General features: G+C 71.0%; 53 protein-coding genes, 1 tRNA gene and 1 pseudogene (2 of these 55 cut by a window edge). 25 read left to right on the forward strand and 30 right to left on the reverse strand.

Features of this window, described 5'->3' with window-relative positions:
* Window positions 1-941: the 5' portion of an acyl-CoA dehydrogenase family protein gene (locus ACTWNK_RS35745; protein ID WP_474309336.1), read on the reverse strand. It extends 262 nt beyond the left edge of the window; the window shows 941 of its 1,203 coding nt (coding positions 1-941); the start codon lies at window positions 939-941; its stop codon lies beyond the left edge, outside the window.
* Window positions 942-1,044: 103 nt separating this feature from the next.
* Between ACTWNK_RS35745 and ACTWNK_RS35750 the strand changes: the two genes are divergently transcribed.
* Complete coding sequence (locus ACTWNK_RS35750; protein ID WP_474309337.1) at window positions 1,045-1,629, forward strand: GNAT family N-acetyltransferase; 585 nt, start codon at window positions 1,045-1,047, stop codon at window positions 1,627-1,629.
* A gap of 1 nt (window position 1,630) precedes the next feature.
* Here the strand turns inward: ACTWNK_RS35750 and ACTWNK_RS35755 are convergent, their stop codons facing one another.
* Window positions 1,631-2,272, reverse strand: coding sequence for a hypothetical protein (locus ACTWNK_RS35755; protein WP_474309338.1), 642 nt, complete (start codon window positions 2,270-2,272; stop codon window positions 1,631-1,633).
* On the opposite strand from ACTWNK_RS35755, the gene ACTWNK_RS35760 reads away from it, so the two are divergent.
* Window positions 2,237-2,788: a CHAT domain-containing protein gene (locus ACTWNK_RS35760; RefSeq protein WP_474309339.1), complete on the forward strand. Its 552-nt coding sequence runs from the start codon at window positions 2,237-2,239 to the stop codon at window positions 2,786-2,788. The genes ACTWNK_RS35755 and ACTWNK_RS35760 overlap by 36 nt on opposite strands.
* 4 nt (window positions 2,789-2,792) lie before the next feature.
* Here the strand turns inward: ACTWNK_RS35760 and ACTWNK_RS35765 are convergent, their stop codons facing one another.
* The gene (locus tag ACTWNK_RS35765; protein WP_474309340.1) at window positions 2,793-3,341 is read right to left on the reverse strand and encodes a TetR/AcrR family transcriptional regulator; all 549 of its coding nucleotides are present in this window, start codon (window positions 3,339-3,341) and stop codon (window positions 2,793-2,795) included.
* A gap of 52 nt (window positions 3,342-3,393) precedes the next feature.
* On the opposite strand from ACTWNK_RS35765, the gene ACTWNK_RS35770 reads away from it, so the two are divergent.
* Window positions 3,394-4,545, forward strand: a complete 1,152-nt coding sequence (locus ACTWNK_RS35770; RefSeq protein WP_474309341.1) for an FAD-dependent monooxygenase — start codon at window positions 3,394-3,396, stop codon at window positions 4,543-4,545.
* On the opposite strand, the gene ACTWNK_RS35775 is transcribed toward ACTWNK_RS35770, so the two are convergent.
* The gene (locus ACTWNK_RS35775; RefSeq protein WP_474309342.1) at window positions 4,454-5,350 is read right to left on the reverse strand and encodes a DMT family transporter; all 897 of its coding nucleotides are present in this window, start codon (window positions 5,348-5,350) and stop codon (window positions 4,454-4,456) included. The genes ACTWNK_RS35770 and ACTWNK_RS35775 overlap by 92 nt on opposite strands.
* 54 nt (window positions 5,351-5,404) lie before the next feature.
* Window positions 5,405-5,779, reverse strand: coding sequence for a VOC family protein (locus ACTWNK_RS35780; RefSeq protein ID WP_474309343.1), 375 nt, complete (start codon window positions 5,777-5,779; stop codon window positions 5,405-5,407).
* A gap of 201 nt (window positions 5,780-5,980) precedes the next feature.
* Here ACTWNK_RS35780 and ACTWNK_RS35785 point away from each other — a divergent pair, with 201 nt between their 5' ends.
* Both ACTWNK_RS35785 and secA2 read left to right on the forward strand, forming a co-directional pair.
* Window positions 5,981-6,826 carry a DMT family transporter gene (locus tag ACTWNK_RS35785; protein ID WP_474309344.1) on the forward strand — a complete coding sequence of 282 codons (846 nt, stop codon included), beginning with the start codon at window positions 5,981-5,983 and terminating at the stop codon, window positions 6,824-6,826.
* 104 nt (window positions 6,827-6,930) lie between these two features.
* Window positions 6,931-9,120, forward strand: a complete 2,190-nt coding sequence (secA2, locus tag ACTWNK_RS35790) for an accessory Sec system translocase SecA2 (protein ID WP_474311081.1) — start codon at window positions 6,931-6,933, stop codon at window positions 9,118-9,120.
* A 9-nt stretch (window positions 9,121-9,129) separates the two neighbouring features.
* On the opposite strand, the gene ACTWNK_RS35795 is transcribed toward secA2, so the two are convergent.
* Window positions 9,130-9,933: an SAM-dependent methyltransferase gene (locus ACTWNK_RS35795; protein WP_474309345.1), complete on the reverse strand. Its 804-nt coding sequence runs from the start codon at window positions 9,931-9,933 to the stop codon at window positions 9,130-9,132.
* Between the two features lie 153 nt (window positions 9,934-10,086).
* Here ACTWNK_RS35795 and ACTWNK_RS35800 point away from each other — a divergent pair, with 153 nt between their 5' ends.
* Entirely contained in the window at window positions 10,087-10,842 is a 756-nt protein-coding gene (locus ACTWNK_RS35800; protein ID WP_474309346.1) for a hypothetical protein, read from the forward strand.
* Between the two features lie 86 nt (window positions 10,843-10,928).
* Here ACTWNK_RS35800 and ACTWNK_RS35805 read toward each other — a convergent pair.
* Window positions 10,929-11,972, reverse strand: a pseudogene (locus ACTWNK_RS35805) (acyltransferase family protein); the annotation flags it as partial.
* 43 nt (window positions 11,973-12,015) lie between these two features.
* A complete protein-coding gene (locus ACTWNK_RS35810) occupies window positions 12,016-12,591 on the reverse strand; it encodes a hypothetical protein (protein ID WP_474309347.1) in 576 nt (191 codons plus the stop codon).
* A gap of 81 nt (window positions 12,592-12,672) precedes the next feature.
* Between ACTWNK_RS35810 and ACTWNK_RS35815 the strand changes: the two genes are divergently transcribed.
* Both ACTWNK_RS35815 and ACTWNK_RS35820 read left to right on the forward strand, forming a co-directional pair.
* Window positions 12,673-13,173, forward strand: coding sequence for a DUF6328 family protein (locus ACTWNK_RS35815; RefSeq protein WP_474309348.1), 501 nt, complete (start codon window positions 12,673-12,675; stop codon window positions 13,171-13,173).
* 26 nt (window positions 13,174-13,199) lie between these two features.
* Window positions 13,200-13,349 (forward strand): GPGG-motif small membrane protein, encoded by a 150-nt coding sequence (locus ACTWNK_RS35820; RefSeq protein ID WP_184719841.1) that lies wholly within the window; start codon window positions 13,200-13,202, stop codon window positions 13,347-13,349.
* Window positions 13,350-13,358: 9 nt separating this feature from the next.
* Here the strand turns inward: ACTWNK_RS35820 and ACTWNK_RS35825 are convergent, their stop codons facing one another.
* The 4 genes from ACTWNK_RS35825 to ACTWNK_RS35840 are packed head-to-tail and all read right to left on the reverse strand — an operon-like array spanning window position 13,359 to window position 16,993.
* Entirely contained in the window at window positions 13,359-14,909 is a 1,551-nt protein-coding gene (locus ACTWNK_RS35825; RefSeq protein ID WP_474309349.1) for a membrane dipeptidase, read from the reverse strand.
* Window positions 14,910-14,947: 38 nt separating this feature from the next.
* On the reverse strand, window positions 14,948-15,694 hold the full coding sequence (locus tag ACTWNK_RS35830; RefSeq protein ID WP_474309350.1) for a metallophosphoesterase family protein: 747 nt from the start codon (window positions 15,692-15,694) through the stop codon (window positions 14,948-14,950).
* The gene (locus tag ACTWNK_RS35835; protein ID WP_474311082.1) at window positions 15,687-15,938 is read right to left on the reverse strand and encodes a BON domain-containing protein; all 252 of its coding nucleotides are present in this window, start codon (window positions 15,936-15,938) and stop codon (window positions 15,687-15,689) included. The genes ACTWNK_RS35830 and ACTWNK_RS35835 overlap by 8 nt, the downstream gene beginning before the upstream one ends.
* Window positions 15,939-15,982: 44 nt before the next feature.
* A complete protein-coding gene (locus tag ACTWNK_RS35840; RefSeq protein ID WP_474309351.1) occupies window positions 15,983-16,993 on the reverse strand; it encodes a DNA topoisomerase IB in 1,011 nt (336 codons plus the stop codon).
* A gap of 76 nt (window positions 16,994-17,069) precedes the next feature.
* Here ACTWNK_RS35840 and ACTWNK_RS35845 point away from each other — a divergent pair, with 76 nt between their 5' ends.
* On the forward strand, window positions 17,070-17,339 hold the full coding sequence (locus ACTWNK_RS35845; protein WP_474309352.1) for a hypothetical protein: 270 nt from the start codon (window positions 17,070-17,072) through the stop codon (window positions 17,337-17,339).
* A 1-nt stretch (window position 17,340) separates the two neighbouring features.
* Entirely contained in the window at window positions 17,341-19,170 is a 1,830-nt protein-coding gene (locus ACTWNK_RS35850; RefSeq protein WP_474309353.1) for a transketolase, read from the forward strand.
* An 84-nt stretch (window positions 19,171-19,254) separates the two neighbouring features.
* On the opposite strand, the gene ACTWNK_RS35855 is transcribed toward ACTWNK_RS35850, so the two are convergent.
* Window positions 19,255-19,494, reverse strand: a complete 240-nt coding sequence (locus tag ACTWNK_RS35855; protein WP_474309354.1) for a hypothetical protein — start codon at window positions 19,492-19,494, stop codon at window positions 19,255-19,257.
* A gap of 99 nt (window positions 19,495-19,593) precedes the next feature.
* On the opposite strand from ACTWNK_RS35855, the gene ACTWNK_RS35860 reads away from it, so the two are divergent.
* The 4 genes from ACTWNK_RS35860 to ACTWNK_RS35875 all read left to right on the forward strand — a co-directional run bounded on the left by ACTWNK_RS35860 (window position 19,594) and on the right by ACTWNK_RS35875 (window position 26,008).
* Entirely contained in the window at window positions 19,594-20,136 is a 543-nt protein-coding gene (locus ACTWNK_RS35860; protein WP_474309355.1) for a GNAT family N-acetyltransferase, read from the forward strand.
* A 67-nt stretch (window positions 20,137-20,203) separates the two neighbouring features.
* Entirely contained in the window at window positions 20,204-23,635 is a 3,432-nt protein-coding gene (locus ACTWNK_RS35865; protein WP_474309356.1) for a WD40 repeat domain-containing serine/threonine protein kinase, read from the forward strand.
* A 67-nt stretch (window positions 23,636-23,702) separates the two neighbouring features.
* Window positions 23,703-24,854: an ATP-grasp domain-containing protein gene (locus tag ACTWNK_RS35870; protein ID WP_474309357.1), complete on the forward strand. Its 1,152-nt coding sequence runs from the start codon at window positions 23,703-23,705 to the stop codon at window positions 24,852-24,854.
* 65 nt (window positions 24,855-24,919) lie between these two features.
* Window positions 24,920-26,008 carry a winged helix DNA-binding domain-containing protein gene (locus tag ACTWNK_RS35875; RefSeq protein WP_474309358.1) on the forward strand — a complete coding sequence of 363 codons (1,089 nt, stop codon included), beginning with the start codon at window positions 24,920-24,922 and terminating at the stop codon, window positions 26,006-26,008.
* Here the strand turns inward: ACTWNK_RS35875 and ACTWNK_RS35880 are convergent.
* Window positions 25,995-27,245 carry a Gfo/Idh/MocA family protein gene (locus tag ACTWNK_RS35880; RefSeq protein WP_474309359.1) on the reverse strand — a complete coding sequence of 417 codons (1,251 nt, stop codon included), beginning with the start codon at window positions 27,243-27,245 and terminating at the stop codon, window positions 25,995-25,997. The genes ACTWNK_RS35875 and ACTWNK_RS35880 overlap by 14 nt on opposite strands.
* 33 nt (window positions 27,246-27,278) lie before the next feature.
* A complete protein-coding gene (locus ACTWNK_RS35885) occupies window positions 27,279-27,929 on the reverse strand; it encodes a GntR family transcriptional regulator (protein ID WP_474309360.1) in 651 nt (216 codons plus the stop codon).
* A 24-nt stretch (window positions 27,930-27,953) separates the two neighbouring features.
* Between ACTWNK_RS35885 and ACTWNK_RS35890 the strand changes: the two genes are divergently transcribed.
* Both ACTWNK_RS35890 and ACTWNK_RS35895 read left to right on the forward strand, forming a co-directional pair.
* Window positions 27,954-29,336 (forward strand): FAD-binding oxidoreductase, encoded by a 1,383-nt coding sequence (locus ACTWNK_RS35890; protein ID WP_474309361.1) that lies wholly within the window; start codon window positions 27,954-27,956, stop codon window positions 29,334-29,336.
* A complete protein-coding gene (locus ACTWNK_RS35895) occupies window positions 29,333-30,391 on the forward strand; it encodes a (Fe-S)-binding protein (protein ID WP_474309362.1) in 1,059 nt (352 codons plus the stop codon). Before ACTWNK_RS35890 ends, ACTWNK_RS35895 begins: the two co-directional genes overlap by 4 nt.
* A gap of 4 nt (window positions 30,392-30,395) precedes the next feature.
* On the opposite strand, the gene ACTWNK_RS35900 is transcribed toward ACTWNK_RS35895, so the two are convergent.
* Entirely contained in the window at window positions 30,396-30,818 is a 423-nt protein-coding gene (locus ACTWNK_RS35900) for an Lrp/AsnC family transcriptional regulator (protein WP_474311084.1), read from the reverse strand.
* Window positions 30,819-30,940: 122 nt separating this feature from the next.
* On the opposite strand from ACTWNK_RS35900, the gene ACTWNK_RS35905 reads away from it, so the two are divergent.
* Complete coding sequence (locus tag ACTWNK_RS35905) at window positions 30,941-31,765, forward strand: tryptophan 2,3-dioxygenase (protein WP_474309363.1); 825 nt, start codon at window positions 30,941-30,943, stop codon at window positions 31,763-31,765.
* A 26-nt stretch (window positions 31,766-31,791) separates the two neighbouring features.
* Window positions 31,792-33,144, forward strand: coding sequence for an FAD-dependent oxidoreductase (locus ACTWNK_RS35910; RefSeq protein WP_474309364.1), 1,353 nt, complete (start codon window positions 31,792-31,794; stop codon window positions 33,142-33,144).
* Here ACTWNK_RS35910 and ACTWNK_RS35915 read toward each other — a convergent pair.
* From ACTWNK_RS35915 to ACTWNK_RS35930, 4 genes are all read right to left on the reverse strand, one after another.
* Window positions 33,116-34,087: an acetylxylan esterase gene (locus ACTWNK_RS35915; protein ID WP_474309365.1), complete on the reverse strand. Its 972-nt coding sequence runs from the start codon at window positions 34,085-34,087 to the stop codon at window positions 33,116-33,118. The genes ACTWNK_RS35910 and ACTWNK_RS35915 overlap by 29 nt on opposite strands.
* Window positions 34,088-34,129: 42 nt before the next feature.
* Window positions 34,130-34,759, reverse strand: a complete 630-nt coding sequence (locus tag ACTWNK_RS35920) for a DUF7158 domain-containing protein (RefSeq protein WP_474309366.1) — start codon at window positions 34,757-34,759, stop codon at window positions 34,130-34,132.
* Window positions 34,756-35,619 carry a polysaccharide deacetylase family protein gene (locus ACTWNK_RS35925; RefSeq protein WP_474309367.1) on the reverse strand — a complete coding sequence of 288 codons (864 nt, stop codon included), beginning with the start codon at window positions 35,617-35,619 and terminating at the stop codon, window positions 34,756-34,758. Before ACTWNK_RS35925 ends, ACTWNK_RS35920 begins: the two co-directional genes overlap by 4 nt.
* 177 nt (window positions 35,620-35,796) lie before the next feature.
* Complete coding sequence (locus tag ACTWNK_RS35930) at window positions 35,797-36,474, reverse strand: alpha/beta fold hydrolase (RefSeq protein WP_474309368.1); 678 nt, start codon at window positions 36,472-36,474, stop codon at window positions 35,797-35,799.
* 240 nt (window positions 36,475-36,714) lie between these two features.
* On the opposite strand from ACTWNK_RS35930, the gene ACTWNK_RS35935 reads away from it, so the two are divergent.
* Window positions 36,715-37,281: an NADAR family protein gene (locus tag ACTWNK_RS35935; protein ID WP_474309369.1), complete on the forward strand. Its 567-nt coding sequence runs from the start codon at window positions 36,715-36,717 to the stop codon at window positions 37,279-37,281.
* A gap of 583 nt (window positions 37,282-37,864) precedes the next feature.
* Here ACTWNK_RS35935 and ACTWNK_RS35940 read toward each other — a convergent pair.
* From ACTWNK_RS35940 to ACTWNK_RS35950, 3 genes are all read right to left on the reverse strand, one after another.
* Entirely contained in the window at window positions 37,865-38,368 is a 504-nt protein-coding gene (locus ACTWNK_RS35940; RefSeq protein ID WP_474309370.1) for a cold-shock protein, read from the reverse strand.
* Between the two features lie 211 nt (window positions 38,369-38,579).
* Window positions 38,580-41,621, reverse strand: coding sequence for a helix-turn-helix transcriptional regulator (locus ACTWNK_RS35945; RefSeq protein WP_474309371.1), 3,042 nt, complete (start codon window positions 41,619-41,621; stop codon window positions 38,580-38,582).
* A gap of 970 nt (window positions 41,622-42,591) precedes the next feature.
* On the reverse strand, window positions 42,592-43,590 hold the full coding sequence (locus ACTWNK_RS35950; RefSeq protein WP_474309372.1) for an ankyrin repeat domain-containing protein: 999 nt from the start codon (window positions 43,588-43,590) through the stop codon (window positions 42,592-42,594).
* A gap of 124 nt (window positions 43,591-43,714) precedes the next feature.
* On the opposite strand from ACTWNK_RS35950, the gene ACTWNK_RS35955 reads away from it, so the two are divergent.
* Both ACTWNK_RS35955 and ACTWNK_RS35960 read left to right on the forward strand, forming a co-directional pair.
* The gene (locus tag ACTWNK_RS35955; protein WP_474309373.1) at window positions 43,715-44,221 is read left to right on the forward strand and encodes an N-acetyltransferase family protein; all 507 of its coding nucleotides are present in this window, start codon (window positions 43,715-43,717) and stop codon (window positions 44,219-44,221) included.
* A gap of 165 nt (window positions 44,222-44,386) precedes the next feature.
* Entirely contained in the window at window positions 44,387-46,285 is a 1,899-nt protein-coding gene (locus ACTWNK_RS35960) for a trypsin-like serine peptidase (protein ID WP_474309374.1), read from the forward strand.
* A 424-nt stretch (window positions 46,286-46,709) separates the two neighbouring features.
* Here the strand turns inward: ACTWNK_RS35960 and ACTWNK_RS35965 are convergent.
* The 5 genes from ACTWNK_RS35965 to ACTWNK_RS35985 form a co-directional block, all read right to left on the reverse strand.
* A tRNA-Lys gene (locus tag ACTWNK_RS35965) sits at window positions 46,710-46,783 on the reverse strand.
* Window positions 46,784-46,828: 45 nt separating this feature from the next.
* Entirely contained in the window at window positions 46,829-47,752 is a 924-nt protein-coding gene (locus tag ACTWNK_RS35970) for a nucleoside hydrolase (protein WP_474309375.1), read from the reverse strand.
* A gap of 344 nt (window positions 47,753-48,096) precedes the next feature.
* On the reverse strand, window positions 48,097-48,489 hold the full coding sequence (locus ACTWNK_RS35975) for an OsmC family protein (protein WP_474309376.1): 393 nt from the start codon (window positions 48,487-48,489) through the stop codon (window positions 48,097-48,099).
* A 2-nt stretch (window positions 48,490-48,491) separates the two neighbouring features.
* The gene (locus ACTWNK_RS35980) at window positions 48,492-49,499 is read right to left on the reverse strand and encodes a sensor histidine kinase (protein ID WP_474309377.1); all 1,008 of its coding nucleotides are present in this window, start codon (window positions 49,497-49,499) and stop codon (window positions 48,492-48,494) included.
* Window positions 49,496-50,161 (reverse strand): response regulator transcription factor, encoded by a 666-nt coding sequence (locus ACTWNK_RS35985; protein ID WP_474309378.1) that lies wholly within the window; start codon window positions 50,159-50,161, stop codon window positions 49,496-49,498. Before ACTWNK_RS35985 ends, ACTWNK_RS35980 begins: the two co-directional genes overlap by 4 nt.
* Window positions 50,162-50,203: 42 nt before the next feature.
* Between ACTWNK_RS35985 and ACTWNK_RS35990 the strand changes: the two genes are divergently transcribed.
* A complete protein-coding gene (locus tag ACTWNK_RS35990) occupies window positions 50,204-51,262 on the forward strand; it encodes a ferric reductase-like transmembrane domain-containing protein (protein ID WP_474309379.1) in 1,059 nt (352 codons plus the stop codon).
* 75 nt (window positions 51,263-51,337) lie between these two features.
* Entirely contained in the window at window positions 51,338-51,922 is a 585-nt protein-coding gene (locus tag ACTWNK_RS35995) for an FAD:protein FMN transferase (RefSeq protein WP_474309380.1), read from the forward strand.
* On the opposite strand, the gene ACTWNK_RS36000 is transcribed toward ACTWNK_RS35995, so the two are convergent.
* Both ACTWNK_RS36000 and ACTWNK_RS36005 read right to left on the reverse strand, forming a co-directional pair.
* Window positions 51,919-52,194 (reverse strand): hypothetical protein, encoded by a 276-nt coding sequence (locus ACTWNK_RS36000; RefSeq protein WP_474309381.1) that lies wholly within the window; start codon window positions 52,192-52,194, stop codon window positions 51,919-51,921. The two genes, ACTWNK_RS35995 and ACTWNK_RS36000, sit on opposite strands and share 4 nt — an antisense overlap.
* Before the next feature lie 52 nt (window positions 52,195-52,246).
* Entirely contained in the window at window positions 52,247-53,242 is a 996-nt protein-coding gene (locus ACTWNK_RS36005) for an NADP-dependent oxidoreductase (protein ID WP_474309382.1), read from the reverse strand.
* 51 nt (window positions 53,243-53,293) lie between these two features.
* Between ACTWNK_RS36005 and ACTWNK_RS36010 the strand changes: the two genes are divergently transcribed.
* Both ACTWNK_RS36010 and ACTWNK_RS36015 read left to right on the forward strand, forming a co-directional pair.
* Window positions 53,294-54,511, forward strand: coding sequence for a cation:proton antiporter (locus ACTWNK_RS36010; RefSeq protein WP_474309383.1), 1,218 nt, complete (start codon window positions 53,294-53,296; stop codon window positions 54,509-54,511).
* 182 nt (window positions 54,512-54,693) lie between these two features.
* Window positions 54,694-55,016: the 5' portion of a phage holin family protein gene (locus ACTWNK_RS36015; RefSeq protein ID WP_474309384.1), read on the forward strand. The gene runs 46 nt beyond the window's last position; the window shows 323 of its 369 coding nt (coding positions 1-323); it begins with the start codon at window positions 54,694-54,696; its stop codon lies beyond the right edge, outside the window.

Below are 55,016 nucleotides of genomic sequence, written 5' to 3' on the forward strand. Positions count from 1 at the left end.
AGCAGCCGCAGCTGTTCGATCTTGACACGCGACTCGGCGATCCAGTCCTGGACGACGCCCTGCTGGGCGATGGGCTTGCCGAAGGCCGTGCGTTCGATGGCGCGCATGCACATGAGTTCGACCGCGCGCTCGGCCATGCCGATGAGGCGCATGCAGTGGTGGATGCGGCCGGGGCCGAGTCTGGCCTGGGCGATGGCGAACCCGCCGCCCTCCTCGCCGATGAGGTTGTCGGCGGGCACCCTGGCGTCCTCGAACAATACCTCGGCGTGGCCGCCGTGGTCGGCGTCGCTGTAGCCGAAGACGTGCATGCCGCGTTTGACGTGAACGCCGGGGGTGTCGCGGGGCACGAGGATCATGCTCTGCTGCCGGTGCGAGGGCGCGTCCGGGTCGGTCTTGCCCATGACGATGAAGATCTTGCAGGCGGGGTTCATCGCACCGGAGGTGAACCACTTGCGGCCGTTCAGGACGTATTCGCCGCCGTCCTTGGCGATGCTGGTGGCGATGTTCGTGGCGTCGGAGGAGGCGACGTCCGGCTCGGTCATCGCGAAGGCCGAGCGGATCTCGCCGTCCAGCAGCGGGCGCAGCCACTCCTCGCGCTGCCACCTGCTGCCGAACATCGACAGCACTTCCATGTTCCCCGTGTCGGGCGCGGCGCAGTTGGTCGCGACGGGCGCGATGCGGGGCGACCTGCCCATGATCTCGGCGAGCGGCGCGTACTGCAGGTTGCTCAGCCCGGCGCCGTGCTCGCCCGGCAGGAACAGGTTCCACAGGCCGCGTTTGCGCGCCTCCCCCTTCAGGTCTTCGAGCAGGGGCGGGCTGCTCCACCCGCTGTCGGCCGCCTGCTCCTCGAAAGCCGCTTCGGCCGGATAGACGCACTCGTCCATGAACTGCAGCATGCGCTGGCGAAGGTCCTCGGTGACACTGTCGAAGGCGAAGTCCATGGCTCGACCCTACCGACCGGCCGGTATGCCTGTCGACGTGGTCTTCCCTTTCTCCGGCCAAGTGGCTCTGCCTCGCGTTTCGGCCCGTACCTATCCTCAGGACATGACCGCGAAGATGCCGGCCCCCGTCGTGCTCGAGAACGAGATCGTCCGGCTCGAACCCCTCACCCTCGACCATGTCCCCGCGCTGTTCCTGGCGGGCGGGCGCGACGACGAACTGTGGCGCTGGCTGCCCGCGCCCACCCCGCAGACCGAGGCGGACCTCGCGGCCGTGATCGGCCCGCTGCTCGACAGCCCGTCCTACACCGTCTTCGCCGTCGTGCTCAAGGACGGCGGCGCGACCGTCGGCCACACCACCTACATCGACTGCCCCGGCTTCCCCTACAGCGTCGAGATCGGCTGGACCTGGTACGGCAGGTCGGTCTGGCGCACGGCCGTCAACACCTCGTGCAAGGTGCTGCTGCTCGACCACGCCTTCGACAAGCTCGGCTTCAACCGGGTCCAGCTCAAGACCGACAACCTCAACGTACGCTCGCAGACCGCCATCAAGCGCATCGGAGGCGTCTACGAGGGCACGCTGCGCCGCCACCGGCCCCGCCCGGACGGCACCTGGCGTGACACGGCCTGCTTCAGCATCCTGGCCGAGGAGTGGCCGCCCCACCGCGCCAGACTGCTCGCCCTGCCGTAGCTCAGCCGTGCCCGTCGGAGGGCGAAGGCAGCAGCAGATGCGTCAGGACGTCACCGAGACCGGCCGTCGCGGGCCCGGTGTGCGGCTGGCCGAGCCGGACGGCCAGGTCGGTGACGTGCAGCCGGGTGGCCGCCTCGACGAGCAGCGCGTAGTCGCCTGCCGACACCCGCAACCGGTGCCTGCCGATCGCCACCGCCACCACCGCGACCACACCTCCCGGCCACCACCACCAGGCCAGCGGCAGGTACATCAGCCCCCAGCCGATCAGCACGGCGGCCCTGACCAGCTCCTGCCGCGCGGCGGTGATCGGGACGCGGACCGGCTCCGGGACGATCAGCCACAGATGCGGCCAGACGACGGCCGCGTGCAGATGCAGATCACGCTCCAGGCGTACGGCCACGGCATACAGCCGGTCGCCGCTCCAGGTGGGCCGCCCCGGGCGTTCGACGGCGATCCGGTCGCGCCGCGCCCGCAGGACCTGGCGCCTGCCCTCGTCCGGACCGGCGGGCAGCGAGCGGCGTGCGTTCTCGACGGCCTGGGCGCGCAGCCGCCTGACGGCCGCGTCCTGGCCGCCATGCCTGCCGGGAACGCGGCGATGGTGGTGGCGATGGCGGACACGCCCGGCATGCCGGGACTGCGGCACGCCTCGGCCGAGGCGGCGGACGTGGCGATGCGGCTGGCCTCGGGGCCGGTCACGTCGGCGCCGACCAGACGCGGCGTGCTGGAGCGGCTGCCCGGCGCCTCCATCGCGCACTTCGCCTGCCATGCGGTCTGCGACCCGGCCGATCCTTCACGCAGCCGGTTGCTGCTGGGCGACGAGCCGCTGACCGTCGCGTGCCTGGCCCCGTTGAGCCTGCCGTACGCGCGGCTGGCGTATCTGTCCGCGTGCTCGACGGCGATGGCCGATCGGCCGGAGCTGCTCGACGAGTCCATCCACCTGGCCGCCGCCTTCCAGCTCGCCGGGTTCTCCCATGTCGTCGGCACGTTGTGGCCCGTGTTCGACGACTGCGCCGCCGACATCTCGCGTGACTTCTACGCCGGGCTCGGCCCGGACGCGGCGGACGCGGCCCGTGCGCTGCATCACGCCGTGCGGCTGGCGCGTTCGCGCTGTCCGTTGTCGCCGTCGCTCTGGGCGGCCCATCTGCACGCGGGCGCGTGAGGCGCTAGCGCAGCATGCCGTGCAGCAGGTCTTCGAGTCCGGCCCGCAGTTCCGCCTCGGTCGGCGGCCGACCGGCTCCCGCGATGGCGTCGAACATGACGCCTTCGGCGTACGCCACGAGTTGCCGTCCGTGTCTGGCCGGGTCGGGCGAGCCGGCGGCGGCCAGCAGGGCGTGTGCGGCGCTGCGGAAGCGCAGGCCGGCCTCGTCGTAGACGGTGCGCAGTTCGGGGCGGCGGGTGGCCTCAAGGGCCAGTTCGTAGCGGGCCAGGGTGCGGCGTCCGTCGTCGAGCTGGACGCGCAGGCCCGCGGCCATCACGGCGACCAGGTCGCCGGGCGCGACCTCGCCCATGGCCGCGCCGAGCGCCTCCTCCTCCAGCGCCGTCAGCCTGGCCAGGGTGAGCTCCAGCAGGGCCAGGCGGGTACGGGCCACATTCGACGTCGAGCCGGGCGGCAGGCCCGCCTCCTCGTCGACGGCCCTGTGCGTCAGGCCGCGCATGCCGCGTGCGGCCAGGAGTGTGATCGCCGTCTCCGCGATGAGGTCTGCCCGTTTCACGACAGGCATACTACAGTTGTAGTCAAAACTACAGGCGTAGTAGGAGGACTCCATGCCGCACGCGGTCGTGATCGGCGCAGGGATCGGCGGACTCGCCGCCGCCATCGCCCTGCGGGGGAAGGGCTGGCGGGTCACGGTCCTGGAGCGGGCCGCCTCGCTCGACCCGGTCGGCTCCGGCCTGGCCGTCGCAGCCAACGGACTCAAGGCGCTCGACATGATCGGCCTGGGCGACGAGGTACGCGCCCTGTCCCGCCTGCAGGGCATGGCCGGGCTCAGACGCCCCGACGGCCGCTGGCTGACCCACACCACCAAGGACAGCGCCGACGCCAGGTACGGCGACGCGGTCGTGCTCGTCCGCCGTGCCACGCTGGTCGGCCTGCTCGCCGACCGGGCGGGCGGCGTCGAACTCGGCGTGAGCGCCCGTCTGGAGGGCGAAGGCCGGGTCGTCACCGACGCGGGGCCGATCGAGGCCGACCTGGTCGTGGCGGCCGACGGCATCCACTCGGCCGCCCGCAAGGCGCTCTTCCCGGCCCATCCGGGCCCTCGATACGCGGGTGTGACGGCCTGGCGCGCCCTGGTGCCCGCCCCTTCGGCCGAGGTACGCACGTGCGAGGTGTGGGGCAGGGGCCTGGTGTTCGGCATGACGCCGATCAACGACGACCAGGTCTACGTGTACGCCACCGACGTGCTGCCCGCGGGCACGCCGTTCGCCGACGAGCGGGCCGAGTTGCTGCGCAGGTTCGGCGGCTGGCACGACCCGATCCCGGCCCTGCTGGCCGCCACGACCGCCGAGACGATCATCCGCAACGACGTCTACCACCTGGCCGAGCCGCTGCCCGCGATGCACAGCGGCCGGGTCGCGCTGCTCGGCGACGCCGCGCACGCGATGACACCCAATCTGGGCCAGGGCGCCAACCAGGCCCTTGAGGACGCGGTCGTGCTGGCCCATGTGGTCGGCGACGGCGGCGGCGACCTGGCCGCCTACACGCTGGCCAGGCAGGCCAGGACCACGGCCGTCGTCAGGCGTTCGATGGCGCTGTGCCGGGCCACCAGGCTGCGGGGACGGCTGCCCGTCCTGCTGCGCGACCGGGCGGTCGCCCTGGCGGGCAGGCTCAGCCCAGAGGTGATGCTGCGTTCAATGGACGAGGTTCTGGGCTGGACGCCACCGGCTTGGAGTGATCGGGAGCGAGCCGCCCGAGCGTGATCGTCCCGCCGACCGTCAGCGCGGCGGCCAGCAGGGCCGGGATCGCGGTCGAGGGCGAGGTCGGCAGCGGCTCGCCGAGCAGCACGGCCCCGGCGAGCACCGAGGTGACGGGGTCGACGACCTGCACGCCCGCATAGGCGATGCCGAAGTAGCCGACCGCGTAGGACTTCTGCAGCAGCACGACCGCGCAGATGAGCAGCACCGGCACCGCGAGCGTGAACCAGTGCAGGAGCTTGCCCCAGGCCAGGCCGTCGACGCCGTTGAGGTTGCCGCCGACGACCCTGACGAAGGTCGAGACGCTCGCGGTGACCACACCGGCCGAGACCGAGAGCAGCAGCGCCTTCGACGGCCCGTGCGCCTTGCGCGCGGCCACCCTGGTGACCAGGACGATCGCCCCGATCACCGCCAGGAAGACGAGCGCGCTCCCGCTGCTCAGATGCGGTGTCACATGGTGTGCGGGCACCAGCATCATCAGCCAGAGCAGCCCGACCGCCACCGCGACCGACCCGATGATCTCCGCCTTGTACGGCTTGCGGCCGTACATGAAGGCCGCGAGCGGCACCGCGAACACCAGCGTCGCGACGCTGATCGGCTGCACCGCGACCAGCGGCGCGAAGCTGAGCGCCACCGCGTGCAGGCAGGCGCCGACGAAGCCGATGATGCCGCCGATCCACCAGCGCGGGCGCTTCACCAGTCGCAGCGAGGCGCCCTCCGCCACCGCTTCGTACTGCTGCAACGCCGCGCCGAGCGCGTATCCCAGGGCCCCCGCCAGGGCGATCACCACGCCGAACCAGGTCATCGGCATTCGTCCAAAAGCATTCCTATAGCTTAAAGACCCATGGCACTGCTTTGGTGTCGATCACTCCTCTTCCGGACACACGCAGAACGGATGCCCCTCGGGATCCTGCAGCACGACCCAGTTCACGGTGTCGCCGTCGACGCCCGGCTGGAAGTCCGGCCGGGTGGCGCCGAGCGCGAGGTAGTCCGCGACCGCCTTGGCCACGTCGGGCACGCGCAGGTCGAGGTGGAACTGCTTGTCGGGGCTCGGCCAGGCCAGCGGCGCACGGCCTTCGACCTTGCCGAAGTAGAAGTTCGTCGTGCCGTCGCCGATCGCGGCGTACTCGTCGGCGGCGTAGGTGACCTCGAAGCCGAGCACCTCGGCATAGAAGGCGGCCAGCGCCTTGGGGTCCTCACTGTCGATCGTGGTGGCTATGAGCTGCGCTTTCGTCGTCATGGGAACGAGCATGCCCGCCATACCTGTCAGTTCTTGTCAGGTAAAGGCAGACGTTACGATGCGCTGGTGTCATTTTTCGTGATCTCTCCGCCGCCTGCCCGCTAGCAGGCGCCCCTCCGCGAAGCCGGGCCGCACGGCGGTCCGGTGGTGGCCCGCGCCTGCTCTCAGGTCATGGCGAGCCACCATCAGGAGAGATCACACATGTCACAGTTATCGGTTCGCCGCGGGCTGACCTACGTCGGCGTCGCCACGGCGGCCTGGGGCACCGGCGGGGCCACCGCCGGTCTGCTCTACGACGTCGCCGGGCTCGGACCCGTCGCCGTCTCCTTCTGGCGCTACGCGCTCGGGGCCGCGCTCCTGCTGTTCGTGCACCGCAGGGCCGTGTTCGGGCGCAGGGTGCTGGCCGTCGGGGTGGCCATGGCGATCTACCAGAGCGCCTACTTCGCGGCGATCGCCCAGGCCGGGATCGCCGTCGCCACCGTCGTCACGATGGGCGCCTCGCCGATCTTCACCGCGCTCGGCGCCAGGGTGGTGCTCGACGAGCGGCTCGGCCGTACCGGCGTCGTCGCCCTGACCGGCGCGGTGGCCGGGGTGGCGCTGCTGTCCGGCGCGAACCCTTCGGGCGGCACGGTCGCGGGCGTCGGGCTGGCCCTGGCCTCGGCCGCGGGCTATGCGGCCGTCACCCTGTCGGGCAGGCACGACTCGGGCGACCCGTACGGCACGCTGCTCGGCGGGTTCGTGGTCGGCGCGGTGTGTCTCGCGCCTTTCGCCGTGTTCGAGGGCGTGCTCCCGGTCGCGGGGGCGCACGGTGTGCTGCTCCTGCTCTATCTGGGCGCGGTGCCGACCGCACTGGCCTACGTGCTGTTCTTCAGGGCGCTGGCCTCGGTCAGGGCGACGACGGCCGTCGTCATGTCGCTGGGTGAGGCCGTGGCCGCGGCCCTCATCGGCGTGCTGGTGTTCGGCGAGCGACTGGGGCTCGTGGCCTGGGGAGGCTGCGCTCTGCTCCTGACCGCCGTCGTGGTGCTGACCCTGCACGAGCGAACGTGAGCTAAGGTCCGAATGCGGCAATCTCCCGCCGCATTCGGACCACCTGTCAGGGCCTGTCAGGGAACGGTGCCGACGGAACGCGCGTTGGAGGAATCGTGGCGTCGATATCGGCAATAGTCCGTAACCTGCTCGACCGTCCCGGAGGGGTGAACCTCGCCCCCTACCGGAAGGTCGTCGCGTCCGCAGGCCAGCGCGCCGATCGGCTGCGTGAGCTCGACGAGCTCACCGCGCCCGACATGAGCGACCTGGCCGAGTTCTGTGCCGTCGCGCGCGAGGCCGCCGACCGCACGCTCGGCCTGCGGCCCTACGACGTGCAGCTGCTCGGCACGCTGGCCCTGCTCGACGGGCACGTGGCCGAGATGGCGACCGGCGAGGGCAAGACGCTGTCGGGCGCCATGGCCGCGGCCGGTTACGCGCTGCAGGGCAAGCAGGTGCACGTGATCTCGGTCAACGACTACCTGGCCCAGCGCGACGCCGAGTGGATGGCCCCCTTCTACGAGGCGCTCGGCGTCAGTGTGGGCTGGCTGGGCCAGAACTCGACGCCGGAGGAGCGCCGCGAGGCCTACGCCAAGGACGTCACCTACGGGCCGGTCAGCGAGATCGGCTTCGACGTGCTGCGCGACCGGCTCAGGACCGGGGCCGACCAGCTCATGGTGCCCAAGCCGCAGGTCGCACTCGTCGACGAGGCCGACTCCGTCCTGGTCGACGAGGCCAGGGTTCCGCTGGTCATGGCGGGCGCCGCCGACCCCGGCCAGACGGTGCCCGAGATGGCGGCGCTGGTCCGCACGCTGGTGCGCGGCTACCACTACGAGATCGACGAGCAGGCGCGCAACGTCTATCTGACGGGCAAGGGCGCCACCAGCATCGAGGCCCTGCTGGGCGGCATCGACCTGTACGAAGAGCCGGACACCCTCATCGAGGTGAACCTGGCCCTGCACGCCCACGCGCTGCTCAGCCGCGACGTCGACTACATCGTGCGGGACGGCAAGGTCCAGCTCATCAACCCCTCGCGCGGCCGTGTCGCCCTGCTGCAGCGCTGGCCGGACGGGCTGCAGGCGGCCGTCGAGGCCAAGGAGGCGCTGGCGCCGAGCGCCAAGGGCGAGATCCTCGACTCCATCACCGTCCAGGGCCTCATCCGCCGCTATCCCCAGGTGTCCGGCATGACCGGCACCGCCGTCGCGGTCAGCGAGCAGCTCGGCGAGTTCTACGGCCTCAAGGTCGCGGTCATCCCGCCGAACCGGCCGTGCGTACGGCTGGACGAGCCCGACCGCATCTACCCCACCGTGCCCGACAAGGACGCGGCGCTGGTGGAGGAGATCCAGGAGGCGCACGAGAGCGGCAGGCCGATCCTCATCGGCACCCTCGACGTGGCCGAGTCCGAGCACCTGGCGCACCTGCTGCAGCGCAGGGGCATGGAGCCGGTCGTGCTCAACGCCAAGAACGACGCCGAGGAGGCCTCGATCGTGGCCCGCGCGGGCGAGCGCGGAGCGATCACCGTCTCCACCCAGATGGCGGGCCGGGGCACCGACATCCGTCTCGGCGACGGCGTGGCCGAGCTCGGCGGCCTGTACGTGATCGGCTCGGGCAGGCATGCCAGCAGCCGTCTCGACGACCAGCTGCGCGGCCGCGCCGGTCGGCAGGGCGACCCCGGCGGCTCGGTCTTCTTCGTCAGCACGACGGACGACCTGGTCACCCAGTTCGTCCCCGACGAGCGCCCGCCCGCCGCCGACGCCGACGGCCTGGTACGCCACCGCCGAGGCGCCTATCTCATCGGGCACGCCCAGCGCGTGGCCGAAGGCGTCAATCTGGAGATCCACCGCAACACCTGGCGCTACACCCGGCTGCTGGAGCACCAGCGCGAGCTCGTGCTGGAATGGCGTGACAAGGTGCTGCACGGCGACGCCGCGGCCAACGCCCTGGCGGACGCCGCCCCCGAGCGCTGGGCCGAGCTGCCCGAGGACGAGCGCGAGGAGCTGGCCAGGCAGATCGTGCTGTTCCACCTCGACCGCTGCTGGACCGAGCACCTGGCCTTCCTGACCGACCTGCGCGAGGGCATCCACCTCCGGGCCTTGGGCCGGATGAGCCCGATCGACGAGTTCCACCGCGAGGCCGTCGCCGAGTACAAGAACCTGCTCGGCGAGATCGAGCGGCGTTCGGTCGAGGCGTTCGCCGTACCCGAGCCCGATCTGCAGCGGCCGACCACCACGTGGACCTACCTCGTGCAGGACAACCCGTTCGGCACCGAGTGGGATCGCATCCTGCGCCGTGTCACCTCCGCGACGCGACGCGGCTGACCCCGGCCGCTACGGCTTGCGCGCGACGCCGACGAGCAGCATGCGCTCCCACGGCTCCAGGGGGCGTGTGATCGGCGTCGCGGGCCGCCACTGCGGCACGTGCACCAGGCCGGGCTCCACCAGGTCCAGTCCGTCGAAGAAACGGGCGAGCACCTCGCGCCGACGGAACCAGCCCAGGCCCATCATGGCCTGGATCGTGCTCTCGAACGCCTGCGCCTCGGGGCTGCCCGACGCCTCCATGTTCGACAGGACCAGGTAGCTGCCGCTCGGCATCACGTCCATGTACTGCCTGACCAGGCCGTGCGGGTCGTCGCTGTCCGGGATGACGTGCAGCAGGCCGACCATGAGCACGGCGGTCGGGCGGGAGAAGTCGATCAGCTTGAGCAGCGACGGATGCGAGAGCACGGCGTCGACGTCGCGGACGTCCTGGGTGATCGCGGTGGCTCTGCCGTTCTCGCGCAGGATCATCCGGGCATGCGGTTCGACCATGGGGTCGTTGTCCACGTACACCGTGCGCGCCGCCGGATCGGCGTACTGCGCGACCTCGTGGGTGTTCTCGATCGTCGGCAGGCCCGCGCCGAGATCGAGGAGCTGGGTGATGCCGGCCTCGCCGACCAGGTAGTCGATCGCTCTGCCGATGAAGGCCCTGTTGCACCAGGCGAGCTCGCCTATGGCCGGGACGGCCTCGTTGAGCCGGGCCGCGACGAGTTTGTCCACGGCGAAGTGGTCGCGCCCTCCCAGGAGCGCGTCGTGCACGCGGGCCACGCTCGGCCTGCTGGTGTCCACACCAGGAGGCGCCCATTCGTGGTTCATGGCGCGGAGCGTACCTCTGGCCTGCGCCGATTGTCTGCCACTGCCGCCGCTCTCACCCAAACTGTGTTCAGGTCGTCACGCTGGGAGTCGGAAGGGCGGCACAGAGGCGACCTTGACCTGTGGTTGGCGGGGCTGCTGGCAGAGTCGGTGCTCATGCGGGAGTGGTTCACGACGGAGATCGTGGGGGCGGGCAAGCTCCGGATGTTCTGCTTCTTCGTCCTGTTTCTCGGCACGTTCCTGTTCATCAGGCTGAGTGTGCGCATGATCAGGGCCCAGGTCCGGTGGTGGCCCGGCAATGTCACGCCGGGCGGGATGCACATCCACCACGTGGTGTTCGGCCTGGTGTTCATGTGCGTGGGCGGCATCGGCGGGCTGGCCGTGCAGGAGCTGGACTCCTGGCTGGCGGCGTCGGCGGCGGCGCTGATGGGGGTCGGGACGGCGCTGGTGCTCGACGAGTTCGCGCTGGTGCTGCACCTGGACGACGTGTACTGGAAGGAGCAGGGCAGGCTCTCGCTCGACATGATCTTCGTCGCGGTGGCGCTGTGCGGCCTCGCGCTGCTGGGCGTGGGGCCGCTGGACATCTCCGACGCGCTGACCCCGGGCGAGGACGGCGAACTGCTGCCGCGCTGGGCCGTCGCCCTGATCATCGCCACGAACCTGCTGTTCGCGGTGGTGACGCTGCTCAAGGGTAAGGTCTGGACCGGCGTCATCGGCGTGTACCTGACGCCCCTCGCCCTCGTCGGCGCGGTGCGGCTGGCCAGGCCGGGTTCGCCGTGGGCCAGGTGGCGCTACCGGGAGGGCTCGCGCAAGTCGCGGCGCGCGGCGTGGCGCGAACTGCGGATACGCGGCCCGGTCGAGCGCCTCAAGGTACGCCTCCAGGACTTGGTCGGCGGCCGTCCCGAGGGCTGACGGGTGAACAGCTCGGTCAGCCACGCCTTGAGCTTCGGCGCCAGCGGCCTCTCCACCAGCCGGTGCACCGCGTAGGCGGCGACCACCATGACCGCCACGGTCACGGCCAGCAGGACGTACTTGTTCACCGAAGGGCCGAGCCTGGCGAAGACGACGAAGCCGATGTGGGCGTGCAGCAGGTAGAGCGGGTAGGTCAGCGCGCCCGCCAGGACGAACCACGGCCTGGCCAGCGCCTTGGTGGCCCGCAGGGCGATCAGCGTCATCACCGCGAAGATCGTCACCACGATGGCGGTGATCGCGACCGGCTCCAGCGTCACGTGGTAGCGCGTGCCGACCGCGTCGGCGAAGCCGATGGCCCGGTAGATCGCATTGCCCAGGCACAGCGGCACCAGGATCGCCAGCTGCCGGCTCATCCCGAACCTGTAGAGCAGGAACAGCGCCATGCCCGCGATGAAGTAGTGCGAGAACGTCGACTGCACGACGAGGTCGGCCGCACGCTCGACGACACCGGGAAGCACGTGCGCCTGGAGGAGCAGGGTGGCGGCCAGCCAGGCCCACAGCGCGGCCAGCACCCGGCCCTTGGTCAGCCCGATCCAGGTCAGCACCAGGATGAGGAAGTAGAAGCGCATCTCGGCCCACAACGTCCAGTACACGACGTCGACATTGGGCACGTCGGCGACCGCGTTGAACATCGTGAGGTTGGCCAGGAACTGCAGCGGCGAGACGTCGTACATCCCGGCGCTCAGCCAGACCGAGACGACTGCGGTGATGCCCACCCCGACCCAGAAGGCCGGGTACAACCTGACGACACGCGAGATGGCGAACTGGCCGGGCGTGCGGTTCCAGGCGCTCATCAGCACGACGAAGCCGCTGATCAGGAAGAACATGTCCACGCCCAGGTAGCCGTACCTGGTGATCACGCCCTCGGCGGCGAACGGAACGCCGGTCACTCCGCCCGCCCAGCCGGAGAACGTGTAGTGGTAGAAGACCACCGCGAGCGCGGCCAGCAGCCGCAGGGCGTCTATTTCGTACAGCCGATCGGCTGTCTTGGGGGCATCCACGATGGGGGAGACGCGTCCATTGCGGACTTGGTTGCGATTGGCGACATAAGTGACACCCGCAATGGACATCCCGGTCTGACCGTTGTCTGGCGGTCCGGGGTGATGTGTCGGGTCAGGGCCACAACCCCGCCTCCGCCACGGCGGGCGGCTCCTCGATCACCCCGATCCGCGCCAGCAGCGTGAGAAACGTCGAGGCGTACGGCGAGTCCGCGCACGCGCTCGCCACCTTCGGCCAGTCCACCTGCTCCCTGAGCGCGCGTACCTGGGGCAGCAGCGAGCCGTAGTCGCAGGCGTGCTCCGACAGCGGCAGCAACCACGAGATCACCAGATCGGTGGCCTCGAGCACCGGCACGATCACGGCCGACGCCGTCAGCGGCTGCGCCCGCTCCAGCAGGTCCTCGCTCACCGGGCGATCGGCGATCCGGAAGATGAGATCGACCAGCCGCCCCTCGTCGAACGCCTTCACCAGCCAGTCCTCCGGTGGCTTCAGGGTGTCCAGGCCGATCCCCTGCAACGCGGCGAGCGCGGCGGGCACGTCCTTCTCCAGCAACACGAAATCGACGTCGTGCAGCGAAGGCGCGGCACCCCTGGCGTAGGCGGCGCATCCCCCCGCCAGCGCGAACGGCACGGCGGCGTCCTTGAGACCCGAACTGGCCCGCTTCAGCGTCTCAAGAATCGCGTCGGTCACCTCGTGACTGTGGCTTCCCATGCGACACGGCTACCCCCGTACGCAGGGAGTAGACCTGCGGAGCGAGGGTAGCCGGGCGCGATGGACGAGCTGAGGACCGAGGGCGGACAGCCCGGTGAAAGTCACAAGGAACGGGTCGACAGGGAGCTGGGCGAGCTCCTGCAAGGGTTACGGGTGGCCACGACGGGTGTGCAGGTGCTCTTCGCCTTCCTGCTCACGCTGCCCTTCTCCAGCGGGTTCGGCAAGATCGACGCATTGGGTCGCGTGCTGTTCTTCGTCTCGCTGATGGCGGCGGCGTTCGCCTCGGTCTGTTTCATCACGCCTGCCGCGCAGCATCGGCTGATCTTCAGAACCGGGCTGAAGGAGCGGATGCTGCACCGGGCCAACTCGCTCGGCGTCGCCGGGGCGGTGGCGTTGCTGGTGGCGGTGACGAGTGCGATCGCCCTCGTCACCGAAACCGTGATCAACAACTGGCAGGCCGCACTGTTCGCCGGCGCCATCGCGCTGGTCGGCGCGTGGTTCTGGCTGCTGCAGCCGCTGCTCGACCTGCGCGGCACAAAAGACGACGAGGATGTTAGGTGAGGAAAAGCCAGGGCAGCTAGGAGCTCATGGCTACTTTGCTCTGGATCATCGCCGTTGTACTCGTCATCTCCGGGATCTACGTCATCCTGGCCCGCAGGGACCTGCTCTGGGGCATCGTCCTCATCGTTCTCGGTTTCCTCGTCGGCCCCGGCGGCGTCTCCATCTTCAATGTATGACCCTGGAGCTCAGCGGGCGGCCGCGTTCGTGGCCGCCTCCCAGGTACGCAGGTAGGACTCGGCTCCGGCCGCCAGGTCCTGGACGAGACCGTCACCGCCCAGCAGGCGCAGGTCCTCGATCCAGTCGGGCACCAGGCCGTAGTGCGCGACACCGTCGACGTTGTAGTCCCACGTGCGTTGCCCGGTTCGCTGACGCTCCAACGACACCGAACCGTCGAAAGACGTGAACGGATAGCTCACCGCGCTGCCGGCCCTCGGGCCCGGGAGCGGTCCGAGGCCATTGGCGTCGAGGCCGTACCCGTACCCGGGGACGCCGGCCGCTGCGCGTAGCGGCTCGGTGCGCCTCCACTCGCGGGCGAACTCCTCGGCTCCGTGGCCGTACTGGGTGATCATGCCGCCCAGGGCGTAGACGCGGGGGAAGTAGCCGGGGTCGGCCCAGCTGTGGGAGGAGATCACACCGGGGTAGTCCGCCGCCTCCAGCAGGTCGAGGGTCTGGTCGGCGGCCTTCACACTCATGTGGTCGATCTCGACCAGCATGCCGCGCCGCATCATCGCCTCCACCATGTGCCTGCCCAGGGCGGTCAGGCCCTTGGCGTTGCAGTGCGGGCCCGGCGGGTAGACCGGCAGGCCGACGCCCGCGGGCAGCAGGTCGTTCAGCACGGGGGGCAGGACGCCGCCTGGGGTGATGGTGTTGTCGGCGAAGGACCCGGTGCAGCGTTCGACCCGCCAGAACGAACCCGACGACAGCAGGTTGCCCAGATTGACGATGACGCCCTGCGTGCCGGAGTCGAAGCGCACGCCGCACAGCGCGTTGTCGTACTTGTGGCAGACGAACATGCTGCGCACGCCGAGCGCGTGCATCTCCTCCAGGCCCCGGTCGATCTGGCCCTTGGTGCAGTGCGGGATGCCGAGCGTGGTGCGGCAGCCGAACGGCTCGGAGGTCTCGATGCCGAGCACGACCGCGAGCTTGCCCGCGCCGATGACCGCACGGGCCTCGGCCGGACTCCTGACCACGCGGAACCAGCCCTGGCCGGGGCCGCCCGCCAGGTCGTCGATGTGGGCCTGCAACTCGAAGGTGCGCCTGGCCTCCAGCCTGATCGAGGCCATCTCGTCGCAGCCGTTGCGCCTGAGCGGGTAGATCGCACACAGCTGCCGGTTGGCGACCAGGTCGTTGACCATGATGCGCAGCCCGCCGCGCCAGGCCCGTTCGATCCACTCGTGATAGGCCTGCTGGTGGGTGAGGGAGTCGTGCGCGGGCCAGTCGGCGAACGTCGGGTACCCGGCCGGGTCGTGGGTGCCGAGGGGCGAGCCGGTCCTGGTGAAGTTCTCGAACCAGGCGGCCTCGCCGTTGGGGTGGTGGTCGAGACAGTCCACCAGGGCCCTGGCGATCCCGGCGGGGTCGAACGGCTTGCCGCACAGCAGGCTGCCGCCGAAGGCCTCGTAGGACATGAGATGGCTGTGCGCGTCGAGGAAGCCGCGCACGGGCGGCGCCGCCGAGGCCGGTATGGCCACGGCGGTGACCCCGAGCAGTGTGAACACGACGAGCAGTCGACGGATCATGGCCACAGCGTGTGCGGCCACTCACCATCCGTCAAGACCTAACATGAGTCTTGCTCGGAATTATCCCCGTCCAGGCAGTAGATGCCGTAAGCCCGTCCCAGTACGGGAAGCGCCACATTGCGGACCCGGATCCCGCCGGGCGTCATACCCTTCTCCGCGCCCTTGTGCGCATGGCCGTGCACGACGAGATCGGCGCCCTCGGCGTCGACCGCCTCGGCCAGCAGGTAGCTGCCGAGGAAGGGGAAGATCTCGGGCGGCTCGCCCTCCAGCGTCTCCTTGACCGGCGAGTAGTGCGAGAGCACCACCCGGCGATCGGCCCGCAGCTCCTTCAGCGCGACCCGCCAGCTGTCGGCGATGTGGCGGGTGTGGGCGACGAAGTTCTTGATCTCGCGCTCGCCGAACTCACTGGCGCACTTGCCCGCGAACCCGCCGCCGAACCCCTTGCCGCCCGCCACGCCCAGCGTGACCGAGCCGCACGTCAGCACGGCGGCGTCATCGTCGAGCACCACCAGGCCCGCGTCGCGCAACTCCCCCGCGATCTCGTGCTGGCAGTCGGAGTGGTAGTCGTGGTTGCCCAGCACCGCGACGACCGGGATCGGCAGGTCGCGGAACTCCGCCGCCACCACCCTGCCCTCCTCGACCGTGCCGTGCCTGGTCAGATCGCCCGCCAGCAGCAGCACGTCGGCGCGCTCCTCGATGCCGTCGAGGCGCGGGCGGTAGTGGCCCCGCATGTCGGCTCCCAGATGCACGTCGCCGACGGCGGCGACCCTGAGCTGGTCAGTCAAGATGCTCATCCTCCCCCGGCTCACGCACCCGGACGACCGTGACCTCGTTGTGCACGGTCAGCTCCGGCGCCACCTCCTGGGCGACATGGCCGATCGCGTCCCTGTGCGCCCCTCCCGACACCTGCCCGCGCAGGAAGAGCTGATCGCCTCGTACGTCGACCCGGATCCCGAGCTCGTGCGTGCGGCCGTCCTCGGCCAGCGCCCGCTGGACACGGGCCGCGATGTACTGCGGTGCCTCCTCCATCACGCCTCCCTCCTCTGCGAGAGGCACGAGATGCCCGCCAGGGCTCAGTCCAAACCGGCGCCCTCCAGCAGCCGCAGCACGGCGGCCTCGACGGCGCCGTGCGTGGCCAGCTGCCCGGGGTCGGCGTCCGCGCCCAGTTCGGCCAGCGCCGCCTCGATCGTCTCGCCGCGCTCGTAGCACCGCACGACCCTCGGGTCGACATAGGAGGCGCGGGCCACGGCCGGGGTGTTGCCCAGGTACCCGGCCACCTCGCCCATGACCCTGGCGACCGCCTTCGCCTTCGCCGCGTGCGAGTCGGCCCGCCCGGAGACCGCGAGGCCGACCGCGGCGAGCACGGTGGCGTGCCAGGTGCGGAAGTCCTTGGCCGTGACCTCGCAGCCCGTCGTCTCGCGCAGGTAGTCGTTGACGTCGGAGCTGCGCACGTCGTGCCAGCCTTCGCCGTCGCGGAAGCGCAGCAGCTCACCGTCCGTGCCGAGCGCCTTGAGCGCCCTGATGACCGCGCACACGCCGGGATCGGTGAGCAGGACCTGCCTGGGGATCTCCCCCTTGGCCGCGTAGTCCACCGTGACCGTGCCTCGTGCGCACCTCACGTGCTCCATCCTGAGCGTGGCCAGCCCGAAGGAGTCGTAGCTCTCGCCGCCGACCCTGAAGAAGCCCACGTCCAGCAGCCTGCCCGCCGCCGCCAGCACCCGCTGCCTGGTCAGGCCCCGACCGGCCAGGCCCTCGGTCACCGTCTTCCTGAACGCGGGCAGCCGCCCGGCGAAGGCGCGCACACGCTCGAACTTCGCCTCGTCCTGCAGCCGCCGCCACTCGGCGTGATAGAGGTACTGCAGGCGGCCCGCACCGTCGAGGCCCACGGCCTGCAGGTGCCCGTGCGGCGAGCGGCACACCCACACCTCGCTCCACGCGGGCGGGACGGCCAGCTCCCTGATGCGCTTCAGCGTCGCCCTGTCCCGGACCGGGCGCCCGTCGGGATGGTGATAGCTGAAGCCGCTCCCCCTGCGCCGCCGGGTGATGCCCGGCTCCTGCCTGTCGCTCATGCTCAGCTCGGCCACGAGGCGTCGCTACCCGGCACGTTAAACGACAAACGACCAGGGTACGGGGGTACCTCCGGCAACTGAGGAGGGGAACATGGCTTCCCATGAACGCCCAGAGGACATCAGGCCTGAGCAGCACGACGCGAAGGGCCGGCCTATGGTGCCCGCGACTCCTCGTGACGTGGTGCACGTGCGGATCGGCTCGTTCGTCCTGATCTTCATGCTCGCGATCGGAGTGCTCGGCTGGGTGTCGGGGCTGTGGTGGCTGACCGTCGTCGCGGGGGTGCTCGCACTGGTGGCGATCGCCGACATCGTCATGGCCGTGCGCAGGCAGTCGGCACGCGGCGCAGGGGAGGCAGGCTGACATGCCAGACCAGGACCTCCGCTTCCTGTGCGACCTGGCGGCGCAGCTGCGCGTCGACTCCGTACGGTGCTCGGCCTCGGCCGGGTCTGGCCATCCGACGTCGTCGATGTCGGCGGCCGATCTCATGGCGGTGCTGTTCGCCCGCCATCTGGCCTACGACTTCGAGGACCCGGGCAACCCGGCCAACGACCATCTGATCTTCTCCAAGGGGCACGCCTCTCCCCTGCTGTACTCGCTGTACAAGGCGGCGGGCGCCATCACCGACGAGGAGCTGCTGACGTTCAGGCGGCGGGGCAGCAGGCTCGAAGGCCATCCGCCGACCAGCCTGCCCTGGGTGGACGTCGCCACCGGCTCACTGGGGCAGGGCCTGCCGGTCGGCGTGGGGGTGGCGCTGGCCGGGCAGCGGCTGGACCGCCTGCCGTACCACACGTGGGTGTTGTGCGGGGACGGGGAGCTGGCCGAGGGGTCGGTGTGGGAGGCGGCCGAGCACGCGGGGCACGAGGGGCTGGCCAATCTGACCGCGATCGTGGACGTCAACCGGCTCGGCCAGCGGGGGCAGACCCGGCACGGCTGGGACACGGGGGCATACGCGCGCAGGTTCGGCGCGTTCGGCTGGCACACGATCGAGATCGACGGGCACGACCCCGGGCAGATCGACTACGCGCTCGGCGACGCGCGCAACACCCGCAGGCGGCCGACCGTCATCCTGGCCCGTACCCGCAAGGGCGAAGGCGTGCGCTCGGTGGAGAACCGCGAGGGCGCGCACGGCAAACCGCTGGCCGACGCCGAGCAGGCCGTCGCCGAACTCGGCGGCGAACGCGCGATCCGGGTCCACGTCACCCCGCCCGAGAGCACCAGAGCGCCGCACCGCTTCGAGGGCGGCCCGCTCGTCCTGCCCGCCTACGAACGCGGCTCCATGGTCGCCACCCGCAGCGCGTACGGCGAGGCCCTGGCGGCGCTCGGCGCGGCGCGTGGCGAGATCGTGGCACTGGACGGGGAGGTGGCCGACTCGACCAGGACGCAGGAGTTCGCCGACGCTTTCCCCGAGCGTTTCTTCGAGTGCTACATCGCCGAGCAGCAGATGGTCGCCGCCGCCGTCGGCCTCCAGGTACGCGGCTGGACGCCCTACGCCGCGACGTTCGCCACCTTCTTCACCCGGGCGCACGACTTCATCAGGATGGCCTCGATCAGCCGGGCGAACATCCGGCTCGTCGGCTCGCACGCCGGGGTGTCGATCGGCGAGGACGGCCCCTCCCAGATGGGCCTTGAGGACCTGGCCCTGTTCCGCTCGGTCCAGGAGAGCACCGTGCTCTACCCGTGCGACGCCAACCAGGCGACCGCGCTGCTGGCCGAGATGGCCGACCTGAGCGGCGTCTCCTATCTGCGCACCACGCGCGGCGAGACGCCGGTGATCTACGAGCCCGGCGAGAGGTTCGAGGTGGGCGGCTCCCGGCTGCTGCGTTCCTCGCCCGGCGACGTGGCCACCGTGGTCGCGGCCGGCGTGACCGTGCACGAGGCGCTGGCCGCGGCCGATCTGCTGGCCCGAGAGGACCTGCCGATCGGCGTGCTCGACCTCTACTCGGTCAAACCGGTCGACCGCACGGCCCTGCACGAGGCGGCCACCACGACCGGCACGCTCATCACCGTCGAGGACCATCACCCCGAAGGCGGCCTCGGCGACGCCGTGCTCGACGCGGTCGCCGAACTCGGCCCGCGCGTGCTGAAGCTGGCCGTACGCAACAGGCCCGGCTCGGCGACGCCGTCCGAGCAGCTCAGGGACGCGTGCGTCGACCGCGACGCGATCGTCGAGGCCGTGCGCAAGCTCCGCTAAGCGTTCCGCAGGGGGAACGGCGAAGGGGCGGGGATCCCGATCGGATCCCCGCCCCTTCGGTCAGCCTTGACCAGCTCGTGATGGTCAGAGCGGGGGCTCGTCGTAGCGCCGCTCCTCGTACACCGTCGTCGCCCGCTCGGTGGGGGCGGCCACGGCTCTTCTCGTCGCCCTGATCCGGTAGAGGCCGAAGAGCAGTCCCGCCAGTCCGCCGATCATCAGGATGACGCCGACGACGTTGATGTCGAGGCCGGCGAGGTCGAACTCGACGGCCCAGGTGAGGATGGCGCCCAACATGATGAGCGCGATGCTTCCGGCGATGGTCATGAAATCCTCCTTAGGCTGGGGGACCATCTATCCCCACCACGGGCGGCAAACCTTGATTTGCGTTTGCCCGCTCCCGGCCTGGCCTGATACCCAGATCTCATGTTCGCCACGAAACCCGTCCTGACCGGCAGCCGTGTGATCCTGCGCCCCGTGCGCGCCGGCGACGCCGAAGGCCTGTTCGAGCTGTGCTCCGATCCCGAGGTGGCCAGGCTGACCGGCTCGCGCGGCACGGTCTCGCTGGAGGCGGGCCGCCAGTGGTATGCCAGCAGGGGCGAGCACGAGGACCGCCTCGACCTGGCCATCTGCGACGGCGAGACCTATGTGGGCGAGATCGTGATCAACGAACTCGACGAGGACAACCTCTCCTGCAACATGCGCATCGCCCTGCTCGGCTCCCGTGTTTTCGGCAAGGGATTCGGCAGCGAGGCCATCACGCTCGTCCTCGACCACGTGTTCGCCACCACGCCCCTGCACCGGGTGAGCCTCGGCGTCTACTCCTTCAACGAGCGGGCCAGGCACGTCTACAAGAAGGTCGGCTTCGTCGAAGAGGGCGTGGAGCGCGACGCCCTGCTCTGGGACGGCGTCCGCTACGACTCCATCACGATGGCGGTGCTGCGCCCCGAGTGGAAAAACCCACGGTGACGGGCCGACGGCGAGGATACGGGCACGCAACTTATCCGGCCTTCGCTGCATCAAAACTCGTGTGAGCATGAGGCTGCTACCCGGGGACCCGGAACGCGTTGGTTCGTACTGGCTCGCCGGCCGGCTCGGCGCGGGCGGCCAGGGCGTGGTCTACGACGCCTACGACCCGGCGGGCGCCCGCTACGCCGTCAAGGTGCTGTACGGCCAGGCGGGCGAGCGGCTGGGCAAGGAGGCGGCGGCGGCCAGGCAGGTGGCCTCGTTCTGCACGGCGAAGGTCGTCGAGGTCGAGCCGGGCGGGGAACGGCCCTACATCGTCAGCGAGTTCGTCGAGGGGCCCAACCTGCGGGAGGCGGTCGAGCGGGCGGGGCCGTACTCGGGTGACGGGCTGCACCGGCTGGCGACGGCGCTGGCGACCGCGCTGACCGCCGTGCACGAGGCGGGTGTCGTGCACAGGGACCTCAAGCCGGAGAACGTCCTGCTGGGCGGCGACGGCCCCAGGGTGATCGACTTCGGCGTCGCCAGGACCGACGCGATGTCGCTGACCACGACCGGGTTCGTGGCGGGCACGCCGACGTACATGGCGCCCGAGGTGTTCACCGGGGCGCGGGCCGGCACGCCGGGCGACGTGTTCGCCTGGGGCGGCGTGGTGCTCTACGCCGCGACGGGGGTCGATCCGTTCCAGGCCGAGAGCCTCGGCGGGGTGATGCACAAGGTCCTGACCGTCGACCCGGACGCCGGTGTGTTGCGCGAGCCGCTGCGCACGCTGGTGACGGCGGCGCTGAGCAAGGACCCGGACGCCAGGCCGACGGCCGCCGCGCTGCTGCTCGGCCTGATCGGCGGGGCGGGCACGGCCAGGCGGAGCGCACCCAGGGGCGACGGGCTCGCCGAGGCCGGGGCCGCACTGGCCCGCGCGGTGCGCCCGCCGGACGGGCTCGGCGGCGAGCCCGCACTGGGTGAGCTGGCCGAGCGCACCTACGCCTCGCTCGGGCCGCTGGAGCAGGCCTCGGTGCCGGGGCTGCTGCTGCGCATGCTCGGCGACGGTGTGATCAGGCCGCTGCCGCTGTCGGAGATCGCGGGCCCGGCGGTGACGGCGTTCACCGAGGCGGGCCTGCTGGTGCAGCGCGCCGACGTCTCGGCGCCCACCGACGCCAGCGCCGGTCGCCTGGTCGCCTCGGCCGAGCGCATGGTGGCTCCGGCGAACGCGGCGCTGCCGCACGCCTGGCCGAGGCTGCGCGCCTGGGCCGAGGCCGAGCGCGAAGGGCTGCCTGTGCACGCCGAGCTGCGCGACTCGGCGCTGCGCTGGCACGCACGCGGCGAACGGCCAGCCGATCTGTTCAGGGGCGACGCGCTCGACACCGCGCTCACCTGGGCGGCCACCGAGCGCCGCCATCTGACCGTCAACGCGCTCGAGCGCAGGTTCCTCGACGCGGGCGCCGCACTCGCCAGGGCGGGACGGCGGCGCAGGAGTGTCGTCACCGCCGGGCTCGCCTTCCTGCTGGCCGTCGCGGTGATCGCCACCGTGGTGGCGTTGCGGCAGGGCGACGTGCTGTCGGAGCGTCTCGCCGAGGCCAATGCCAGGGCCGTCGCCGCACGCGCCGACACCCTGCGTGCGACCGATCCGCGCTCGGCGATGCTGCTCAGCGCCGCAGCCTGGCGGCTGGCGCCCGTGTCCGAGGCCCGCACGGCGTTGCACGCCTCGCTGGTCCAGCCGGGTGTGGCCGCCTTCACCGATCCCAGGCCGGACGCCGCCGCGCGTTACGCCCTGGCCGACGACGGCTCCCGCCTGATCAGGTGGAGCGGCGCGAGCGTGCAGCTGTGGGACGTCGGCCGGGCGAAGCTGCAGGCCGAGCACGTCCTGCCCGCCGAGGCGGGCGCCGGGCGCCGGGCGCTGAGCTCGGACGCGCGTGTGGTGGCCGCCGAGCACGACGGGCAGGTGCGGCTGTGGGACGTGGGCACGGGCAAGCGGATCGGCGGCACGTGGCCAGCCGGTGATCCCCGGCTCGAGGCGCGCGGAGACGTGCTGGTGCTGGCCGACGGCGAGCGGCAGCGGGTCTACGCGGTGGCGGGCGGGCCGAGGCCGCTCCTCGAGGTGAGCGGGCGCGAGCTGGCCTTCTCCTCCGACGGGCGCTGGGCGGCCACGGCCGACGCGGCGGGCGGGGTCGAACTGCGCGACCTGGCGACCGGTGCGACCGTCAGGCGGCTGCGCGTGGTGCCGCCGGTCAGCCTGCGCGGGGAGAGCGGCCCGCCGTCCCTGGCGTTCAGCGCCGACGGGCGGCAGCTGGCCGTGAGCGCCGAGGCCGCGATCAGGGTGGTGCCGACGTCCGGCGGGCCCGGCACGGTGATGGAGCGGGGCGAGGGCGGCACGCTGGCCTTCAGCCCCGACGGCGGCCTGCTCATGGAGTCGGGCGTGAGCGAGGTGCGGGTGTGGCGCGTCGCGGGTGCGACGATCGCCGCCTCGCTGCCCGCCGACGGCGGTGTGCACGCCTTCGCGCCCGATCCCGGCCTGCTGCGTGTGGTCTCCGGCTACGGCACGGTCACCACGCTGGCCGTACCCGGGCTGACCGGCGGCCCGCCCGCGCAGGCCGGTGCGGTGAGCGTGCCCGCGATCTCGGCGGGCGGCGGGGTCACGGCCGCGGCCGACGACGACGAGATCGTGCTCTACGACGCCGACGCCCACCGGGCCCTGGCCAGGGTGCATGCCAAGGGCACGCCGGTGCTGAGCGGCGACGGCGCCGTGCTGGCGGTGGCGGGCCCGAAGGTGACGGTGTGGGAGGCGCGCACCGGCAAGGCGCTGGGCGAACTGCCGGGCGACGACGAGCTGATCACGCTCGCCCTCTCGGCCGACGGCCGCAGGCTGGCCGCGGTGCGCGGGTTCGACAAGGGCAGGCAGCTGCGCGTGTGGGAGGTGCCGGGCCTGCGGCTGAGCGCGACCGTCGAGGGCGTGACGCAGACGGCGCTGGCCTTCAACGCCGACGGCAGCAGGCTGGCCGTGGGCGGCGACATCGTCGAACTGCCCGGCGGGCGGCTGCTGCGCGACCCGGCGGGCGTACGGGGGCGTGAACCGGTGGCGGTCGCGTTCAGCCCGGACGGCGACCGGCTGGCCCTGCGGCTCGGCGACGACAGGATCCTGCTGTGGCAGCTGTCGGAGGGACGCCAGGCCGGACTGCTCGGCGCGGGCGGCGACGGCGAGGCGCCCGTGCTCTTCTCCCCCGACGGCAGGCTGCTGGCGGCGGCCGGGCCCAAGGTGCGGCTGTGGGAGGCCGACAGCCTGCGTGAGGTCGGCACCCTGCCGCTGGGTGGGGAGGCGGCGAGCACGTTCGCCTTCGCGCGCGAGGGCGAGGCGATGCGCACGGTCATGGCCGACGGAAGCGTCGCCGAGGCGCCCGTCGCGCCCTCGCGTGCCGTCGAGGCGGTCTGCGAACGCGCCGGAACAACGCTCGGGGAGGCGGAATGGCAGCGCTTGATCCCCGAGGCGGACTACCGTGAGCCCTGCCCCTGACGCCCACCCCTGTCCGTTTCGCTGACGTGGTGGGCTCCTGGATGACCGATCAAGGGAGATGCGGACCATGCGCGTCCTGATCGTCACCCGCGAGGACCCCGGAGAACCCGGAGGTCACCGCAGTGTCGACCACCGTGAACACGACGTGGCCTATGTGAGCGCCCGCACGTTCGGCGTGATCCCGTGGGCCAGGCACGTCGAAGCGCTGGACGACATGAACGACCCCACAATGGTCGTCAAGGCCGCCGACCTGTGCCACACGGCGCTCGGCGGCATCGACCGCGTGCTCACCCTCGACGCCGAGGACCTCTACCTCGGCGGCATCCTGCGCGACCGGTTCGACGTGCCCGGCCACTCGGCCAGGCTGCTGCGCGGCGTGCTGGACCCGGTGCTGGCCAAGGAGACGGTGGCCAGGGCCAGGCTGCGGACCCCACGCCTGGCCTACACCAGGACGATGCGCCAGATGCGGGGCTTCGTCCAGGAGTGCGGCTCCCCCGTGATCATCAAACCCGCGGGTGGCGGGCCGTTCCTCGTGGTGCCGTTCGGGGTCGACCCCGAACACGCGCTCGGCGTGCCCGAGATCGGCCCCGCGATCGTCGAGGAGTACGTCGCCGGGCCCGTCTGGCAGGTGATCGGCCTGGCCAGGGCCGGTTCGCCCGTCTACACGAAGGCGGCGCGGCTGATCGGCACCAGGTACGGCCTGGCCAGGGGCGAGCCGCTCGGCGTCGTGGTGCACACGGGGCAGGCGGCCGAGCTCATGGTCTCCTTCGGCTTCGCGTGCGCCAGGGCGCTCGGCCTGTCGGAGGCCGCCTTCCAGGTGGAGGTGGTGCAGTCGGAGGCCGGGCCGGTCTTCCTGTCGGCGGCGCCGCACGTCGGAGGCGAGATCACCGGGATGCTGCGCGAGCGCCACGGTGTGGAGCTGGCCGACGACTGGGTCAAGATCCAGCTCGGCCGCGAGCCCGCGGCGCCGTTCGCCGCGCCCGTCGGCGACCACGTCGGCTATGTGGAGATCCCCGGCGTGCCCGGCCGCAGGCTGAAGTGGGCGGCCAGCCTGCTCGGCCGCGTCCCCGGCCTGTACGGCGAGCAGGTCCGGGCGCCGGGACATGTGTTCCAGCCGGGCGAGGCGATGGCGGTGTTCAGGTTCTGCCTGCCGACGCCCGCCGAGGTGGACCGGGCCGTCACCCAGGCGGTGGCCGCGTTCACGTGTGAGTTCGGCTGAGCCCTGCGCCATTCGCCGGTCAATGCGGAACGAACCTGGCCGCGATCGGTCCTAGTGTGCTGGTCATGGACCTTCTGCTCGATCGCCGTTCGCTCAACCGCGCCACCCTTGAGCGTCAGTTCCTGCTCGGCCGCACCGACCTGCCGGTGCTCGATGTCGTCGAGCACCTCGCGGGGCTGCAGGCCCAGACGCCGCACACCTGGTACACCGGGCTGTGGGCCAGGATCGACGGCTTCCGCGCCGAGGAGGCCTCCGGGCTGCTCGAAGACCGCAGCCTGGTGCGGATGGCGTTGATGCGCTCGACCATCCACCTGGTCACCGGGCGTGACGCGCTCGCGTTGCGCCCGCTGGCCCAGGTGCCCATCGAGCGCAGCACGAACGGCAACTTCGGCAAGCGCCTGGCGGGCGTCGAGCGCGCCGAGCTGGTCGCCGCCGTGCTCAAGGCGTTCGAGCAGGGGCCGCTCACCTTCGCGGCCCTCGGCCGTGAGCTGCTCAAGCGCTGGCCCGACAGCGACTCGGCCGCACTCGGCCAGGCGGCCAGGATGTGGCTGCCGCTGGTGCAGGTGCCGCCGCGCGGACTCTGGGGCAGGAGCGGCCCGATCGCACACGTCGACGCCGGTCGCTGGCTCGGTCTCGACGTGCCCGCGATGGACGCGGCCGAGATGGTGCTGCGCTACCTCAGGGCGTTCGGCCCGGCGACGGTCAAGGACATGCAGACGTGGTCGGGCCTGACCCGGCTGGGCGAGGTCGTCGAGGGCCTGGACCTGATGCTCTTCCGCGACGAGCACGGCCGCAGGCTCTACGACCTGCCGGAGGCGCCCAGGCCTTCGGGTGACACGCCTGCGCCGGTGCGCTACCTCTACGACTTCGACAACCTGCTGCTCTCGCATGCCGACCGCTCGCGGGTGATCACCGACGGGTACCACGCCCAGGAGTTCGACGTGCACGGGCCGATGCCGCGCGTCGTGCTCGTCGACGGCTTCACCGCCGCGCACTGGACGACCGCGCGCAAGGCCGGGCGCACGACGCTGACCGTGCACCCGTTCGGCCCGCTGCGGGCGGCCACGCGCGAGGAGCTCGAACGCGAGGGCGCCGACCTGCTGGCCTTCCTCGCGCCGGGCGACGGGCACACGGTCGAGATCAGGCCAGTGTGACGACCGTGCCGTCCGCCCTGGCCTTCTCGGCCGCCCACACCACGCGGTGGGTGGCCAGGCTCTGCGCCGCGTCCGACAGCAGCAGGGCCGGGTCGCCGCCGCCGACCGCCGCGAGGAACGCCGCCACCAGCGCCTGATCGCCCCCGCCGTGCCCGTCCCCCGCCGAGTGCCCGGCCCCGGCACGGGTGTCGACGACCTCCTCACCGCCCGTCCGGAAGTCGCTCACCCGCAGCACGCGCCCGTCGCCCTCGATCGAGCCGTGCGTGCCGAACAACCGGGTACGGCGGTGCTCCATCGGTGTGAACGCGGTCATGGTGAAGGCGCACGTCGGCCCGCCGGGGAACTCCATGGTGACGACCTGGTGGTCGACGACGTCGTTGTCGCAGGCGTAGACGCATCGGCCGTAGGGCCCCTCCCGCAACGCCGTGCGCACGCCGTGCTCGGTGAGGTCGTCGGTGAGCGCCGACAGCGGCCAGAAGTGCCTGGCGGGATCGGCGAGACAGTCGAGGTAGAGGCGCTTGGCCGAGTACGGGCAGGTCTGCTCGACCGCGCAGTCCAGACAGCGCTCGGCGGCTCCCTCCGGCCGTTCGCCCGCCCGGAAGTGCGTCAGCGAGCCGAACGAGCTCACCCGCACGGGCAGCGCCCCGAACAGATGCACCAGCCAGTCGATGTCGTGGCACGACTTGGCCAGCAGCATCGGCGACGAGGTGTCCGAGCGCCGCCAGTTGCCCCGTACGAACGAGTGCGCCTGGTGCCACCACCCGACCGGTTCCAGGTGCTGTGCGCTGACCAGCCTGCCGATGCGGCCCTCGTCCAGCAGCGCCTTGAGCACGCGTGTGTAGGACGTGTAGCGCAGCACGTGGCAGACGGCGATCATGACGTCGTTGCGGGTCGCGGCCTCGGCGATGGCGGTCGCGTCCGGCTCGCCGGTGGCCATCGGCTTCTCCAGCAGCAGGTGGTAGCCCAGGTCGGCGAGCGCCACCGCGGGCGCGGTGTGCATGCGGTCCTGGGTGGCCACGACGGCGGCGTCGGCCAGCCTGCCCGCAGCCGCCAGGTCTCGCCAGTCGGCGAACACGTGCTCGGGCGCGATGGCGTGCTCGGCGGCGAAGCGGGAGCGGCGGCCCTCGTCCGGCTCGGCCACGGCCACGACCCGGCCCGCGCCCGAGGCGGCGGCATGGCGCGCGTAGTCCTGTCCTCGAAGCCCGGCCCCCGCAACGGCCAGTGTGACAACGCCCATCGCGCCTCGCCCTCCGTCTCGCCCGATCGCATCCTACGCAGTGCCGAGCAGCGCGCTCCTGGCTCCTTCGAGGTGCTCGCGCATGCGCAGGGCCGCGGTGGTGGGGTCGCCGCGCCTGATCGCCTCCAGGATCAGCGTGTGCTCGGCGGCGATCCGCTCGGGGCCGAGCGCGGTGCGGGTCTGCGTCATGCCGAGGTGGATCTCGCCGCACAACGACTCGTACAGCCTGCTCAGGCGCGGGCTGCCGAGGGTCTCGACGAGCAGCCGGTGGAAGGCCAGGTCGGCCGCGACGAACCTGCTGGTCGTGGCGTCGGCGGGCAGCGAGGCCACGGCCGCGGCGGCCTCGCCGAAACGGCCGTCTGCGGTGCGTGCGGCGTGCGCCGATGCGAGGTCGCCCACCACGGCCAGCTCCAGCGGCATGCGGGCGGCGAACAGGTCGGACACGTCGGCGGGCGAGAGCACCGGCACGTAGGCGGCCCGATGCGGCTCGTGCCTGAGCAGCCCCTCGCCGACCAGCACGCGGATGGCGGTCTTCGCACTGGGCCTGGACACGCTGTAGTCCTTGGCCACCTCCACCTCGGCGACCGGCGCGCCCGCCGGGATGGCGCCGTCGAGGATGCGGGCGCGCAGGGCCTCGATGAGCGCGTCGGTGACCGTGACGGTCCTCAGGGTGTTCAGCGACATGTCATACATGTAATCATGTCTGACATGTTTGACGCAGCTGTCCTCGAAGAACTTCGGGCGATCGTCGGCCCCGAGCACGTCAGGACCGCGCCCGGCGAGCTGGCCGCCTACGCGCGTGACGCCACGCCGCTGTTCGCGCACCGGCCCGACGCCGTCGTACGCCCGGCCGACACCGCACAGGTCGCCGCCGTGCTGCGCCTGGCCACCGCGCACGGCGTGCCGGTCGTGCCGCGCGGCGCCGGCTCCAACCTGTGCGCGGCCACGGTCGCCACGCACGGCGGCATCGTGCTGGCCATGACGAGGATGAACCGCGTCCTGGAGATCAGCGCCGACGAGCTGCTGGCCAGGGTGGAGCCCGGCGTCACGACCACCACCCTGGCCAAGGCCGTGAGCGGCCACGGCCTGCTGTACCCGCCGGACCCCGGCAGCCACACCGTCGCCACGATCGGCGGCAACATCGCCACCAACGCGGGCGGCCTGCGCGGGCTCAAGTACGGCGTGACCCGCAACTACGTGCTCGGCCTGACCGCCGTGCTGGCCACCGGCGAGGTCGTGCGCACCGGCGGCAGGCTGTGGAAGGACGTCGCAGGCTACGACCTGACCCGGCTGCTGACCGGCTCCGAAGGCACGCTCGCGGTGATCACCGAGGTCACCGTCGCCCTGCTGCCCGCCCCCGCGACCGCGCGCACCGGCCTGGCCTACTTCGCCACGCTCGCCGACGCGGGCCGTGCGGTGGCGGCGGTGCTGCGCGCCGGAGTGGTGCCCGCGACGCTTGAGTTCCTCGACCAGCGCTGCATCCAGGCCGTCGAGGACTACGCCGGACTCGGCCTGCGCACCGACGCGGGCGCGCTGCTGCTGTTCGGCGACGACGGTGACGAGGCCACCGTGCGCACACACCTGGAACGCGTGTCGGAATGCTGCCTGGCCGAAGGCGCACACGACGTGAGCACGGCCTCGGACGCCGCCACGTCCGATGCGCTGCTGACCGCCAGGCGCTGCTCGCTGCCCGCCCTGTCGCGGCTCGGCTCGCTGACGATCCTGGAGGACGCCAGCGTGCCCCGCCCGAGGCTGGCCGAGATGGTGGCCAGGATCGACGAGATCGCCGCCAGGCACGACGTCATGATCGCCACCTTCGGCCACGCGGGCGACGGCAATCTGCATCCCACCTGCGTGCTGCCCTCGGCCGACGACACCGACGCCGTCGCCAGGGCCGAACACGCCTTCGCCGACATCTTCGCCGCCTCGATCGAGCTCGGCGGCACGATCACCGGCGAGCACGGCGTCGGCGCGGCCAAGCTCCCCTACCTGTCGGCCAGGCTCGGCGACGACCAGCTCGCACTGATGCGCCGGATCAAGAGCGCGTTCGACCCCGCGGGCATTCTCAATCCAGGAAAGCTGGGCTCATGAGCGAGGGCATCTTCGACCCCGACCTTCTCAGCAGGTGCATCTCGTGCGGCTTCTGCCTGCCGGCCTGCCCGACCTACCGGCTCACCGGCGACGAGGCCGCCTCGCCCCGCGGCCGCATCACCCTCATGCGGGCGCTGGAGACCGGCGAACTGCCCGCCGACGACCCCACGCTGGCCGAGCAGTCCGCCTTCTGCCTCGGCTGCCGCGCCTGCGAGCCCGTGTGCCCGGCAGGCGTGCAGTACGGCAGGCTGCTGGAGGAGTGGCGCGAGCACACCTGGCAGGGGGCGCGCAAGCCGTTCGTGGTCAGGGTGCTGACGCTGCTGGCCGGGCGCACGTGGTTGATGCGGCTCGCCGCACTGGCCCGCAGGCCCGCCTCCGGGCGCCGCGCGCGTGCCGCCGGGCCGTCGCTGATGCTCGGCTGCTTCGAACGTTCACTGTTCCCCAAGGTCAGCAGGGCCGCCGTACGGCTCGCGCCCGAGCTGCGCGTGCCCGCCGCCCAGGGCTGCTGCGGCGCCCTGCACGCCCACAACGGCGAGCTCGCCGAAGGCGAACGGCTGGCCAGAAGGCTCGGCGAGGAGTTGCCCGGCACGATCGTCACCACCTCGGGCGGCTGCGCGGCCCATCTGGCCGGGGTGCTCGGCCGCGAGCGGGTGGCCGAGCTGTCGGAGTACCTGTCCACGCGTGCGCCCGTGCTCGGCGAGGTCGTCGTCGACGGGCGCAGGGCCAGGGTCACGCTGCAGGACTCCTGCCATCTGCGCAACGGCCTCGGCGTCTGGCGGGAGCCGCGCGAGCTGCTGGCGAAGGTGGCCGACTTCGTCGAGGTCGAGGGCGCCGACGGCTGCTGCGGCGCGGCGGGCACCTACGCCATGGTCAGGCCGGGCGACAGTGCCAAGGTGCTGGCGCCCAAGCTCGACGCGATCGAGGCGGCCGGGGTCGACTACGTGATCGCCGTCAACCCCGGCTGCCTGCGCCAGCTCCGAACCGGCCTGCGCCGCAGGGGGTCACGGGTACGCGCACTGCACCTCGCCGAGTTCCTCGTGCGGGCGCGGCGCTGAGTGCTCACGGCTCGGTCGCGCGCCACGGCACCGGTGTGGACAGCACCATCGAGCTGGTCGGCGTGCCGTACGCGGCCAGCCGGTCGATGAGCGCCTCGAAGTCGGTCATCGACGCCACCGCCACCCGCAGCACACAGCACGCGCCACCGGTCAGCCGATGCACCTCGAAGATATCGGCCGAGTCCAAGACCTCCGGATGACGCAGCACACAGCCGGGCCCGTAACACGACATGGTGACGAGCGCGACCACACTGCGGCCGGTACGGCGGGGATCGACGTGCGCCCGATATCCGGTGATGATGCCCGCCTCCTCCAGCTTGCGCACACGCTCGGCGACCGCCGGAGGCGACAGGTGCACCCGGCGCGACAGCTCGCTGTAGGACAGCCTCGCGTCGGCCTGCAGCTCCGACACCAGCAGCCAGTCCATCTCGTCCACTTTCACTTCCTAAAGTCATCGGGCCGAATACGGCACGGACGTGCGGTAACACAGCCTAAGGACCGTTGGATCGGCATTCCACCCGCGGGGGCCTCGGGGGCATCATGAGCCTCATGGAAGTCATGCCGACGACCGCCTTCGAGCGGGATGAGCGAGCCGAGGCCAACGGCGGCGCGCCGACGCTCGAGTTCGAGCGGCGCGTGCCGTACGACCAATATGTTCATGCCAGTACCTTGCACACCCTGCAGCAGACCTTGAGTGACGACCCCGGCGAGATGTCGTTCCTGATGATCAGCCAGGTGATGGAGCTGTATTTCGGCCTGACCCGATATGAGCTGAGGCAGGCGCAGCGGCTGGTGCGGGCCGACGACGCCTGGGGGGCGCTCGCGCCGTTGCGCAGGGCCGCGTTGCATCTCGAAGGGCTCAATGCCGCGTGGCGTGGGCTGCGCTGGATGACGCCCGCCGATTTCAACAGATTTCGCGATCTGCTGGGCGAAGGGTCGGGGTTCCAGTCGGCGATGTACCGGCATCTGGAGTTCGCCCTTGGACTGAAGACCGCGTCGCTGATCCGGCCGTTCCGCCGCCAGAGCGAGATCTACGACGAGCTGGTCCGCAGCCTGGAGTCGCCCTCCCTGTGGGACGACGTGATCGCCCTGCTGGAGCGCAAGGGCCTGGCGCACGACGGCGAAGGCGTGGTGGAGGCCTGGGTGAGCGTGTACTCCGACAACGGCCCCGCCAACCACCTGCGCATGCTCGGCGAGGCGCTCGCCGACGTGGCCGAAGGCTTCGGCGACTGGAGATACCAGCACCTGCAGGCCGTACGCAGGGCCATGGGCGCCAAGGCGGGCAGCGGCGGCTCGGCCGGAATCGTGTGGCTGGAGCGCAGCATGGCCCGCACGGTCTTCCCCGAACTGTGGACCGCCCGCACCTTCATGTGACCCCCCTGGACAGCGTAGGAGCACCCATGGCAGACAGAAGCACGACAGGCGACGAGATCGCCGTCGTCGGCGCCGGGCTGGCCGGATGCCTGCTCGCCTGCTACCTGGCCAGGCGCGGCCACCAGGTCACCCTGTACGAACGGCGTGCCGACCCGCGTGCGGCGGGCGCCGAACGCGGCCGGTCGATCAACCTGGCGCTGTCGGAGCGCGGGCTCAACGCGCTGCGCGGCATCGGGCTCGACGACCTGATCATGGCCGACGCCCTGCCGATGCGCGGACGGATGATCCATCCGGTCGAAGGGCCGCTCGACCTGCAGCTCTACAGTGCCGACGGGCAGCGGGCGATCAACTCCATCAGCCGGGGCAGGCTCAACAACACACTGCTGGACGCGGCCGAGTCGGCCAAGGGCGTGCGGGTGCTGTTCGGGCACAAGCTGGTCGGGCTCGACCCCGCCACCGGCTCGATGACATTCGGCACGCCGCAGGGCGAGATCGTGGAGAAGGCCGCCGTCGTGCTCGGCGCCGACGGGGCGGGCTCGGCCGTACGCGGGCAGCTCGTCCAGCACGCCGGGCTGAGCGAGAGCCTGGACTTCCTCGACCACGGGTACAAGGAGCTGACGATCCCGGCGCGCGACGGCGAGTTCGCCCTCGATCCCGGCGCGCTGCACATCTGGCCGCGCGGCACCTCGATGATGATCGCACTGCCCAATCCCGACCGGTCGTTCACGTGCACGCTGTTCTGGCCGACGGGCGGCACCTCCAGCTTCGCCTCGCTCAGCAGCCCAGGGGCCATAGCCAGGCACTTCGCCGAGGTCTATCCCGATGTCGTCGAGCTGGCGCCCGACCTGGTGTCGGACTACCAGCACAATCCGGTCGGGCTGCTCGGCACGGTCAGGGCGACGCCGTGGCAGCACGGCGGCCGGGTCGGCCTCATCGGCGACGCGGCGCACGCGATCGTGCCCTTCTACGGCCAGGGCGCCAACTGCGCGTTCGAGGACGTCGTCGAGCTCGACCGCTGCCTGGACGAGACCGGCGACGACTGGAGCCGGGCGCTGCCGCTGTTCGAGAGCAGGCGCACCGCGCACACCGAGGCCATCGCGCAGATGGCGCTGGCCAACTTCGTGGAGATGCGCGACAAGGTGGCCTCGCCGCTGTTCCAGCTCGGCAGGAAGGTCGAGCACGCGCTGCAGGAGGCGCTGCCCGGCCACTACCTGTCGCGCTACGAGCTGATCTCCTTCTCCACCACGCCCTACGACGTGGTCAGGCGGCGGATCAGGCTGCAGCACCGCGTGCTCGGCGGCGTCGCCGCACTGCTGGCCGCCGGAGCCACCGCCGCCGTGCTCGGCCTGCTCAGGCGAAGATCTTCGCCAGACGCCTGATCTGCTCCACCTTGTGGTGCGGTCCGCCGCCCTCGTGGTCGTTCCACGGGTAGACGACGATGTCCTTGGGGCCCCGCCAGTGGTTGAACGCGGCGAACACCGTGGACGGCGGGCACACCTCGTCCATCAGGCCGACGGAGTACACCGCCTCGGCGTTCCCGCGTGCGGCGAAGCTGAGCCCGTCGAAGTAGGCCAGCGTGCCGAACACCCGCTCGGCGTGGTCGCGGTGCGCGGCCAGGTACCTGACGATCTCGGCGTAAGGGTCCTTGCCGGTGATCTGCACGGCCCTGCGGAAGTGGGTGAGGAACGGCACGTCGATGAGTGCGGCGCGCACGTCGCCGCGCAGTCCGGCCACCGCCTGGGCGATGCCGCCGCCCTGGCTGGCCCCGCTGACCACGATCGCGCCCGCGTCGACGGCCGGGTGCGCCGCGGCCACGTCGACCGCGCGTACGGCATCGGTGAACACCCTGCGGTAGTAGTACGCGGCCGGGTCGAGCACACCACGCGTCATCATGCCGAACACGTGCGGCGCGTCCCCGCCGTGCGGGTCGCCGGTGCCGCCCGGCGCCCCGAGGCTGGCGCCGCCCTGGCCACGCGTGTCGAGCACGAGCACCGCGTATCCCGCCGCCGGCCAGGTGAGGTGATCGTGCGGGAATCCCCTGCCGCCGGTGTAGCCGACGTACTGCACCACACACGGCACCCGTCGCCCCGCCTTCGGCACCACCAGCCACGCCCGCACCCGGTCACCGCCCCAACCGGCGAACGCCACGTCGTACACGTCGACCAGCACCAGGCCCGCGTCGTACGGGGTGAAGACCGGGGCCAGGTCGTGGACGGCGGCTTCGACGAGGGTGTCCTGCCAGAAGGCGTCGAAGTCGACCGGCTCGTCGATGTCCGGGCGGTAGTCGCGCAGGCGGTCCAAGGGGAGGTCGTAGAGGGGCAAGAGGGCTCCTTGGGCGGGGCGTTTCGCGGGCTGGGGTGAGGGTCAGTGGCGGTGGTGGTTGTCGGGCTGGGTGGGGTCGCCTGGGTGTTCGAGGCCGTGGACCAGGGTGATCCTGGATGCTCGTGCCGTGTCCAGCCATCGGATGAACGCCCTGCGTGCCGCCGCCTGGCGCACCTGGTCGCGGAGATCGGCGATCGGGACGGCCGGGCGGTACCCGGCCAGGGTCGTCACCTGGCGCTCGTCGGGTTCCACCCCGCGCGCGAGTCGGGCGTAGAGGGCGCGTACGGCGGCGGACGACGAGTAGGCGGCAGCGTAGACCGAGCCGAGTTCGACGGCCTCGCGGGGGTCGAGGGGCGGAGATCCGGCGTCATGGGGTATGTCGTGCGCCTCGGCCGCGCATTCGACGGCGGGCTGCGGATCCGGGGGTCCGTCGTGCGCCTCTGCTGTGTATTCGACAGCCGCCTGCGGATCCGGGGGTCTGTCGTGCGCCTCGGCCGCGCACAGTTGCTCGGTCAGGATCACCTGGGCCGCCCATCGCACGAGCTGACGCCCTTCGGCGCTGCCCTCGGCCGGAAGGGCGGTGGCGGCGCGGCCCGCGCGCAGGGTCTGGAGGCGGGCGTCGAGCAGGTGTCCGGGCACCGGGGTGCCGTCGACATATCCGATGACGGTCATCGCGATCTCTGCAGGGCGCGCAGGTCGCGCCAGCCGATCATCGTGATGCGCTCGTCGGCCAGAGCCTGCCGTACCTCGGGGTCGGTGAAGACGCGGACCTCCATGGCGCGTTTGGCGTGGTGCGGCATGATGTGGCGGAGTTCGTCGGTGTCGTCGAACGGATGGATGTAGATCTCCGTCACGCCCGGCCGCAGTCGCCTGATCAGTTGGATCATGTCGCGTCTGAAGCTCTCGTACGTCTCGCCCTCGGCCTGCTGGAAGGGCAGGGTCCACAGGCGGTCGAGGATGACCACACCGGCCGCGTCCGCCGCCTGCGCCGCCGCCTCGGCGAACGGTTCGAGCGAGGCGGGCATGTCCATGCCGTCGAGCGTACGCGGCAACCGGAACGGCAGGCCGTACGCGGCGCACACCTCCAACGCCTGCCGCAGGAAGTCACGCCCGGTGGCCAGGCCGTACAGGCTGCCCATGTGGTTGTCGGCGTGGGAGGGGTCGAGGCCGAGCGCTATGGCCCGCTCGACCTGGGCGACGAGTTCGGCGCGCACGTCGTCGGGGTCGGCGTTCTCCTCGACGCTCTTGCAGTCGGGCGGGAAGTAGCCCGCCGCGTCGCGCAGGGTCGCGGCCCGGCTCAGCGGGCCCCAGCGGTAGCCCTCCCACTCGCTGGTCAGGGTGAGGTGCACGCCGACGTCCCAGCCGTGTGCCGAGGCGGTCGCGATCGCGTCGGGCGCCCACGGGCACGGTGTCATCACCGTGGCCGAGCTGATCGCCCCGGCCCTGAGCAGGGAGGTGATACCGGTATTGGCCGCACGGCACATGCCGTAGTCGTCCGCGTTGACGATGAGCAGCCGGTCTCGGGTGTCCATTCGGGGCTCCCCTCAGGAGTGGGTGAGGTGGTGGCCGGTCAAGGGGAGTCGCCGCCGCCATCAGACACTCCCGCCCTGAAAGTTCCGGCCGTGCGCGGGGCTTCCGCCGGGCTCTTCGAGGTGAGGGCCATGCGGAGCCTCCCTCAGAGTGAGGGCAATCCGGACGGAAATCCAGGCTCAGATCCAGCCGTCCAGACCGGCGACGAACGCCTCGAACAGGTGCCGGTGGATCGTGTGCCCCGAACCCGGCACCGTACGCACCTCGAAACCCCGCCCGCGCAACTCCCGCGCGTACGCCGGGGGCACCAGCTGACTGGGATCGGCCAGCTGCACCAGCGACGGCACCACGGCCTCCGGCGCCAGGTCCCGCCCCTGCGCCTCGGCGAACACCTCGACCGTACGCGGATCCCAGCGCGCGTTCATCGCCACTTCCAGGCGTACCTCGTCCTGCGACCACTCCGGCTGCATGGCGGCGATCCGCTCCGCGTCGGCGAGCTCGAACGCGTTCGTCCAGTCCCGCACCGGCAGCCGGAACGCCGGATCCGAGTACACCGCACGCCCCGGCCGCAACCGCCCCACGACCCGCCCGAGCGCCAGCCCTCCGTACGAGTGCCCGATCGCCACCTCCGGCCGTCCGGGCACCGAGGCCAGCAGCGACTCCCCGAGCTGCTCCAGCGAGTACGTCTCGGCACGCGGCGAACGCCCGTGCCCCGGCAGGTCCACCGCGACCACCCGATACCCGAGCCCCGCCAGGTACGGCCCGACCCGCCACCAGCATTCCGAATCCGCCATCACCCCATGCACAAGCACCGCAACCCGGTCACCTGCGCCCCATTCCCGGGTATTCAGCTTCATACACGGCCGCCTTGTCTTGGTTGAGGGCGACGGTATCGAACGGGGGTGAGGGCGGGATGGGGTGGGGGTGTTCGGTCCAGGCCCGTGGTGAGGTGCGGTGCGGTGAGTGGGGCGGGTGAGCGTGCTCAGCTGAGCTCAGCCTGGTTTGCTGGAGTCGGCGTGAATTGCTGACGTGCGGGTGGCCTGCTGGGGGTGGGAAATGCCTGGCCGTGGCCGTGGGCCGTGTGACACGGTGGGCGAGTGGCTGACTTCCTACCGCTCCCCCGTACGCTGGACGAGGCGATCGCCGCCGAGAAGGCCGGTCAGGTGCTGCGGTTCCTGTACTTCTGGGGCCACACGCCTGCGCGAGACGACACGGTCGGGGCCGCCTGCCTGAGCCAGTGGTGGCCTGCGGCGTTCAGCGACGGCGGGCACACGTTCGCCACGGCCGAGCACTACATGATGGCGCACAAGGCCTGGCTGTTCGGCGACGACGACAGCGCTCGGCTGATCCTCGCCGCCAAGCACCCAGGCGAGGCCAAGAAACTCGGCAGAGCCGTACGAGGCTTCGATCACGATGTCTGGAGCGCCGAGTGCCTCTCCATCGTGACCAGAGCAAACACCGCCAAGTTCACAGCCCACCCCGATCTACGCACCTACTTGCTGGGCACCGCCGCCCGCATCCTGGTGGAAGCCAGCCCCCTGGACCACATCTGGGGCATAGGCCTCACAGCCACCGACAGCCGAGCACAACACCCCTCCCAATGGCAGGGCACCAACCTCCTCGGCTTCGCCCTGATGACCACCCGAGACAACCTGACCACCTAAGGCAATCCACCCCAGGCACAATCCGGAAAGCCGGGCCGAGCTGGGCAAGGCCGAGCAGGGCAGGAGCAGGCAGGGTAAGCCCGGCCCACGCCAGGCAGGACAAAGCAGGGCCCTGGCTAGCGAAGCAATGCCCTGGCGGGCAAGCCGGGACGAAACAAGCCGGAATAGGCAAGACAAGCCGGAATGGGCAAGGCCCAGCGAAGCAAAGCCGACACGGGCGAGGGAAGGCCGACGAAGAAGGGGCAAAGCACCAGACAGCCCTGCCCAGCCGTCAAACAACTCAAGCCGAAGCCGACCCCAGGACAAAGCCCCAGCCCGAGAACCAAGCCCCAGCCCCAGCTTCACCCCAGCCGCCCAGCCCCTACCCCTCCCCCAGCCACCCGACCCGGCACCGCCGCAAGCGCCCGAACCGCCCAAGACCAAGCCTCAGGCCCCGACCCGGACCACCCGGGCCCCAGGGGCGAGACCCAAGCCCAGCCCGAAGGCCCAGCCCCGATCCCACCCCAGCCCAGGACCAATCCCCAGCCCAGGACCAATCCCCGGTCCTGGTCCCAGCCCCAGCGACGATGCCGGTCAAAAGCGACTACTCCTCGATCACCCACCCGTACCCCTGCGCCATCGCCAGGAACTGCCTGCGCAGCTCGACGATCTGCGCACCGGTGAGGTCGGGCATCGCGCCCAGCAGCCGTTCGGTGACCTCGCGGACGAACACCGGCTTGGACAGGACGTCGCACAGACCGTCCTCGTCGTCGGCGTAGTCGTCGTGGTCGGACGCCTGCCGGGTGCCCGCGACCGTGCCTGCGGGGACCGAGATCGGCCTCGCGGTCTCGGCGAGCCCGGCCAGCGTCGCGGCCGCGCCGGGGGCGTAGCGTACGCCGCCGCCCTTGTCGGCCAGCCTGACCGTGATGGCCTTGGGACCCCTGCCGCTGCTCATCGCTTCGTACTCGACCGCTACACCCGGCGCGTACTCCCACTTGTCCTCGCTCAACGCGTTGGCGTGGACGAACACGTCGTCCCCGCCGTCATCGGGTGCGATGAACCCGTAACCCCGCGTGTCATCAAAACGTACGATCTTACCAGTCAGCACCGCTCCGCACCTCTCTGCTGATGAATACCCCACATGGCGCCGCTCCGCTTTCCCCCATGTCCAGGACGCCTATAACAGAGCATGCCAGCACTCAAGCCATGCGGTACCCCTACCGGCCGCACCGCACCGGTCCTCCGGCCCCGCGAGGGGGGCCTGGACAGCCAATCGGGGGAAAATCGCCCCCCTTGTGACTTTGATCACCCGACGTGGGTCAGGCGCTCTCCACACTGTCCAACTGCAGAGTCGTCGGCAGCTCGGCCCTGCGCGACACCCTGAGCTTGCGGTAGACCCGCGTCAGATGCTGTTCCACCGTACTGACCGTGATGAACAGCTTGCGACTGATCTCCAGATTCGTATGCCCGACCGCGGCCAGCGTGGCCACCCTGCGCTCGGCGTCACTCAACATGTCGATGCCCGCTTCCTCTTCTCCGTGCCCACCCGAAGCGGGTACGGCGGGCAGAACCGCCGTCACCGCGCCCGCGTGGATCTTGCCTGCGATTTGCTGGGCACGGCGAGCCGTCATCCGCGCCCTCGTGAACTCACCCAGCCGGTGATACGCATTGCTGAGATCGGCCAGCGACGCCGCCAGCTCGGCCCTGTCGTTGCTGGCCTGCAGCAGGTCGACCGACTCACGCAGCAACGCCGGCCTGCGCCGCGCCTCACTGGCCCCGGCCAGCGCCCGCAACGACAACCCCCTGGTCCGTACGGCGCCGCCACCGAGCCGGTCGAGCTGCTCGGTGACCAGGTCCTTGGCGGCCTCACGACGTTCGAGGTCGAGCAGGGCCAGGGCCAGGTCGCTGCGCCACGGCAGGAACGCCGGGGAGTCCATGCGCCGCCGTACCACCAGCCTGCCGCAGCGCTGGAAGGCGTCGAGTGCGGCATGCGGACGCCCGGCGGCGAGGTGGTAGCGACCCCTGGCCCGGAGGTACTGCGCGCCGAACCTGGTGGCGAACATGGCGTCGGGCACCAGGAACCTCAGCTCCTCGCCCGCCTCGTCCAGCCTGCCCATCCACACCAGCGCCAGCACCAGCGTCGCCAGCGGATCTCCGACCGCCACGCCCCAGCTCTGTCTGGGCAGCAGCACCAGCGCCTGCCTGGCCCGCTCGGCCGCCAACGGCAGGTCGCCCTGGCGCAGGGCCAGCTCGCCCCGCAATGCCGACAGCTGCGCCTGCCAGGTGCTCGCGCCACGCCTGGACGCCTCGGCCAGCAGCGCGTCGCACAACCCGGCCGCACGTTCGGCCCGATCGGCGTAGGCCAGGGCGAGCAGCGCGGCGACCGCCGCCTCGACGGTGTGGTCGTCGAGGAAGCGCCCCTGCAACGCCCGCTCGACCAGCTTGGCGGTGTCCTCGCTACGTACGTCGACCTGCGACGACGCCAGCGGATTGACCTCGAGCACCCCCGAGACGATCTCGCTCACCGCCATCCCGGCCCGCTTGGCGGCTCCCGTGTGCCCGCCGAACGACACGGCTCGCCGTACGCCGGGGGTCTCGTTGCCCGTAGGGGTCGCCCGCCTGCCGCCGAACGACGGGCCTTTGCGCACGGCGCCGGTCTGGCGTGGTGCGGGCTGCCTGAGGACGTTCTCGTCGGGGTGGTGCAGCCATCGGTGGATCGAGCGGAGTTCGGGCGACCAGTCGGGTTCGCCCGCCATCTGGGCGCCGAGCCTGGACTGGCGTGAGCGTGCGCGCCCGGCCGCCAGGAGGCCTGCCACGCCTGCCGCGGCCTCGCTCTGGCCGTGCCAGTGGAGGTATCGGATGAGTTGTACCTGCTCGCCAGGGGTCAGCAGTCCTCGGTCGGCCGCCTGACGCAGGTCGCCGAGCCGCCTGGCGACGGCCGAAGGGTTCAGTCGCCACTCGGCCTGGCACAGGGACGCCAGGATCGTGGCCCTGCCCTGCTCGTCGTGGCATCGGTCGAGCGCCATGCGCAGGCACGCGGCGGCGTGCTCGGCCCGGTCGGCGCACATCGCCTGCTCGGCCGCCTCACGCAGCACGGGGACCAGCCACTCCCACGGCGGCGGCTCGCAACGCAGCAGGTGCTCGGCGATCTCCCCGCCCTCCGCGTCGCGCTCGCGCAGCAACTCGGCGGCACGCCGATGCATCTCGCCGCGCTCGGCCGACCCGAGCCCTTCGAGTACGGCCTGACGGGCGAGCGGATGCCTGAACCTGCCCTCCAGCAGCAGTCCGCCCTGCTCCATCACGTCGACCCCGCGCGCGACACTCTCGTGCTCGCCGCCCACGAGCAGACGCACGACCTCGGTGGACACCACGCGCCCGAGCACCGCCACGCCCTGCGCCACTTCCAGCAGGCCGCGCTCCCCGCGATACAGACAGGCGAGCACGGCGAGCTTGAACGCCCATCCCACCGTCGGCGCCGCCCCGCCGCCCTCCGCCGGATCGTCGTGGGAGCCGGAAGCGGCCGGACCCGCGGGGCCGGGCAGCTTCACGCCGGGCAGCAGCCCGCCCCCGGCCGAGACGCCTCCCTCGAACACCTGGCCGGGCCCGGGCATGCCGTACGTCGCGCCGAGCACGTTGCGCGGCCTCGCCGACGCTGTGCCCACCCCACCTCCTTCCGCCAGGTCGCTCGCCAGGGCCCGCACCAGCAGCGGGTTTCCACCCGTGGCCGCGTGGACCCATGGCGCGTGCGCCCGAGCCGCCGCATCGCCGTACCCGGCGGCCAGCAGACAGGCGACTCCGGCTTCCGACAGCGGCGACAGATACATCGTGCTGATGTGCGACTGCCCCATCAGCTCGGTCCATGCCTTGGGCCCCGGCCGCCAGTGCTGGGTGCCGGTCGACATGATCACCAGAACGCGGTGCGCGCGCATGCGCCTGATCAGCGAGAACAGGGCCTGCAGCGAAGGCTCGTCGACATGCTGGACATCGTCGATGACGACGACGACCGGGCGCTGGTGCGAGAGCTCCAGAATCGCCCGGCAGACCCCGTGCGCGGCCATCGCGAGATCGGCGTCCTCGCGCGTGCGCGCCTCGTGCACGGCCTCAAGGGTCGGCCGGGGCAGGTCGACGCAGTCGACGAGCTGGTCGAGCACGGCCCACGGCAACTGCTGCTCGCACTGCGAGGCGGCGGCCCTGAGCAGGAACACCTCATGCCTGACCACGCGCTCGGCGAAGACGTGCAGGAGCTCGGACTTGCCACTGGCCAGCGGGCCGCTGACCAGCACCGCCCTGCCCTTCCCCGTCGCGCATTCGGTGTACATGGCGGCCAGTTCGGCGATCTCCCCAGCGCGTCCGGCCAACATCTGACTCGCGCCTCCCCGTATCGACACGAAGGTCGTCTCCTCCGGCTCCGTATCACGCGATCCGCCGGTAGGTCGTTCTGTGCTGTGAGTATCGAATGCCATTCGAACGATCTCCCATTCCTTCGCCTTCTGCGGGAACGGCCGGCGTCGACACCGGAAATAGTTCCGGCATGTCGGCCGGGGCCGGGAATGACCGAAGGGCGAAGCCCTGGACGGCCCCATTCCCGATCGTGCGCCGGGTCGCCGAAATAGCGCGTCCGGCCCGATCGATCTTCCTGTGCTCAGACGAGGAGAACTTCAGAGGATCGGCTCATATTCAGACGCTGATCTTCTTCTCGTCACGAGCGACATGAATGTCATCAGACGCGACACGAATTCCGGGAATCGCGAAAAGAGGGCGTCGTTTCCCCGCCAAGGAGTGCTCGTGACAATGTCCGTCCACGAGCGTCTGATTGTCGCCCCCGCGACCGTGTCCGCCGTTCCCCGTCTGCCGAGCGTGGTTTCGCTTCCCCCTGTCGTTCAGCCGTCGTCCAGCGATCATGACGGGCCTGTCCGCGTGCGCCCGTCGTGCCTCGGGTGAACTCAGTGCCCCGTGCTCACACCCTCGGCGTCCGTGCACTCGATCATGACCGTACGTGACCGCGCCTGTCGCCATTCCTGTCAGAGCAGGCGACCGGGCACGGACATGCTGGGCATATGTCATCCCCGACACCCCGTGCCACCTTCGCGAGAAGGCGGCCTTTTGCTAACAAACATACATCCCCGTTGTGCGGTTACCGTAGCGCGTTCTCCGAGACGTCGTCGAGCCCTAACCGGATCGATATGGAAGCGATGCGACCGAAAACGATTTCGGCCGCAGGGCCGCCGGACATCACGACACCACTCACATGTGCACTGCTCATATTTCCGGGAAATGCCTTCGGCATTATGGAACGCGCAGATCAACGGGCCGCGCCACCCCGACGCCACCTCAGCCGACCAATCGCCCGGCGATCCGGACCCACCTGTCCGGCCTGCCAATGACCGCCCCGGCGTCGGCCGGCAGGAGACCGGCTCTGGCGAAACACTCGGCCTCGGCATGGCCGTTGAACAGATAGGCCCGCAGGATCCCGGCCGGCGACTCCTCGTCATGGGCGTCGCCGCCGCCCGGGTGGGTGTCCCACTCGACGATCTCACCGTCGACAGCGGCACTGCCCTGATTGCCGCTCTTGGGATTGGCGTAGAGCCCATAACACGCCGTGCCCGCCGAAAGCGCCTCCTGAACACGGGGATCGGCGGCGCCGAAGCCCCACGGCTGGGCCACGACGCACCCGCCCGGCACATCCGTCACCGAGACGACGACAAGGCTCGCGTCCATGTCGCTCCACGGATCCTCGAGGAACTTCTCCACGACATCGTCGTCGACCGGCACGCCCTCCAGCCGCCGCACGGCTTCGGCCGCGTCGATCCCGGCCACACAGGCCAGACTGTGCCCGTCGTCGTCGATCCCGGCCAGGGCGGCCACCAGGGCCCGCCCGTCGCGGACCAGGTCGCTCTCCGCCTCCGACAACTGGGCCTCCGACAACTGGGCCTCCGGCGACCCGGCCTCCGGCGACCCGCGCTCGCCCGAGGGCGGCGGGAAGAGGTCCGGCGTGGGACCGGCCAGCGCCAGCCGTCCGGGAGACCAGCCGTTCATCATCGGGCGCCACGGGTCCGCGCCCGCCGCCACCAGTGCACGCGCATTGCCCGTGTTGTCATGGAACAGGGCGACCCACAACGCACTGCGCCCCTCGTGCTCGACGTCCACGTCGCCGACCCGGGCCGCGAGCTCGGCCACCACGGCGGACGAGCCCTCCCTGGCGGCCACGTGCAGCAGCGGCTCGCCGTGCCGCCAGCCCGCGTCGGGATCGGCTCCGGCGTCGAGCTTGGTCAGAACCCGCGCGAGGTCGCGCAGCCCCTCCCACCCCATGTCCGACCAGTCGGCCTTCACGAGCCTCTCCCTCCGCAACCGTCGAGGGGCAACAGGATGCCAGGCTTTGACGATGAGCACAAGTGTTCGAATAATACTCCGTTATCGTGCGGCGACACCGAGTGACGCCCTACACTCGGCACCTATGTCGAACACCATCACGATCCGCGAAGCCGTGCTCTCGGACGCCGACGCGGTGGGCGAGGTGCACGCGGCGGCCTGGAGCGCCGCCTATGCGGCGTTCTTCGCGCCGGGCTTCTTCGCCGCCGCCGTCGAGGAGCGCCGCACCAAGTGGCACGCCCGGCTGGCCGAGGGGCGCGACACGGTGCTCATCGCACGCCAGGAGGGGCGGCCCGCCGCCTACGCGTGCTTCGGCCCTTCGCCGAGCCGGGCGGGATCGATCGAGATTCACGGTTTCTACGCACATCCGGACCTGTGGGGCACGGGCGTCGCCGCCACCTTGATGACCGCCACACTCGGCCGCATTCGCGAGGACGGCGCCCGGCACATCCACCTTTGGACGCTGCGCGACACCCCGCAGTCCCGTCGTTTCTATGCCAAGCACGGCTTCACCCTGTCGTCCGGCACGCGAGGGCACGATTTCGGCGACGGCCAGGCGATCGCGCAGGTCGAATACGAGCGCAACGACTGACCTGCGTCCAAAAGAACAGCGGCAAGCCGGATATGTCACAGGAAATGGTGCCGTTTCAGTACTTCTGACAAATCGTTTCAGTACCTCTGACGGATACCGGTACGGAGCCAGTGCGCAGTTATCGTCAGCCAACCGTCGCACCCCCCAGACGGAGGTCTCATCCGTATGAGTCTCAGGCCCTGGACTGCCATCGTGGCCATCGCCATGATCTTCGCGACCGCCTTTCCGGCCGCGGCAGCCGTACCCGACAAGCAGGCACCTTCATCCCAGGCTCCGGCCTCGCTCCAGGCCCCGGCCCCAGCCCAGGCCCCCGCCCCGCTGCTCGCCGATCCGGTCACCCCGGCGGGCGAGCAGCAGGCGGCCGACCTCGCGCTGCGCTACGGCGCGAGCGGGCGGCAGTGGTCGACCGAGATCAGGCGACCGGGCTCCAGTTACGTCAAGGTGCACTTCGCCGCGCTCAAGCTCGTGCCCGGCGACTACCTCACCGTCGCCTCGCCCGACCGGCGCGAGGTGCACACCTACTACGGCGATCCCACACTCGCGGCCAACACCCGTAACTCCGGACACACCGTGCACGGCACGCCGGGCTTCGCCGCGCTGTCGATCGACGGCGACACGGCCGTGCTCACCCTGCACGCCACGGGGACGCGCTCCGGCTCGCGGCTCACGCGCGAGGGTTACGGCGCCGTCGTCGACCACTACTACCGCGGCTTCACCGGTGACGAGGCCGCCGCCCGCGCGCCGCGCTCCTTCTCCGTGTGCGGCACCGACGCCCGTCGCGACGTCGTCTGCTACCGCGACAGCCATCCGGTCGAGTACGCCAAGAGCCAGGCGGTCGCCCGCCAGCTGCTCGACGGGCTCGGGCACTGCACGACGTGGCGCGTCGGCAACACCAACCGCATGCTGACCAACAACCACTGTATGGAGAACGCCGCCGACCTGGCCTCCAGCGAGTTCCAGTTCGACTACCAGTGCGCCACCTGCGGCGGCAACAACCCGCGCGCCGGTGTGAAGGTGAGCGGCGCCCAGTTCCTGAAGACCAGTGCGCTGGCCGCGCTCGACTACACCCTCTTCAGCGTCAACAACTTCGCCTCCATCCAGCAGTTCGGCACGCTGTACCTCGACCCGCGCCCGCCCGTCGCCGGTGAGCGGATCTACATCCCGGGCCACGGCGACACGCTGCCGATGAAGCTGTCGCTGTACGAGGACACCCAGGGCGGCGCGACCTGCAAGATCGACGTGGTGTCGTCCGGGGTCAACACCGGGTACCGCTGTGACACCTCCGGAGGCAACTCGGGCTCGCCCGTGCTGGCCGCCTCCAGCCACAAGGTGATCGCCCTGCACCACCTCGGCGGCTGTCCCAACTGGGGCACCAGGATCACCGAGGTCTACAACGAGATCTCCACCATGATCGACAACAACCCGCCGACCGGCGGCAACGACTTCTCGATCGGCCTGTCCCCCGGCTCGGCCACCGTGCAACCGGGCCAGAGCACGACCTCGACCGTGTCGAGCACGGTGACGAGCGGAAGCCCACAGCAGGTCATGCTGACGATCACCGGCCTGCCCAACGGCGTCACCGCGACGCTCGCCCCCCAGGTCATCCAGTCGGGCGCCTCCTCCACCCTGACGCTCGCGACCACCGCCCAGGCCGCGGCGGGCACGTACACCCTCACCGTCCAAGGTGCGGGCGCCACCGCCACCCGCACCGCGACCTTCGCCCTGACCGTCGGCGGCGTCAATCCCCCGCAAGGCTGCCCCGGCTACGAGAGCACCAAGACCGGCACGCTGACCAGCGGCGCCAACCAGTACCAGCCCGACGGCCAGTACTTCCAGACCACCACGACCGGCCCGCACCGCGCCTGTCTGGACGGCCCGACGGGCGCCGACTACGACCTGTACCTGCAGAAGTGGAACGGCTCCACCTGGGCAGCCGTCGCCCAGGGCGCCACCGCGAGCGCCGACGAGACCCTCACCTACACCGGCACCGCCGGCTACTACCGCTACCGCATCCACGCCTACTCGGGCACCGGCGCCTACACCCTCGGCTACGACGCCCCCTGACGTAGCCGCCCCCAACGGCGACCCCGGCACGGCCACCCCGTGCCGGGGTCGCCGCCGTCGCGGTGAGCCGGAACGACCTGCCGTCGTCGACGACGAAGCGCTGATCGCGGAGACGCCCATGCGGGCGTGTCGGCGACCGGTGTACGTGAGCCGATCGTCAACCGGCCGGTGGCCATGCCGTCAAGCACGGCACGCCACATCGCGACCTTGGCCCTGGCCCCGCTCGTGCCACGAGGCCCTGCTCCGATGCCACCATGTCCAGAGCCCGCAGCAGCCGCCCGAAGGCGTAGTGCGGCGACGCCGTGAGCCGCGGCTCCTCCGACACGAGAACCTCCCGAGGACGGACACGGGCCCCGCCCGGCGATCCTCCGCCGATCAACAAAGAAACCCCAGCCCGGACATGCCAGGCTGGGGTTTCGCGCTGTGCGCCGCCAGGGACTCGAACCCCGGACCCGCTGATTAAGAGTCAGCTGCTCTAACCAACTGAGCTAGCGGCGCTTGCGACATGGATAACTCTAGCAGCCCGCGAGCGCCGCTCGCACATCAGTCGAGACGTGTGGCCAACGACCGGTAAACGCCGAGCGCCAGCTCCCAGAAGCGGGGCACGTCCAGGGAGGTGGCGACGAGGGCGTTGGGCGTGGGGGCGGCGAAGTCGACGACGGTCATGCCGGTGGTGAGGCGGCCTGTGGTCTCCACCTCGACCGATGCGGGCGTGTACCGCATCAGCGTGGGGTCGATGAGGTGGGCCACCGCGCAGGCGTCGTGCACGGCGGGGCCGTCGACGGCACCGACCAGGCCGGAGAACTCGCAGCACGGGACGAGCAGGGACGAGAGGCGGCCCAGGTCGCGCATGCGGTCGAGGACGGGCGTGGTGACCTTGGCCGTGCGGGTGACGTCGAGCGGGACGAGGGTGGTGGTCCAACCGGCGGCGAAGACGATGGCGGCGGCCTCGGGGTCGGTCGCGATGTTGAACTCGGCGGCGGGGCTGTGGTTGCCCCGGGTGTACGCGCCTCCCATGACGACCAGGCCTTTGGCCCACTCGACGACCCGGGGCTCACGCCGTACGGCGAGTGCGATGTTGGTCAGGGGGCCGACGGCGACCAGGGTGATCTCGCCGGGCCTGGCGCGCAGGGTGTCGACCAGGTAGTCGACGGCGTGCAGGTCGGACAGCGGGCGTACGGGGGCGGGCAGGCGGGCGCCGCCGAGGCCGGTGGCGCCGTGGACGCGTACGGCGTGCACGCGTTCGCGCAGCAGGGCGCCGGGGCTGCCGGCGACGACGGGCACGCCGTCGGGCAGGCCGAGGAAGTCGCGCAGGGCCAGGGCGTTGGCCGTGGTGTGGGTGAGGTCGACATTTCCGGCGACGGTGGTGATGCCGACGAGGTCGACGGCGGGCGATCCGTGCGCGAGCGTCAGGGCGAGGGCGTCGTCGATACCGGGGTCACAGTCCAGGATGATCGGGTGGGGCATGCACCCAGCTTAGAAAGCCGGACGAAGAGGACCAGCGCACAATCCCCCAAGCCCGGAAACGCCCCCACATACGACCAGTACACAATCCCCCAAGCCCGGAAACACCCCGCACACACGAATCGGGGCCGGAAGTCCCCCAACTTCCGGCCCCGATCTACCGCGGTCCAGGCCGACACCTTCCCCCGAAGTGTCGGCGGTCCCGCTCAAGCAGACGACGGTCCCCCTCCGCGTCCGCATCGGCAAAAGTCTGCAAGTAGGTTCGCAGCACCCTTGACCTGCTCCAACACTACAGAGACGAATGCAACGAACCTCCCATGAAGAGGTCCGTTATCCGGCATAACAACCTAGGGAAGCTCCAAGTGCACCTCGGTGCCCTCCTGGAGGGAGCGGCTCACGGTGCAGTACTTGTCGTGCACGCGATGGGCGACCGCACGGTAGACCTCGTCGGCCTTGTCCGAAGGGACCTCGACGTCGTAGGTGACGGTCACGGGGCCCAGCAGGTTCGGCTCGGCCTTGTCGGCGCTCACCGTCATCGCGAGCCGGATGAGCTGGTGCCCGCGCTGGGCGGTCAGCGGCTCGACGGTGACGATGTTGCAGCCGCCGACGGCCGCGAGCAGGAGCTCCACCGGCGAGAACACGCCCTGCTCGTCCCCTGCGCCGATCGCCACCGATGCGCCCCTGCCGTTGGTGGCGACGAAACCGCCGTCGGGGGTGCGTTCCACTCGTACTTCAGCCATGCTCACGACCCTACTGGGAGCTCCAGTCGCACGAGCGTGCCCCCACCGGGTGCGGGAAGCGCGGCGACGCTGCCGCCGTGGCTGTCGACGACCTGCCTGACGATCGCCAGGCCGAGCCCGGACCCGGGCCGCGAGCGGGCATCGGCCGCACGGTAGAAACGGTCGAACACGTGGGGCAGATCGGCCACCGGGATACCGGGACCGTGATCGCGCACGGTCAGGATGCCGCCGCGCAGCCGTACCTCGACGGCTCCTCCGGTGGGGCCGTACTTGGCGGCGTTGTCGAGCAGGTTGCCCACGGCTCTGGCCAGGCGGTCGGGCACGCCGCGTACGGGGGTCGGCTCGGTGCGCACGTCGTAGGAGGTCGCGGGCCAGTGCGCGCAGGCCCTGGTGACCTGCCTGCTGACGATCTCGTCGAGGCGCACCTCCTCGACCAGGGCGGCGGGCTCCTCGTCGCGGGCCAGTTCGACCAGGTCGGCGACCAGGCCGGTCAGCTCTTCGAGCCCGGCCACGACGGCGGCGCCGACCTCGGCCCGGTCGCGTTCGGCGAGGTCGGGGCGCAGCAGCAGTTCGGCATTGGTCCGGACGGCGGTGAGCGGGCTGCGCAGCTCGTGCGAGGCGTCGGCGACGAGCTGTTTCTGCGCCTTGGCCGAGCGTTCGAGCGCGTCGAGCATGGTGTTGAACCCGGCCGCGAGCCTGCCGATCTCGTCGTCGCGCTCCACCGTGATCCGCAGGCCGAGGTCGCGGTTGGCCGCGACCGTGTCGCTGAGCGCCGACATGGGCTTCAGCGAGGCACGGGCGGCCAGCCAGCCGAACAGCCCGGCCAGGACCAGCCCTCCGGCGGCGACCGCGGCGAACGGCCAGCCGAACTCGGCCTGCCACCGGCCGAGCTGCCCCAGCACACTCTCCATGCGGCGGCACGTGACGTAGTACGCCACGCCGAGGGCGACCAGGACGCTGAGCGCCGCGGCGATCCCGGCGGAGAGCGCCAGCCGTACCTGGAGTCTCATGACGACTCCCGCAACGCGTAGCCCAGGCCGTGCACGGTGTGGATGAGCCGGGGCTCGCCGATCTTCTTGCGCAGGTAGCGGATGTAGACCTCAAGGGAGTTGGAGCCGGGCCTGAAGTCGTAGCCCCAGATGCGTTCCAGGATGACCTCCCTGGTCAGGGTCTGTCCGGCATTGCGGAGCAGAAGCTCCAGCAGTGCGAACTCGGTGCCGGTCAGGTCGAACAGCCGTCCGTCACGCCGTCCCTGCCTGCTGTCGGCCAGCAGGGTGAGCCCGGCGTACTCCAGCGGCGGCTCGAACCCGGAGGTACGGCGCAGCAGCGCCCGCACCCTGGCGAACAGCTCCTCCAGTGCGAACGGCTTGACCACGTAGTCGTCGGCCCCGGCGTCGAGCCCGTCGACCCGGTCGCCGAGTCCGGACAGTGCGGTCAGCATGAGCACCGGCGTGCGGTCGCCCGTGCCGCGCAGCCTTCGGCACATCTCGATGCCGTCGAGCCTGGGCATCATCACGTCCAGCACGATCAGGTCCGGCCGCTCGGCCTCGATCGCGCTCAGCGCCTCCTGCCCGTCGCAGGCCGTGCCGACCCGGTGCCCCTCCAATCGGAGTGCACGCGAAATCGCTGCTCTGACCTGGGGTTCGTCGTCGACGACGAGGACGTCGGCCACCTCTTCACCTCGTTCTCATAAACGTGGCGCATTCTCCATGACATGACTACCAGCACCCTGACGCGAGCGGCGGCCCCGATCCGGTTCAGCGCCTCGGTGCTGTTCTGGACCGGCGCCGCACTGGCCGTGCTCCCCGTGCTGCCCTATGCGGCGAACGTCCCCCTGCACGGTAGCGGCCATGTCGCGGCGGCGGCGTTCGGGTATCTGATCGGCGCGCAGATCCTGCTGATGAGCCGGATGCGCACCCTGGAGGAGATCGCCGGGCTCGGCTGGACCCGCAAGGTCGGCCACCGCGCCTTCCTCGCCGTGTACCTGGCGGGCGCGGCCCTGTTCACCCACCACGTGCTGACCGAGGAGGACCTGACGTTCTGGGCCGTCCTGTACGGCGGCGCGCTGGCGATGCTGGCCTGGGCGCGTGCGGTGCGCCCGGCGGTGCTGGCCCGCAGGCACAGGTTCACGGTGACCTCGGTCGACGGCACCTCGATCCACATCGGCGGCCAGGACCTGCACCTGCTGGCGGCGCGGCCGGGGCAGTACCTCAGGCTGCGGCTGCTGACCCGCTCGGGCTGGTGGCAGGCGCACACGATCGCCCTGTCTGCGGCGCCGAAGGCGGGCGAGCTGCGCGTCACCGCGCTCGGCCTGCCGCCCGGCGCGAGAGCGGGCACCCGGGTGATCGTCGAAGGGCCCTACGGCGACTGCACGGCCGAGGCGAAGGTGAAGGACGGCACGCTGCTCGTCGCCTCGGGCGCGGGGCTCGCCCCGGCCAGGGCGCTGCTGGAGGCGCTGCCCGCCGGACCCGGGCGCACGGTGCTGCTGTGCCGAGCCAGGGACGAGGACGGCCTGCTGCTCGGCCCGGAGCTGCGGCGGCTGGCCGAGACGAAGGGCGCCAGGCTCATCCTGGCGCTCGGCCCGGAGCACGACCCGGTCGCCAAGGAGATGTTGAGCACATCGGGCCTGGCCAGACTGGTGCCGGACGTGGCCGACCGCGATGTGTTCCTGAGCGGCCCCGCCGAGTTCGTGGCCTATGTCGGCTCCGCACTCGGCCGCCTGGACGTACCCGACCGCAACATCCATCCGGCGCTGGCCGAGGCCGACCGCTGAGCGGCCTTACACCGGCGTTATGGAAACGATGCGAATCTGAGATCCCTTGATCTGGACGCGAGAGGACACGACGCGATGACTTTCCCTGGAGCGGCTCGCCTGGAGATGGTGATGGGCACGCCGGTCAGTGTGGACATCCGCACCGCCCTTCCCGCCCGTGAGCTGGAGCCGATGATCGACGACGCGTTCGCCTGGCTGCGCCGTACCTCCGAGGAGCTGGGCGGTCTGCGCACCGGGCTGGCGGTGGAGCGGCTGTCCAGGGCGCTGAACCTCTCCGGCGCCGTCGACCACCGCATCAGGGCCGGGTACAGCGTCCGGGTGCGCGGCTCGGCCGGTCCCGGCAGGCGCTGGCGGATCGGCATCCGCGACCCGCGCACCGGCGACCTGCGCAAGGTCGTCTTCGCCCACGACCTGGCCGTCGCCACCGTGTGCCCGCCGGGCGACCGGCTCGACTCGGTCACCGTGATCGGCCCCGACCTGGCCGTCGCCGACGCCTACGCCGCCACCATGTGTGCGATGGGCCCCGACATGGCCCGGCGTTTCGCCCAGGAGCTGGTCTCCCAGCCCTACGAGAGCAGCCCATACGACGCCCTCATCGTCGGCCCCGACGGCCGCCCGTACAGCACACCCGGCTTCACCGCCTACAGCGGCGCGGCCTAAGCGTCCGGATGCTTGGTCAGGTACTCCACGTACACCGGTCGCAGCGCCTCGCCGAGCTCACCCTCGCCCGCCGCCATGGCATCGCTGAGCAGGGCCGAGACCCGGCTCAAATCGTTGGCCGCCTCGCCCCCGTGCCCGCTGGCCGCCTCCGCGGCCGGGATCACCTTGAGCAGGTCCCACAGAAACCCGAAATCCCCATGACGTACGGCGTAGCGCACGGCACGGTCGTGCAACTCGCTGGCGGGCAACGACTCAAGCGCCTCGGTGTCCATGTTTCTCCTCCCCTGCACCGCTCCTCCCCTCGATTCGGCATGCGTAACGTCATCAAAGTCGAACGATCATCTTTCCGGTGTTGCCGCCGTCGAGCAGGTCGATGAAGGCCTGAGGGGCGGCTGCCAGGCCGTCCACCACGGTCTCGTCCAGCACCACCTCGCCCGAGCGCAGCCATCCGGCCATGTCGCCGAGCAGGTCGGGCATGCGCGCTCCGTGATCGCGGGCCAGCATGCCGCGCAGCGTGAGCCGCTTGCCGACGCACTGGGCCAGATTGCGCGGCGCCGGGTTCGGCTCGGTCGCGTTGTACACGGCGATCATTCCGCACAGCGCCACCCTGCCGTGCACCCGCAGGGCGCCGATCGCGGCTTCGAGGTGCTCGGCGCCGACATTGTCGAAGTACACGTCGATGCCGTCGGGTGCGGCCTGGGCGAGCTGTTCGGCGACCGGCCCCTGCTTGTAGTCGAAGGCGGCGTCGAACTTCAGCGGCCCGAGCAGGTGGGCGACCTTCTCCGGCGATCCCGCACTGCCGATCACCCGGGAGGCGCCCTTGAGCCTGGCGATCTGCCCCACCAGGCTGCCGACCGCGCCCGCCGCCCCGGAGACGAACACGGCGTCGCCCTCGCGGAACTCGGCCACGTCCAGCAGCCCGGCATAGGCGGTGAGCCCGGTCAGGCCGAGCGCGCCCAGGTAGACCGAGAGCGGGAGTCCTTCGAGCTCCTGGACCTGCCTGGCGTTGGTGCCGTCGACGAGCGCCAGGTCACGCCAGCCGAACCCGTGCAGCACCAGGTCGCCCGGCGCGAGCGCGTCGGTGCGTGAGGCGATCACCTCGCCCACCGCGCCGCCGTCCATCACCTTGCCGACCTCGAACGGCGGCGTGTAGGACCGCACATCGTTCATCCGGCCCCGCATGTACGGGTCGACGGACATGTAGAGGTTGCGGACCAGCGCCTGCCCTTCGGCGGGCTCGGGGTCGGGCAGCTCGGCGAAGGCGAAGTTCGCCAGGGTGGGCCGGCCGACGGGTCGCGACGCGAGACGTATCTCTTCCATGCGACCTACGCTAGGTGACTACATTGCGTAACCGGTGGGCACATAGCGTGCATGTCCGATCAGCAGCTCACCAGCATCCTGGTCATCGCGCTGGGCGCCATGCTGGCCCCGGTGATCGCCGCCAGGCTGGCGAAGCTGGTCAGGGTGCCGAGTGTGGTGCTGGAGATCCTGCTCGGTGTGCTGTTCGGGCCGGTGCTGCTGGGCTGGGTGCAGGTCAGCGACATCGTGGAGACCGTGTCGCAGTTCGGCCTGTCGATGCTGATGTTCATGGCGGGCTACGAGATCGAGTTCCGCCGGATCAGGGGCGCGCCGATCAGGCTGGCCACGATCGGCTGGTTCGTCTCGCTCGTGCTCGGCGCGGCGCTCGGGCTGGTCATCTCGGGATTCACCCTGACCGCGCAGGTGGTGGCGCTGGCGCTGACCACGACGGCGCTCGGCACCATCCTGCCCATGGTGCGCGACGCGGGCGCGCTGCCCACGCCGTTCGGCGGGCGGGTGCTCGCGATCGGGGCGCTGGGCGAGTTCGGGCCGATCGTGGCGATCGCGCTGGTCTTCGGCGAGGGCGAGAAGTGGCACACGGTCCTGCTGATCGCCCTGTTCGCCGTCATCGCTGTGGTCGCGGCCAGGACGGCGGCCCAGCCGCGTCATCCCGTGCTCGCCCAGCTCGTCACCGCCACCATGGGAAGCAGCGGCCAGCTCGCCATCCGCATCGTGATGTTCGTCCTGGTGGCGATGTTGTGGATCGCGGAGAAGTTCGGGCTGGACATCCTGCTGGGGGCGTTCGCGGCCGGCATCGTGATCAGGCTGGCGATGGAGTCGGGGCCGCACATCGAGGAGCATCTCGTCGCCTCCAAGCTGGACGCGATCGGCTTCGGCTTTCTCGTCCCGTTCTTCTTCGTGGTCAGCGGGGTCAAGCTGGATCTGAAGTCGTTGCTGGCCAGTCCGATGAGCCTGCTGCTCATTCCGGTCTTCCTGCTGCTGTTCCTGCTGGTGCGCGGTCTGCCGACGTACCTGCTGCATCGGCGTGACGAGGAGCTGCGGCCGGGTGAGGCGAAGGCGCTGGCGCTGTTCGCGTCGGCCGGGCTGCCGCTGATCGTCGTCATCACCTCGACGGGGGTGGAGTCGGGCGCGATCGACTCGGCCACCGCCGCCGCCATGGTCACCGCGGGTGTGTTCAGCGTGATGATCTATCCGCTGCTCGGCCTGCGGCTCTATCGCTCCGCCGACCGGAAATGCGAGGATCGATCATCGTCGACGCCCTTGGCCTGACCACCGAGACCCGGCGCGGACCCGCCTCGACGAGGTGGCACCGCCCCTGAGCCGCGCGCCTGCCGCCGAACCGGGCAGGATCGAGGAGACGCCCCCTGAGACCATTGATCCACAGTCACGTCGAGACCGAAGGAGGGACGGCACCGCGCTGACTCGCCGGAGCCAGGCGCATCGCCTTCACCATGAAATTCATCCTGAAGATATTGGTGGTGGCGGCCGCTCTGTGGGCCGCCACCCAGATCGTGGACGGCATCACGGTCGATGCCTCCTCCACCGCCAGGTCGTGGGGCACGCTCCTCGTCGTCGCCTTGATCTTCGGCATCGTCAACGCCGTGATCAAGCCGATCATCGAGGTCGTCGGGTGCGCGTTCTACGTGCTGACACTCGGCCTGTTCGCCCTTGTCGTCAACGCCGGACTCATGTTGCTGACGAGCTGGATCTCCACCCAGCTCGATGTGCCCTTCCACGTCGACGGCTTCTGGGCCGCCTTCTGGGGCGCGATCAT

Source organism: Nonomuraea sp. IBHARD001 (assembly GCF_056106265.1).

Excerpts from the sequence above, each read along its gene's own strand:
- ACTWNK_RS35855 (WP_474309354.1), bottom strand. The coding sequence starts at position 19,494 with ATGACCATCGCCGGAAGCATCGCGCTCATCATGTTGGGCGCCATCCTC.
- ACTWNK_RS35770 (WP_474309341.1), top strand. The coding sequence starts at position 3,394 with ATGCCGCACGCGGTCGTGATCGGCGCAGGGATCGGCGGACTCGCCGCC.
- ACTWNK_RS35890 (WP_474309361.1), top strand. The coding sequence starts at position 27,954 with ATGTTTGACGCAGCTGTCCTCGAAGAACTTCGGGCGATCGTCGGCCCC.
- ACTWNK_RS35865 (WP_474309356.1), top strand. The coding sequence starts at position 20,204 with ATGAGGCTGCTACCCGGGGACCCGGAACGCGTTGGTTCGTACTGGCTC.
- ACTWNK_RS36000 (WP_474309381.1), bottom strand. The coding sequence starts at position 52,194 with ATGGACACCGAGGCGCTTGAGTCGTTGCCCGCCAGCGAGTTGCACGAC.
- ACTWNK_RS35845 (WP_474309352.1), top strand. The coding sequence starts at position 17,070 with ATGGCTTCCCATGAACGCCCAGAGGACATCAGGCCTGAGCAGCACGAC.
- ACTWNK_RS35880 (WP_474309359.1), bottom strand. The coding sequence starts at position 27,245 with ATGGGCGTTGTCACACTGGCCGTTGCGGGGGCCGGGCTTCGAGGACAG.
- ACTWNK_RS35795 (WP_474309345.1), bottom strand. The coding sequence starts at position 9,933 with ATGAACCACGAATGGGCGCCTCCTGGTGTGGACACCAGCAGGCCGAGC.
- ACTWNK_RS35800 (WP_474309346.1), top strand. The coding sequence starts at position 10,087 with ATGCGGGAGTGGTTCACGACGGAGATCGTGGGGGCGGGCAAGCTCCGG.
- ACTWNK_RS35930 (WP_474309368.1), bottom strand. The coding sequence starts at position 36,474 with ATGAAGCTGAATACCCGGGAATGGGGCGCAGGTGACCGGGTTGCGGTG.
- ACTWNK_RS35995 (WP_474309380.1), top strand. The coding sequence starts at position 51,338 with ATGACTTTCCCTGGAGCGGCTCGCCTGGAGATGGTGATGGGCACGCCG.
- ACTWNK_RS35780 (WP_474309343.1), bottom strand. The coding sequence starts at position 5,779 with ATGACGACGAAAGCGCAGCTCATAGCCACCACGATCGACAGTGAGGAC.
- ACTWNK_RS35850 (WP_474309353.1), top strand. The coding sequence starts at position 17,341 with ATGCCAGACCAGGACCTCCGCTTCCTGTGCGACCTGGCGGCGCAGCTG.
- ACTWNK_RS35990 (WP_474309379.1), top strand. The coding sequence starts at position 50,204 with ATGACTACCAGCACCCTGACGCGAGCGGCGGCCCCGATCCGGTTCAGC.
- ACTWNK_RS35910 (WP_474309364.1), top strand. The coding sequence starts at position 31,792 with ATGGCAGACAGAAGCACGACAGGCGACGAGATCGCCGTCGTCGGCGCC.
- ACTWNK_RS35815 (WP_474309348.1), top strand. The coding sequence starts at position 12,673 with ATGGACGAGCTGAGGACCGAGGGCGGACAGCCCGGTGAAAGTCACAAG.
- ACTWNK_RS35900 (WP_474311084.1), bottom strand. The coding sequence starts at position 30,818 with ATGGACTGGCTGCTGGTGTCGGAGCTGCAGGCCGACGCGAGGCTGTCC.
- ACTWNK_RS35785 (WP_474309344.1), top strand. The coding sequence starts at position 5,981 with ATGTCACAGTTATCGGTTCGCCGCGGGCTGACCTACGTCGGCGTCGCC.
- ACTWNK_RS35775 (WP_474309342.1), bottom strand. The coding sequence starts at position 5,350 with ATGCCGATGACCTGGTTCGGCGTGGTGATCGCCCTGGCGGGGGCCCTG.
- ACTWNK_RS35920 (WP_474309366.1), bottom strand. The coding sequence starts at position 34,759 with ATGACCGTCATCGGATATGTCGACGGCACCCCGGTGCCCGGACACCTG.
- ACTWNK_RS35960 (WP_474309374.1), top strand. The coding sequence starts at position 44,387 with ATGAGTCTCAGGCCCTGGACTGCCATCGTGGCCATCGCCATGATCTTC.
- ACTWNK_RS35945 (WP_474309371.1), bottom strand. The coding sequence starts at position 41,621 with ATGTTGGCCGGACGCGCTGGGGAGATCGCCGAACTGGCCGCCATGTAC.
- ACTWNK_RS35980 (WP_474309377.1), bottom strand. The coding sequence starts at position 49,499 with ATGAGACTCCAGGTACGGCTGGCGCTCTCCGCCGGGATCGCCGCGGCG.
- ACTWNK_RS35750 (WP_474309337.1), top strand. The coding sequence starts at position 1,045 with ATGACCGCGAAGATGCCGGCCCCCGTCGTGCTCGAGAACGAGATCGTC.
- ACTWNK_RS35825 (WP_474309349.1), bottom strand. The coding sequence starts at position 14,909 with ATGATCCGTCGACTGCTCGTCGTGTTCACACTGCTCGGGGTCACCGCC.
- ACTWNK_RS35925 (WP_474309367.1), bottom strand. The coding sequence starts at position 35,619 with ATGGACACCCGAGACCGGCTGCTCATCGTCAACGCGGACGACTACGGC.
- ACTWNK_RS35905 (WP_474309363.1), top strand. The coding sequence starts at position 30,941 with ATGGAAGTCATGCCGACGACCGCCTTCGAGCGGGATGAGCGAGCCGAG.
- ACTWNK_RS35870 (WP_474309357.1), top strand. The coding sequence starts at position 23,703 with ATGCGCGTCCTGATCGTCACCCGCGAGGACCCCGGAGAACCCGGAGGT.
- ACTWNK_RS35895 (WP_474309362.1), top strand. The coding sequence starts at position 29,333 with ATGAGCGAGGGCATCTTCGACCCCGACCTTCTCAGCAGGTGCATCTCG.
- ACTWNK_RS35955 (WP_474309373.1), top strand. The coding sequence starts at position 43,715 with ATGTCGAACACCATCACGATCCGCGAAGCCGTGCTCTCGGACGCCGAC.
- ACTWNK_RS35970 (WP_474309375.1), bottom strand. The coding sequence starts at position 47,752 with ATGCCCCACCCGATCATCCTGGACTGTGACCCCGGTATCGACGACGCC.
- ACTWNK_RS35835 (WP_474311082.1), bottom strand. The coding sequence starts at position 15,938 with ATGGAGGAGGCACCGCAGTACATCGCGGCCCGTGTCCAGCGGGCGCTG.
- ACTWNK_RS35875 (WP_474309358.1), top strand. The coding sequence starts at position 24,920 with ATGGACCTTCTGCTCGATCGCCGTTCGCTCAACCGCGCCACCCTTGAG.
- ACTWNK_RS36010 (WP_474309383.1), top strand. The coding sequence starts at position 53,294 with ATGTCCGATCAGCAGCTCACCAGCATCCTGGTCATCGCGCTGGGCGCC.
- ACTWNK_RS35975 (WP_474309376.1), bottom strand. The coding sequence starts at position 48,489 with ATGGCTGAAGTACGAGTGGAACGCACCCCCGACGGCGGTTTCGTCGCC.
- ACTWNK_RS36005 (WP_474309382.1), bottom strand. The coding sequence starts at position 53,242 with ATGGAAGAGATACGTCTCGCGTCGCGACCCGTCGGCCGGCCCACCCTG.
- ACTWNK_RS35820 (WP_184719841.1), top strand. The coding sequence starts at position 13,200 with ATGGCTACTTTGCTCTGGATCATCGCCGTTGTACTCGTCATCTCCGGG.
- ACTWNK_RS35760 (WP_474309339.1), top strand. The coding sequence starts at position 2,237 with ATGGCGGACACGCCCGGCATGCCGGGACTGCGGCACGCCTCGGCCGAG.
- ACTWNK_RS35885 (WP_474309360.1), bottom strand. The coding sequence starts at position 27,929 with ATGTCGCTGAACACCCTGAGGACCGTCACGGTCACCGACGCGCTCATC.
- ACTWNK_RS35860 (WP_474309355.1), top strand. The coding sequence starts at position 19,594 with ATGTTCGCCACGAAACCCGTCCTGACCGGCAGCCGTGTGATCCTGCGC.